At 72.7% G+C, this 57,671-nt stretch carries 50 protein-coding genes and 1 pseudogene (1 of these 51 running past the window's edge); 35 read left to right on the top strand and 16 right to left on the bottom strand.

What is annotated here, in order from left to right; all coding sequences use genetic code 11:
• The 4 genes from ACFVGO_RS26205 to ACFVGO_RS26190 all read left to right on the top strand — a co-directional run.
• A protein-coding gene (locus ACFVGO_RS26205) for an MFS transporter (protein ID WP_359902200.1) crosses the window boundary here: on the top strand, positions 1–606 show its end. Its footprint begins 711 nt before the window's first position; only the last 606 of its 1,317 coding nucleotides appear in the window; its start codon lies beyond the left edge, outside the window; the stop codon is at positions 604–606.
• A gap of 76 nt (positions 607–682) precedes the next feature.
• Entirely contained in the window at positions 683–1,210 is a 528-nt protein-coding gene (locus tag ACFVGO_RS26200) for a GNAT family N-acetyltransferase (protein WP_380634372.1), read from the top strand.
• 110 nt (positions 1,211–1,320) lie between these two features.
• Positions 1,321–1,665, top strand: a complete 345-nt coding sequence (locus ACFVGO_RS26195; RefSeq protein WP_359902206.1) for a DUF4229 domain-containing protein — start codon at positions 1,321–1,323, stop codon at positions 1,663–1,665.
• A gap of 29 nt (positions 1,666–1,694) precedes the next feature.
• A complete protein-coding gene (locus ACFVGO_RS26190) occupies positions 1,695–2,837 on the top strand; it encodes a LacI family DNA-binding transcriptional regulator (RefSeq protein WP_380634370.1) in 1,143 nt (380 codons plus the stop codon).
• Between the two features lie 73 nt (positions 2,838–2,910).
• Here the strand turns inward: ACFVGO_RS26190 and ACFVGO_RS26185 are convergent, their stop codons facing one another.
• On the bottom strand, positions 2,911–4,119 hold the full coding sequence (locus tag ACFVGO_RS26185) for an MFS transporter (protein WP_380538410.1): 1,209 nt from the start codon (positions 4,117–4,119) through the stop codon (positions 2,911–2,913).
• Between the two features lie 468 nt (positions 4,120–4,587).
• Between ACFVGO_RS26185 and ACFVGO_RS26180 the strand changes: the two genes are divergently transcribed.
• Positions 4,588–5,934, top strand: coding sequence for a dicarboxylate/amino acid:cation symporter (locus tag ACFVGO_RS26180; protein WP_359902214.1), 1,347 nt, complete (start codon positions 4,588–4,590; stop codon positions 5,932–5,934).
• Between the two features lie 267 nt (positions 5,935–6,201).
• On the opposite strand, the gene ACFVGO_RS26175 is transcribed toward ACFVGO_RS26180, so the two are convergent.
• Positions 6,202–6,405: a cold-shock protein gene (locus ACFVGO_RS26175; RefSeq protein ID WP_188301247.1), complete on the bottom strand. Its 204-nt coding sequence runs from the start codon at positions 6,403–6,405 to the stop codon at positions 6,202–6,204.
• A gap of 405 nt (positions 6,406–6,810) precedes the next feature.
• Between ACFVGO_RS26175 and ACFVGO_RS26170 the strand changes: the two genes are divergently transcribed.
• From ACFVGO_RS26170 to ACFVGO_RS26140, 7 genes are all read left to right on the top strand, one after another.
• A complete protein-coding gene (locus ACFVGO_RS26170) occupies positions 6,811–7,743 on the top strand; it encodes a menaquinone biosynthesis protein (protein ID WP_359902217.1) in 933 nt (310 codons plus the stop codon).
• Between the two features lie 223 nt (positions 7,744–7,966).
• Positions 7,967–9,733, top strand: coding sequence for a protein kinase (locus tag ACFVGO_RS26165; protein ID WP_380634367.1), 1,767 nt, complete (start codon positions 7,967–7,969; stop codon positions 9,731–9,733).
• A 206-nt stretch (positions 9,734–9,939) separates the two neighbouring features.
• Complete coding sequence (gene mqnC, locus ACFVGO_RS26160; RefSeq protein ID WP_380351877.1) at positions 9,940–11,160, top strand: cyclic dehypoxanthinyl futalosine synthase; 1,221 nt, start codon at positions 9,940–9,942, stop codon at positions 11,158–11,160.
• Between the two features lie 145 nt (positions 11,161–11,305).
• Positions 11,306–12,067, top strand: coding sequence for a hypothetical protein (locus tag ACFVGO_RS26155; protein ID WP_380634364.1), 762 nt, complete (start codon positions 11,306–11,308; stop codon positions 12,065–12,067).
• Between the two features lie 250 nt (positions 12,068–12,317).
• Positions 12,318–12,905: a hypothetical protein gene (locus tag ACFVGO_RS26150; RefSeq protein WP_359902229.1), complete on the top strand. Its 588-nt coding sequence runs from the start codon at positions 12,318–12,320 to the stop codon at positions 12,903–12,905.
• 197 nt (positions 12,906–13,102) lie between these two features.
• Positions 13,103–13,798 carry a demethylmenaquinone methyltransferase gene (locus tag ACFVGO_RS26145; RefSeq protein ID WP_359902232.1) on the top strand — a complete coding sequence of 232 codons (696 nt, stop codon included), beginning with the start codon at positions 13,103–13,105 and terminating at the stop codon, positions 13,796–13,798.
• A gap of 241 nt (positions 13,799–14,039) precedes the next feature.
• A complete protein-coding gene (locus tag ACFVGO_RS26140; protein WP_359902234.1) occupies positions 14,040–15,350 on the top strand; it encodes a geranylgeranyl reductase family protein in 1,311 nt (436 codons plus the stop codon).
• A 165-nt stretch (positions 15,351–15,515) separates the two neighbouring features.
• On the opposite strand, the gene ACFVGO_RS26135 is transcribed toward ACFVGO_RS26140, so the two are convergent.
• From ACFVGO_RS26135 to ACFVGO_RS26125, 3 genes are all read right to left on the bottom strand, one after another.
• Positions 15,516–15,872, bottom strand: a complete 357-nt coding sequence (locus ACFVGO_RS26135; protein WP_380634362.1) for a MazG-like family protein — start codon at positions 15,870–15,872, stop codon at positions 15,516–15,518.
• Between the two features lie 106 nt (positions 15,873–15,978).
• Complete coding sequence (locus ACFVGO_RS26130) at positions 15,979–16,644, bottom strand: peptidylprolyl isomerase (RefSeq protein WP_359902240.1); 666 nt, start codon at positions 16,642–16,644, stop codon at positions 15,979–15,981.
• Positions 16,645–16,770: 126 nt separating this feature from the next.
• A complete protein-coding gene (locus ACFVGO_RS26125) occupies positions 16,771–17,430 on the bottom strand; it encodes a TetR/AcrR family transcriptional regulator (RefSeq protein ID WP_380634360.1) in 660 nt (219 codons plus the stop codon).
• 302 nt (positions 17,431–17,732) lie between these two features.
• On the opposite strand from ACFVGO_RS26125, the gene ACFVGO_RS26120 reads away from it, so the two are divergent.
• A complete protein-coding gene (locus tag ACFVGO_RS26120) occupies positions 17,733–18,725 on the top strand; it encodes a DMT family transporter (RefSeq protein WP_359902245.1) in 993 nt (330 codons plus the stop codon).
• 13 nt (positions 18,726–18,738) lie between these two features.
• On the opposite strand, the gene ACFVGO_RS26115 is transcribed toward ACFVGO_RS26120, so the two are convergent.
• On the bottom strand, positions 18,739–19,314 hold the full coding sequence (locus ACFVGO_RS26115; RefSeq protein WP_359902247.1) for a hypothetical protein: 576 nt from the start codon (positions 19,312–19,314) through the stop codon (positions 18,739–18,741).
• Between the two features lie 202 nt (positions 19,315–19,516).
• Here ACFVGO_RS26115 and ACFVGO_RS26110 point away from each other — a divergent pair, with 202 nt between their 5' ends.
• From ACFVGO_RS26110 to ACFVGO_RS26015, 20 genes and pseudogenes are all read left to right on the top strand, one after another.
• Positions 19,517–20,596, top strand: a complete 1,080-nt coding sequence (locus ACFVGO_RS26110) for a sensor histidine kinase (protein ID WP_380634358.1) — start codon at positions 19,517–19,519, stop codon at positions 20,594–20,596.
• 36 nt (positions 20,597–20,632) lie between these two features.
• Entirely contained in the window at positions 20,633–21,334 is a 702-nt protein-coding gene (locus ACFVGO_RS26105; protein ID WP_359902253.1) for a response regulator transcription factor, read from the top strand.
• A gap of 780 nt (positions 21,335–22,114) precedes the next feature.
• On the top strand, positions 22,115–22,474 hold the full coding sequence (locus ACFVGO_RS26100) for an NADH-quinone oxidoreductase subunit A (RefSeq protein ID WP_030060100.1): 360 nt from the start codon (positions 22,115–22,117) through the stop codon (positions 22,472–22,474).
• A 128-nt stretch (positions 22,475–22,602) separates the two neighbouring features.
• Positions 22,603–23,157, top strand: coding sequence for an NADH-quinone oxidoreductase subunit B family protein (locus ACFVGO_RS26095; RefSeq protein ID WP_074005520.1), 555 nt, complete (start codon positions 22,603–22,605; stop codon positions 23,155–23,157).
• Complete coding sequence (locus ACFVGO_RS26090; protein ID WP_359902256.1) at positions 23,154–23,867, top strand: NADH-quinone oxidoreductase subunit C; 714 nt, start codon at positions 23,154–23,156, stop codon at positions 23,865–23,867. Before ACFVGO_RS26095 ends, ACFVGO_RS26090 begins: the two co-directional genes overlap by 4 nt.
• Complete coding sequence (locus ACFVGO_RS26085; RefSeq protein ID WP_359902258.1) at positions 23,867–25,207, top strand: NADH-quinone oxidoreductase subunit D; 1,341 nt, start codon at positions 23,867–23,869, stop codon at positions 25,205–25,207. The genes ACFVGO_RS26090 and ACFVGO_RS26085 overlap by 1 nt, the downstream gene beginning before the upstream one ends.
• Complete coding sequence (gene nuoE, locus ACFVGO_RS26080) at positions 25,204–26,079, top strand: NADH-quinone oxidoreductase subunit NuoE (RefSeq protein ID WP_380634354.1); 876 nt, start codon at positions 25,204–25,206, stop codon at positions 26,077–26,079. The genes ACFVGO_RS26085 and nuoE overlap by 4 nt, the downstream gene beginning before the upstream one ends.
• Positions 26,079–27,440, top strand: coding sequence for an NADH-quinone oxidoreductase subunit NuoF (gene nuoF / locus ACFVGO_RS26075; protein ID WP_359902261.1), 1,362 nt, complete (start codon positions 26,079–26,081; stop codon positions 27,438–27,440). Before nuoE ends, nuoF begins: the two co-directional genes overlap by 1 nt.
• Positions 27,437–29,914 (top strand): annotated as a pseudogene (locus tag ACFVGO_RS26070) (NADH-quinone oxidoreductase subunit G); the annotation flags it as partial. The gene nuoF and the pseudogene ACFVGO_RS26070, both read left to right, overlap by 4 nt.
• Before the next feature lie 170 nt (positions 29,915–30,084).
• Positions 30,085–31,413, top strand: a complete 1,329-nt coding sequence (gene nuoH, locus ACFVGO_RS26065) for an NADH-quinone oxidoreductase subunit NuoH (protein WP_359902264.1) — start codon at positions 30,085–30,087, stop codon at positions 31,411–31,413.
• A 6-nt stretch (positions 31,414–31,419) separates the two neighbouring features.
• Entirely contained in the window at positions 31,420–32,028 is a 609-nt protein-coding gene (nuoI, locus tag ACFVGO_RS26060; RefSeq protein WP_359902267.1) for an NADH-quinone oxidoreductase subunit NuoI, read from the top strand.
• Positions 32,028–32,945: an NADH-quinone oxidoreductase subunit J gene (locus tag ACFVGO_RS26055; protein ID WP_359902331.1), complete on the top strand. Its 918-nt coding sequence runs from the start codon at positions 32,028–32,030 to the stop codon at positions 32,943–32,945. The genes nuoI and ACFVGO_RS26055 overlap by 1 nt, the downstream gene beginning before the upstream one ends.
• Positions 32,942–33,241, top strand: coding sequence for an NADH-quinone oxidoreductase subunit NuoK (nuoK, locus tag ACFVGO_RS26050; protein WP_195911268.1), 300 nt, complete (start codon positions 32,942–32,944; stop codon positions 33,239–33,241). The genes ACFVGO_RS26055 and nuoK overlap by 4 nt, the downstream gene beginning before the upstream one ends.
• Positions 33,242–33,255: 14 nt before the next feature.
• Positions 33,256–35,166, top strand: a complete 1,911-nt coding sequence (gene nuoL / locus ACFVGO_RS26045) for an NADH-quinone oxidoreductase subunit L (protein ID WP_380351864.1) — start codon at positions 33,256–33,258, stop codon at positions 35,164–35,166.
• Positions 35,167–35,277: 111 nt separating this feature from the next.
• Entirely contained in the window at positions 35,278–36,897 is a 1,620-nt protein-coding gene (locus tag ACFVGO_RS26040) for an NADH-quinone oxidoreductase subunit M (RefSeq protein ID WP_359902272.1), read from the top strand.
• An 11-nt stretch (positions 36,898–36,908) separates the two neighbouring features.
• Positions 36,909–38,531: an NADH-quinone oxidoreductase subunit NuoN gene (nuoN, locus tag ACFVGO_RS26035; RefSeq protein ID WP_380634383.1), complete on the top strand. Its 1,623-nt coding sequence runs from the start codon at positions 36,909–36,911 to the stop codon at positions 38,529–38,531.
• Between the two features lie 311 nt (positions 38,532–38,842).
• Positions 38,843–39,853, top strand: a complete 1,011-nt coding sequence (locus ACFVGO_RS26030) for a polyprenyl synthetase family protein (protein ID WP_359902275.1) — start codon at positions 38,843–38,845, stop codon at positions 39,851–39,853.
• A 114-nt stretch (positions 39,854–39,967) separates the two neighbouring features.
• Positions 39,968–40,630, top strand: a complete 663-nt coding sequence (locus ACFVGO_RS26025) for a response regulator transcription factor (RefSeq protein ID WP_359902278.1) — start codon at positions 39,968–39,970, stop codon at positions 40,628–40,630.
• 278 nt (positions 40,631–40,908) lie between these two features.
• Complete coding sequence (locus ACFVGO_RS26020) at positions 40,909–42,906, top strand: 2-oxoacid:acceptor oxidoreductase subunit alpha (protein WP_380351861.1); 1,998 nt, start codon at positions 40,909–40,911, stop codon at positions 42,904–42,906.
• Positions 42,903–43,958, top strand: a complete 1,056-nt coding sequence (locus ACFVGO_RS26015; protein WP_380351860.1) for a 2-oxoacid:ferredoxin oxidoreductase subunit beta — start codon at positions 42,903–42,905, stop codon at positions 43,956–43,958. Before ACFVGO_RS26020 ends, ACFVGO_RS26015 begins: the two co-directional genes overlap by 4 nt.
• A 106-nt stretch (positions 43,959–44,064) precedes the next feature.
• Here ACFVGO_RS26015 and ACFVGO_RS26010 read toward each other — a convergent pair whose 3' ends face one another.
• The 3 genes from ACFVGO_RS26010 to ACFVGO_RS26000 form a co-directional block, all read right to left on the bottom strand.
• The gene (locus ACFVGO_RS26010; protein ID WP_380351858.1) at positions 44,065–44,445 is read right to left on the bottom strand and encodes a VOC family protein; all 381 of its coding nucleotides are present in this window, start codon (positions 44,443–44,445) and stop codon (positions 44,065–44,067) included.
• Positions 44,446–44,612: 167 nt separating this feature from the next.
• Positions 44,613–46,241, bottom strand: a complete 1,629-nt coding sequence (locus tag ACFVGO_RS26005; RefSeq protein ID WP_380634349.1) for an LCP family protein — start codon at positions 46,239–46,241, stop codon at positions 44,613–44,615.
• Positions 46,234–46,692: a DUF6542 domain-containing protein gene (locus ACFVGO_RS26000; RefSeq protein WP_380634347.1), complete on the bottom strand. Its 459-nt coding sequence runs from the start codon at positions 46,690–46,692 to the stop codon at positions 46,234–46,236. The genes ACFVGO_RS26005 and ACFVGO_RS26000 overlap by 8 nt, the downstream gene beginning before the upstream one ends.
• Positions 46,693–47,063: 371 nt before the next feature.
• Between ACFVGO_RS26000 and ACFVGO_RS25995 the strand changes: the two genes are divergently transcribed.
• Positions 47,064–47,726, top strand: coding sequence for a TetR/AcrR family transcriptional regulator (locus tag ACFVGO_RS25995; protein WP_359902295.1), 663 nt, complete (start codon positions 47,064–47,066; stop codon positions 47,724–47,726).
• A 27-nt stretch (positions 47,727–47,753) separates the two neighbouring features.
• Here ACFVGO_RS25995 and ACFVGO_RS25990 read toward each other — a convergent pair whose 3' ends face one another.
• From ACFVGO_RS25990 to ACFVGO_RS25965, 6 genes are all read right to left on the bottom strand, one after another.
• Positions 47,754–48,455 carry a hypothetical protein gene (locus ACFVGO_RS25990; RefSeq protein WP_359902298.1) on the bottom strand — a complete coding sequence of 234 codons (702 nt, stop codon included), beginning with the start codon at positions 48,453–48,455 and terminating at the stop codon, positions 47,754–47,756.
• Positions 48,456–48,649: 194 nt separating this feature from the next.
• Positions 48,650–49,435: a GNAT family N-acetyltransferase gene (locus tag ACFVGO_RS25985; RefSeq protein ID WP_380634344.1), complete on the bottom strand. Its 786-nt coding sequence runs from the start codon at positions 49,433–49,435 to the stop codon at positions 48,650–48,652.
• A 60-nt stretch (positions 49,436–49,495) separates the two neighbouring features.
• Positions 49,496–50,062: an RICIN domain-containing protein gene (locus ACFVGO_RS25980; RefSeq protein WP_359902304.1), complete on the bottom strand. Its 567-nt coding sequence runs from the start codon at positions 50,060–50,062 to the stop codon at positions 49,496–49,498.
• Between the two features lie 44 nt (positions 50,063–50,106).
• Positions 50,107–50,964 (bottom strand): peptidoglycan-binding protein, encoded by an 858-nt coding sequence (locus ACFVGO_RS25975; RefSeq protein WP_359902307.1) that lies wholly within the window; start codon positions 50,962–50,964, stop codon positions 50,107–50,109.
• A 42-nt stretch (positions 50,965–51,006) separates the two neighbouring features.
• Positions 51,007–51,912 (bottom strand): CAP domain-containing protein, encoded by a 906-nt coding sequence (locus tag ACFVGO_RS25970; protein ID WP_359902310.1) that lies wholly within the window; start codon positions 51,910–51,912, stop codon positions 51,007–51,009.
• Between the two features lie 133 nt (positions 51,913–52,045).
• Positions 52,046–54,976: a BTAD domain-containing putative transcriptional regulator gene (locus ACFVGO_RS25965; protein ID WP_359902313.1), complete on the bottom strand. Its 2,931-nt coding sequence runs from the start codon at positions 54,974–54,976 to the stop codon at positions 52,046–52,048.
• Between the two features lie 97 nt (positions 54,977–55,073).
• Between ACFVGO_RS25965 and ACFVGO_RS25960 the strand changes: the two genes are divergently transcribed.
• Positions 55,074–56,549: a BTAD domain-containing putative transcriptional regulator gene (locus tag ACFVGO_RS25960; RefSeq protein WP_380634340.1), complete on the top strand. Its 1,476-nt coding sequence runs from the start codon at positions 55,074–55,076 to the stop codon at positions 56,547–56,549.
• Here the strand turns inward: ACFVGO_RS25960 and ACFVGO_RS25955 are convergent.
• Complete coding sequence (locus ACFVGO_RS25955; RefSeq protein ID WP_359902319.1) at positions 56,543–57,043, bottom strand: hypothetical protein; 501 nt, start codon at positions 57,041–57,043, stop codon at positions 56,543–56,545. The genes ACFVGO_RS25960 and ACFVGO_RS25955 overlap by 7 nt on opposite strands.
• Positions 57,044–57,671 lie beyond the last annotated feature (628 nt).

Below are 57,671 nucleotides of genomic sequence, written 5' to 3'. Positions count from 1 at the left end.
CGGGTGCTGCGGAACGCCGCGCGCGTCCGGGCGTTCTGGCTGCTGGCCGGCTCCTTCGCGATCTGCGGCGCCACCACCGCCGGCCTGGTCGGCACCCACTTCATCCCGGCCGCGCACGACCACGGCATGCCGGTCACCACCGCCGCGAGCCTGCTCGCGCTGATCGGCGTGTTCGACGTGCTCGGCACCGTCTTCAGCGGCTGGCTCACCGACCGGGTCGACTCCCGGGTGCTGCTGACGGTCTACTACGGGCTGCGCGGCCTGTCCCTGCTCCTGCTGCCGCAGCTGCTGGCCGGATCGCTCCAGCCGCCGATCCTCGCCTTCGTGATCTTCTACGGCCTGGACTGGGTGGCCACCGTGCCGCCGACCGTCGCGCTGTGCCGCCGGCACTTCGGCGAGGACGCCCCGATCGTCTTCGGCTGGGTGCTCGCCGCCCACCAGATCGGCGCGGCCGTCGTCGCCGGGCTGGCGGGGCTGGCCCGTGACGCCCTCGGCAACTACGACCTCACCTGGTACGGCGCCGGCGCGCTGTGCGCGGTCGCGGTCGGGCTCTGCCTGGCGCTGCGCGGCGGGCGGGCCGACCGGGCGGTGCCGGCCCTCCCGTGACGGGCGGTCCGCGCGCCCGGGGGCGGCGCCGGACCTCCCGGTGGGACCGTCGTACCGGACGTCTAGGCTCCGCTCCATGGCGCTCACCTTCACCCTGGACCCCGAGCTCGACCCCGATCTGCGGACGGAGATCGTCCGGCTGTGGGCCGACGTCACCAACGCCGGCGGGGCGGTCGGCTTCGTGGCGCCGGTCACCGAGGAGGAGGTCCGGGACACCGCCGAACGCCAGTTCGCCGGGGTCGGACCGGACGGCCCGGACCGGTTGCTCGTCGCGCACGAGAGCGCGACGGGCCGGCTGGTCGGCGTGCTGTTCTTCGAGTCGATGCGCTTCGACCTCATGGAGCACTGGCGGATGCTCAAGCGGGTCATGGTGCACCCCGACTTCCAGGGCCTCGGCCACGGCGCCCGACTGCTCGCCGAGGCCGAGCGGACGGCCCGGGAGTGGGGCCTGGAGTCGCTGCGGCTCACCGCGCGCGGCGGCCTCGGGCTGGAGCGGTTCTACGCCCGCAGCGGCTACCGGGAGGTCGGCCGGGTGCCGGCCGCGATCCGGGTCGCCGCCGGGGACGACCGGGACGACATCACCCTCTGGCTCGACCTGCGCTGACGACCGCCCGCCGGGCCGCGGGCCGGATCGGGTGCCCCGTGCCCCGCTCCGGCCGTCAGGCATGCTTGACTGGAGAACCCGCCCCAGCGCAACGAAGAAGGACGTGTCGAGTGACCAGCAACGGCCCGGAGAAGTCGCACGCCACGCTCCGCTACACCTCGCTGCGGGTCAGCATCTTCCTCGGCTGCCTGCTGGTGGCCCTGCTGCTCGGGCACTTCGGCGTCATCCCGGTCAGCGGTGAGGCCGGCATGATCTTCCTGTTCCTGCTGGCCGCGATTGCCTCCGCGCCGCTCAGCTACGCGCTGCTGAGCAGGCAGCGCGACGAGATGTCCACGCAGATCAGCGGCAAGGTCTCCGGGATGCGCAGCCGTACCGCCGACCGGATCGCCGCGCAGAACGCCGAGGAGGACGCCGCCGACGACGCCGCCCGCTCGGCCACCGCCGGCCAGAACTGACCGGGGCCCGGCCCCGGAGCGCAACCGCCGTGCCCGCCACCCGAGACTCCGAGCCGCCCGAGCCGCCCGCCGGGCAGCCGTCCGCCGAGGGGGCGTCCGTCGAGGCGGCGTCCGCCGGGCAACCGTCCTCCGAGGGGGCGCTCGGCACCTGGCCGGCACCCGTCCGCCGCCCCACCGGGCGGGACGTGGCGCGGCTCGCCGGGGTCTCCCAGGCCACCGTCTCCCTGGTCTTCTCCGGCGCCGAGGCCGGCCGGCGGGTCTCCGAGGCCACCCGGGAACGGGTCCGGGAGGCCGCCCGCAGCCTCGGCTACCGCCCGCAGGCGGCCGGGCGGCAGCTGCGGCTCGGCCGCAGCGGGATGATCCTGCTGGCCGTGCCGAACCTCCAGGGCCCGTTCTTCGGCCGGGTGCTGGAGGGCGTCCACGAGGAGGCCGGCCGCAACGGCCTGGCCGTCGTGGTCAGCTCCGGCTGGGGCAGCGCCACCCTGGCCGAGGCCGCCACCGCCGGCCGCTTCGACGGCCTGCTGATCTGCTCCCCGGACGACAGCCAGCTCGGTGAGCTGCCCGCCGACACCCCCGCCGTCTTCCTGGACGCCGACCCCGGCACCGACCGGGCGCGGCCGACCGTCGAGCTCGACGTGGCCGGCGGGATGCGTGCCGCGGTCGAGCACCTGGCCGCGCTCGGCCACCGCCGGATCGGCCGGCTGCGCTCCAGCCACTCCGCCTACACCTTCCGGGTCCGGCAGGCCGCCTTCGAGCAGGCCGTCCGTGAACTCGACCTGGACGTCGTGGAGTTGGGTGTGAGTCTGAACGACGGCCACCGGGCCGCGCGGACCGTCGCGGGCCGGCTGCTGGAGCGGGCGGACCGGCCGCGGGCGGTGATCTGCGACGACGACGTGGTCGCCTCCGGGGTCTACCAGGCCGCCGCCGAGCTGGGGCTGCGGGTGCCGGAGGACCTGTCGGTGGTCGGCATGGACAACGTCGCGGTGGCCGCGCTGCTCGCCCCGCCGCTGACCACCGTCGACCTGCCGGGCGAGGAGCTGGGCCGGGCGGGCGCGGCCGCGCTGGCGGCCCTGCTGCGCGGGGAACGGGTGGCGCCGGTCGCGCCACTGGCCACCTCGCTGGTGCTGCGCTCCTCCACGGCGCCGGCCGGTACGGCCCCGACCGGGCGGTGACGGTCCGTCACCGGTGGCAGGACTGCGCCCGTCGGCCAGACCACCGGCGGGCGCAGTCGTTCGTGGGGGTGGGTCAGCCCACCGGGACGGGCCGGGCGGCCGGGGCGAGCGGCACCGGGTGGAACCAGCGCCGGGCGCCGAAGAGCACCAGTCCGCCGAGTGCGATCCCGCCCACCGCGCACAGCGCCACCGGGCGCAGCGAGTCCTCGGCGAGCTTGCCGGAGACGGCGTAGCCGAGCGAGTTGCCGGTGGCGAACAGCGTCACCAGCCAGGCGAAGGCCTCGGTGACGGTGCCGGTCGGCGCCAGTTCGGCGACCAGGACGAAGGCCGCCGCCAGCAGCGGGGCCAGCATGACCCCGGAGAGGAAGGCCAGCGCGGCCATCGGGTACGGCCCGGGCAGGGTGACCAGCGGCAGGTAGGAGGCGGCCATCGCGAGGGCCATCACCCAGGTGCGGGTGGCCGTGGTCTGCCGCCAGGTGACCGCGCCGTAGGCGAGCGCGCCGAGCAGGCCGCCGAGCGCGGCCAGTGCCAGCAGGGTGCCTCCGCCGCCGGGCAGCGTGCCGACGTGCTGTTCGGCGTAGGCGATGAACAGCACGTTCTGCGCGCCGACCGCCCAGCCGGCCCCGGCCAGTCCGACCAGTAGCAGCACCAGTCCGGGGGAGCGCAGCGGCCCGAGCAGTCCGGCGGACCGTTCCTGCGCCGGGGCGCGCCAGGCCCGGGCGGGCCCGGCGGTGGCGACGATCAGCGCGCCGGCCAGTCCGAGCCCGGCGGCCACCCAGAGTGCGGCGACCGGGCTGAACAGCCCGGAGATGGTGGCGACGGCCAGCGGACCGGCCACGTAGAGGATCTGCTGGGCGGCCGAGTCGAAGGCGTACGCGGTGTCGAGCTGCTTCTCCTCGACCACGTCCGGCCAGAGCGAGCGCAGGCAGGGTTCCAGCGGGGGCATGGCGAGACCGGCGATCGCGGCCCCGATCGGCGCACCGAGCGCGGAGCCGGGGGCGAGGGCGAGCAGCGCGTACCCGCCGCCGGCCACCACGGCGGAGGCGAGCAGGACGCGCGGCTGTCCGGTGCGGTCCACGATCCGGCCGAGCACCGGGCCGCCGACGGCGGCGGCGATCGCGTAGGCGGAGGTGGCCAGTCCGACCCGGCCGTACGTCACCCCGGCGTCGCGCAGGGCGAGGGCGATGACGAGGGCGGTCATGCCGGCGGGCAGGCGGCCGAGCAGGGTGCCGAGCAGCAGGCGGGTGACGTGCGGGGCACGGAGCAGGGCGAGGTAGCCCATCGGCCGTCCTCTCCGGTTGGGCAGGCAGGGGCAGGGACGCCGTCAAAGTTATACGTATAACTGCTCAGCGGTCAATCGGGTCGCCGAGCAGGCCTGATGGGGCGTCAGCTTCGTTCGTGTCCGGAGTTCGGGCCGATGGCGGGCCTCGGGAGGCGTGTGCGCTGCGTGACCTCAAACAAGTACTTTGAACATCTCAAACCTTTACTGCTAACGTATCGGCCATGACAGCCTCAGACGCACTGCGGATGCACGGCCCGGGCCCCCTGCCCGCCGCCGCCCGCCCGTGTGCTCTGACCGGTGCTGTGGACAGCCCGCGCCCTTGTCGCGCCATGCGCTGTGCTGCCCTGAGCTGTACCGCGGCGGCACGCCCCTGACCGGGGGCCCGACCCTCCCGTCCGGCCCCGCGCCGTGCCGCCCGCTCCGCCCCCACCTCACCGTCAGCAACGCCCTCCCCGGAGACGCTCCCCCATGTCCACAGCGCCCGAGGCGACCTCGTCGCCGTCCGTGCTCGCCCGCATCCGCAAGACGCCCTTCTGGGTGCAGATCGTCGCCGGCCTCGTGCTCGGCGTCGGCCTCGGCTACCTGGCCCGCGCCGCCGACATCTCCTGGCTGGCCACCACCCTGGAGACCATCGGCAAGATCTTCGTCCAGCTGCTCAAGCTGGCCGTCCCGCCGCTGGTGTTCACCGCGATCGTGGTGAGCGTCGCCAACCTGCGCAACGTCACCAACGCGGCCCGCCTGGCCACCCGCACGCTGCTCTGGTTCATGATCACCTCGCTGATCTCGGTCGGCATCGGCATCGGCCTGGGTCTGCTGACCAACCCGGGCGAGGGCACCAACCTGAAGACCGAGGGCCTCAAGGCGCTCGACTCCAAGGGCACCTGGATCGACTTCCTGACCGGGATCTTCCCGACCAACATCGTCGACTCCTTCACCAAGGTGAACGTGCTCCAGATCGTCTTCCTGGCGGTCGTGGTCGGCGCGGCGATCCTCAAGCTCGGCGCCAAGGCCGAGCCGGTCCTCAAGCTCAGCGAGTCCGTGCTGGAGCTGACCCAGACCGCGCTGTGGTGGGTCATCCGGCTCTCCCCGCTCGGCACCCTCGGCCTGATCGGCAAGTCCGTCGCCAAGTACGGCTGGGACCTGCTGAAGCCCTTCGCCACGCTGACCCTGGACATCTACCTCGGCTGCGCGCTGGTGCTGTTCGTCGTCTACTCGCTGGTGCTGCGCTTCGCCGCCGGGCTCAACCCGCTGCACTTCTTCAAGGGCGCCTGGCCCGCGATCCAGCTGGCCTTCGTCTCCCGCTCCTCGGTCGGCACCCTGCCGGTCACCCGCCGCGTCACCGAGCGCCTCGGCGTCCCGAGCGAGTACGCGTCCTTCTCCGTGCCGTTCGGCGCCACCACCAAGATGGACGGCTGCGCCTCGATCTACCCGGCCGTCGCCGCGATCTTCGTCGCCCAGGTCTTCAACATCGAGCTGGGCATCAAGGACTACATCCTGATCGCCTTCGTCTCGGTGGTCGGCTCGGCCGCCACCGCGGGCCTCACCGGCGCGATCATCATGCTGACGCTGACCCTGTCCACGCTGGGCCTGCCGCTGGAGGGCGTCGGCCTGCTGCTCGCCATCGACCCGATCCTGGACATGATGCGCACCGCGACCAACGTCGCCGGCCAGGTCGTCGTGCCGATCGTGGTCGCCGCCCGGGAGAAGATCCTGGACGTCGCCGCGTACAACAACCCGTCCGGGGACCTGTACGACGAGGCCCCGGAGCCGGCCGTCGCCGCCGGCCAGGGCGGCGCGACCCCGGTCGCGGCCTGACGCGGAGGCAGAACGTGCGGTCGAACGCCAGAGGGGACGTTCGACCGCCATGACGGAAAGGGCCCTCTCCCGGTGACGGGAGAGGGCCCTTTCCGCATTCCTTCGCTCCGTGCCCGAACTTCCGCCCCGGGACGGGCTTTCGAAAAGGCAGGGGGCCCGCCGACCGGCGGGCCCCCTTGGGTACTGCTCTTGTGCTCATGGTGGCGGCTGTCGGGAGCCGCCGGCGGACCCGTACGGGTCCCGAGCGATCAGAACATCAGAGGATGGTCAGACAGCGGTGACGTTCTCCGCCTGCGGGCCCTTCGGGCCCTGGGTGACGTCGAAGGTGACCGTCTGGTTCTCCTCCAGCGAACGGAAGCCGTTCGCGTTGATGGCGGAGTAGTGAACGAAGACGTCGGGGCCGCCGCCATCCTGGGCGATGAAGCCGAAGCCCTTCTCAGCGTTGAACCACTTGACGGTTCCCTGAGCCATGCCGTTCTCCTTGCGATGCGTGTCGGGGGCCACACCGTGTGACACCCGGTCCGCTGCGCTGATCGCCCTGCCTCCGGACGTGTCCGAAATTTTTCGATATTGCTGAAAAACTACAAAAAGCCTGCGGTTACATGCTCCGCAGGCTTCAAGTACTGCAAGGGGAATCAAACTGCAACTGAGGGCAACGCTAGCATGCGGCCGCTGTGACGACCAGAGGTCACTTGAGGCGTGGAAGGCGCGTGTCGTAAGGGCCGGAGCGGGCGTGGAAAGGCGCGTCGATGCCGCGTCGACGCCGCGTCGACGGGGCGTCGACGGGGCGGGAGGGCGTGTCGGACGGCCGGTGCGAGCCGCCGCGAACAGCAGGCATACGCTGCGGGGAGGCACGAACAGCAAGGGAGCGGCGCAGTGGCAGCACCGGAGGCACGGACACCGGACGCGCGGACGCGGGAGCCCCAGGAGAACACACCGGTCAGGCCCCGGGTCGGCCACATTCAGTTCCTGAACTGCGTACCCCTCTACTGGGGACTCGCCAGGACCGGGAACCTGCTCGATCTGGACCTCACCAAGGACACCCCGGAGAAGCTGAGCGACCAGCTCGTCGACGGCACCCTGGACATCGGCCCGATCACCTGCGTGGAGTACCTGCGCAACGCGGACGACCTGCTGGTCCTGCCGGACATCGCGGTCGGCAGCGACGGCCCGGTGATGTCCTGCCTGATCGTGAGCAAGGTGCCGCTCGCCGACCTCGACGGCCGCCGGGTCGCCCTCGGCTCCACCAGCCGCACCTCCGTACGGCTCGCCCGGCTGCTCCTGGAGGAGCGCGAGGGCGTGCGCCCGGACTACTTCAGCTGCCCGCCGGACCTCAGCGCGATGCTCGCCGAGGCCGACGCCGCCGTCCTGATCGGCGACCCGGCCCTGCGCGCCTACCTGGGGCAGGCCGCCGACCTCGGGCTGACCGTCCACGACCTCGGCGAGATGTGGAAGGAGTGGACCGGCCTGCCCTTCGTCTTCGCGGTCTGGGCGGTGCGGCGCGAGTTCGCCGAGCGCGCCCCGGAACTGACCGCCGCGGTGCACCGGGCCTTCCTGGAGTCCCGCGACCTGTCGCTGGTGGAGGCCGGCAAGGTCGCCGAACAGGCCGCCCGCTGGGAGGCCTTCGGGGCGGACGTGCTGGAGCGGTACTTCAGCGAGGCGCTCGACTTCTCGCTCGGCGAGCGGCAGCTGGCCGGCGTCACGGAGTTCGCCCGGCGGGTCGCGCACGACAGCGGGTTCGCCTCCGACGTCGCGGTGCGGCTGCTGGAGCCGGCGGCGTTGCCGCTGGGGATGCAGCAGGGGATGTAGGGAGAGGTAGGGGACGTAGGGGCGCCGTCCGGCTGCGGGTTCCCGCACCTGTTCGCGGGCCCGCGTCCGTCTTCGTACGACCGGCGCCGCCGCGCGGGCGGAAGGGTGAAGACAGGCCCGAGGGCCGGGCGGAGCACCGCCCGGCCCGGTACGGTCTGCACCCGAGGCGCGTCCGATGGGCGGTCGGCGGAGCGCGCGTGCGAGGGCGAGGGGAGCGTGCGGGATGCGGGCACTGGGGTCGGACGATCCGCGCCAGGTGGGCGGCTACCGGCTGCTGCGGCGGCTCGGCTCGGGCGGAATGGGCCGGGTCTACCTCGGCCGGACGGCCGGCGGGCGCACCGTCGCCGTCAAGGTGGTGCGGTCGGAGCTCACGGACGACGCCGAGTTCCGCGCCCGCTTCCGGCAGGAGGTCGCCGCCGCCCGGCGGGTCGGCGGCGCCTGGACCGCGCCCGTGCTGGACGCCGACACCGAGGGCGCACGCCCCTGGGTCGCCACCGGCTACGTGGCGGGCCCCGCGCTCGGCGACGCCGTCCGGACGTACGGGCCGCTGCCCGAGCCGGCCGTGCGCTCGCTCGGCGTCGGGCTCGCCGAGGCCCTGGTCCACGTCCACGGACTCGGCCTGGTGCACCGGGACGTCAAACCGTCCAACGTGCTGCTCACCCTGGACGGACCGCGGCTGATCGACTTCGGGATCGCCCGGGCCCTCGACGCCGCGGGCGGCCTCACCCGTTCCGGTTACGTGGTCGGGTCGCCCGGCTTCATGTCACCCGAGCAGGCGAACGGGCAGGCGGTCGGGCCGGCCGGGGACGTCTTCTCGCTCGGCGCCGTCCTCGCCTTCGCCGCCACCGGCGTCCACCCCTTCGGCGAAGGGGTCAGCGCGGCCGTGCTGCTCTACCGGGTGCTGCACGAGGAGCCGGACGTGGCCGGGCTGCCCGAGCCGCTGCGCGGGATCGTCCTCGGCTGCCTGGCCAAGGACCCGGCCGCCCGGCCCACCCCGCGGCAGCTGCGCGCCCGGCTGGACCCGGACGGCACGGCCGCCGCCCGGCTGGCCCAGGGCGGCTGGCTGCCGGGGGAACTGGCGGCGGGGGTGGGACGCAGCGCGGTGGAACTGCTGGACCTGGACCTGGACGGGGAGCCGGGGGAAGCGGGGAAAGCGGGGGAAGCGGTTCCGGGCGGGGTGGGCGCGGACGCGGGTGCCTCCGGTGCCTCCGGGGCCTCGGCCGAGGCGGTGCGGACACCGACCTTCGTGTCCGCGGGCGGGCCGCAGGGTACGGGGGAGCACCCGCCGTTGAGCGGTCCCGTCCGGGACGGGACCGCGCAGGGGGCGCGGCCGCGGCGGGCCCGGAACGCGGCGGCGGTCGCGGCGGTGCTCGTGCTGCTCGGGGGCGGCGGGTACGGGCTGTACGGGTGGCTGCACCGGGCCGAACCGGCGGTGTCGGGCCCCACGGCGGCGCCGCTGCCGGAGGCGTCCGCCGACCCGGGCCGGGCCGTCCCGCCGGGCGGCGCCGGCACCTCCGGGTCCACCTCGGCCTCCGGCGCTCCGGGGAGCGGGACGGCGTCCGCCCCGGGTGCGGTGCCGCCCGGGACGGGCGGGCCGAGCGTGGTGCCAGCCGCCTTCCTGGGCACCTGGAGCGGGGACATGGTCACCGACAAGGGGCTGCCCGGCGGGACCACCACGCTCACCGTCCGTCCGGCGGCGATCGGCCAGGAGAGCACCACCAGCCGCAACGCCGTCTCCGGGCTGCTCTCGATCAGCTGCGAGGGCGCCTGGACCCTCAAGTCGGCCTCCGCCACCAAGCTGGTGTTCCAGTCCCGACTGGTCCGCTCCTCGATCCCCGGCGCCTGCACCGGCGGCTCCAACGCGGAGACGCTCACCCTGCAGTCCGACGGGACGATCCGTTTCGCCTCCGCCGACCCGCCGGCCGGGAACCCGGCCGGCACGATGCGCAGGACCGACGGGGCTGGCGTGGCCGGCGGGGCCGACGGCTGAGGGATGCGGCGGGGACCGGCCGGGGCGTGGTCCGGGCATGGTCCCGGCGTGTTCCGGGCGTGGTCCGGTCGCGGTACAGGGGTCGCCCGTGCGCGGCCCGGGGCGGCCCGAGCGCAGTTCAGCGGGCTGACGCGGGCGGCGGAATGTGCTGGCGTAGGCTGGTTCGGCCGTACCCGAGTAGCACTTGAGAGAGAGAAGGCCGCCAGGTGACCGAGCTCGCAGCGACCACCCTCGATGCGTCCAGCACCGACCTGAAGGCCGTGCTCGACCGCGCCACCGCCGGTGACCGGATCACCCCGGAGGAGGCGCTGGAGCTCTACCGCTCGGCGCCGCTGCACGCGCTCGGCTCCGCCGCCGACGCGGTGCGCCGCCGTCGCTACGCGGGTACCGAGCACATCGCGACGTACATCATCGAGCGCAACATCAACTACACCAACGTCTGCGTGACGGCGTGCAAGTTCTGCGCCTTCTACGTGCCGCCGAAGAGCGACAAGGGCTGGTCCCGCGAGCTCGACGAGATCCTGCGCCGCTGCGCCGAGACGGTTGAGCTCGGCGGCACCCAGATCATGTTCCAGGGCGGCCACCACCCGGACTACGGCGTGGAGTACTACGAGCGGGCGTTCTCGGCGATCAAGGCCGACTTCCCGCAGCTGGTGATCCACTCGCTCGGCGCCTCCGAGGTCGAGCACATGGCGCGGATCTCGGGCGTCTCCGTCGAGGAGGCCATCACCCGGATCCACAAGGCCGGCCTGGACTCCTTCGCCGGCGCCGGCGCCGAGCTGCTGCCGGAGCGGCCGCGCAAGGCGATCGCCCCGCTGAAGGAGTCCGGCGAGCGCTGGCTGGAGATCATGGAGATCGCCCACGGCCTCGGCGTGGAGTCCACCTCCACCATGCTGATGGGCACCGGCGAGACCAACGCCGAGCGGATCGAGCACCTGCGGATGATCCGCGACGTGCAGGACCGCACCGGCGGCTTCCGGGCCTTCATCCCGTACACCTACCAGCCGCAGAACAACCACCTGAAGGGCTCGACCCAGGCCACCGTCTTCGAGTACCTGCGGATGATCGCGATCGCCCGCCTGTTCCTCGACAACGTCGCCCACATCCAGGGCTCCTGGCTCACCACCGGCAAGGAGGCCGGCCAGCTGTCGCTGCACTACGGTGCGGACGACCTCGGGTCCGTCATGCTGGAGGAGAACGTCGTCTCGGCGGCGGGTGCCAAGCACCGCTCCAACCTCACCGAGCTGATCCACCTCATCCGGGCCGCCGACCGCGTCCCGGCGCAGCGCTCGACCACCTACGAGCACCTGCGGGTGCTGGACGACCCGGCCAACGACCCGGTCGACCCGCGCGTCGCCTCGCACATCGCCTCCACGGCGATCGAGGGCGGCACCGCGCACCCCGAGCTGAAGATCCTGGACAGCTGAGTCCCCTTCTTCTCCTCTCCTCCTGGCCCCTCCTCCTGGCCCTTCCCGTGCCGGTGTCGTTGATGCCGGTGTCCCTGGTGCCGTTGCCGTTTCCGCTGGCGTTGGCGTTGCCGCCGGCGTTGCTGTCGAAGTCGAAGGCGCTGTTGTGCTGACTCTGCACCGGGCGGCGTTCGTGCTGCCCGACCCGGCCGACCCCACCGCCCCGTCCATCGCCGACGGGGCGGTGGTGGTGCGTGGCGAGCTGGTGGAGGCGGTCGGGCCGTACGGGGAGCTGGCGGCCGCCCACCCGGGCGCGCGGGTGCGGGACTGGGGCGCGGCCGTGCTCACCCCCGGGCTGCGCAATCCGTACGGACACCGGCTGCTGGAACGGGCGTACCACCCCGATCCCCGGGAGGAGGTCGGCGTCGAGCCGGTGGCGGACGGGCTGGCCGGGTCCACGGACGAGGCGCGGTGCGGGGCCAGCGCACGGCGGGGGCTCCAGCGGATGCTCGGGTACGGGGTGACGGCGGTGGCCGGGCCCTTCGAGCGGGCCTCGGTGCGGACGGCGGTGGCGCGGTCGGGGGTCGTGGGACTGCCCGGGTCGTCCGCTTCCGCCGGTTCTGCTGCCTCTACTGGTCCGGCCGGTTCGTCAGGAGGGCCGGGCGGCGAGGGCGCGGGGCCGCTGGACCCGCTGGCCGTCCTGCCGCTCGCGGAGGCCGTGTACGGGCGGGTGGCGGCCGGGCGGCGGGCGGACTTCGCGGTGTTCGCGGTCGCAGGGGGCGGGATCGGGGGCGGGGGCGCGAAAGCCGTGTCGGGCGCGGACGTGGGCGCTGGTACGGGTGCGGGCGCGGCGGCGGGCGCGGAGCCGGCGGCGGGTGGGTGCCTGGCCACGGTGCTGGGCGGGCGGTTGGTGTACCGCCGACGGTGAGACGGTCGTCACGGCGGGTGTGACGTACTCGTCAGTAGCCGGATTTCCTTGTGGCGAACGGGACTTCCTTCGTGTGCACCCGAACTCCGGTGCCGGTGCCGGAGAGTGATTGTCCCTTCATCGTGACCTGAGGGCCCGCCAGCGGATACGATCCCGGACAGCTCACTCCGTACCCTCACCACACCACTGCCCGCGCCCGCGGGCGGCGGGGCCGTGTCCCCGGCCCCGAAGGCAAGCCAGGACAGGAACCATGCAAACCGCGACCGTTCCCCCGCCGCGCACCCCGCGGATGGGCCGTGGTTGGTACCTCGCCGCCGTGCTCAGCGCCGTGCTGGCCGTCGGCATGTGCCTGCTCGGTTGGCGCCAGGCCGACCAGGCCGACCGGATCGAGGCGCACCCGGTGAGAGTCGAGGGGGTCGTCACCCAGCTCCCGACCGGCGGCGGCACCTACAGCGCCGTCAGCTACCGGGCCGGCGGGGAGCCGCACACCGCGGCCGCGCTGCCGCTCTCGGACAGCGCCAAGCTCGGCGACAGGATCTGCCTGGAGCACGCCGCCGACGACCCGGGCGCGGTGCGGATCTGCGGCGACACCTACCCGCAGCCCGTCGGCGTGGGCCTGGCCCGGTTCAGCGTGCCGGTGGCCGTCGTGCTCTTCGTCATCTGCGTGCTGCGCATCCGACGGCATCACAAGGCCCTCGCGCTCCGCGGCGGGCAGGGGAAGCTGGCCGCCAACCTCGCACTGGCGACGGGGGCGCTGGCGGACGGGATGCCCGCGATAACGCACGGCAAGCGGTCGCGTCGGCGGCGCCGCGCGGGCGGGCGGCGCGCTCAGCACTGACCGGCCGTGCCCGGTACGGGTGGGACGCGCCCGGTACGGGTGGGCGGCTGCTCGACGTCGGGCGCGGGCCGGGTCCGACCTTGGGCCCGGCGTTCGGCCCCGGGCCCGCGGGCCCGGGCCGGGGTTCGGCCGGGTTCGGCTCCGGGTCGGTGTGCCCCGTTGGTCGGGGCGTCCGTGCGAGGGTGAACAATGGGGGCGTGACCCGAGCCTCTCTGGACAAGCAGCCGCACGAAGTCGCCGCCATGTTCGACGACGTCGCGGCCAAGTACGACCGCACCAACGACGTGCTCTCCCTCGGCCAGGCCCGTGCCTGGCGCCGGGCGGTGGCCGAGACGGTGGCCGCCGGGCCGGGGGACCTCGTGCTCGACCTCGGGGCCGGCACCGGCACCTCCTCGCTGCCCTTCGCCGAGGCCGGGGCCGAGGTCGTCCCGTGCGACTTCTCGGTCGGCATGCTCGCCGAGGGCAAGCGCCGCCACCCCGAGCTGGCGCTCACCGCCGGCGACGCCACCCGGCTGCCGTTCGCGGACGACACCTTCGACTCGGTGACGATCTCCTTCGCGCTGCGCAACGTCCAGGACACCGACGCGGGGCTGCGCGAGATGCTGCGGGTCACCAAGCCCGGCGGCAAGCTGGTGATCTGCGAGTTCTCCACCCCGACCTGGACGCCGTTCCGGACGGTCTACACCGAGTACCTGATGCGCGCGCTGCCGCCGGTGGCCACCGCCGTCAGCAGCAACCCGGACGCGTACGTCTACCTCGCCGAGTCCATCCGGGCCTGGCCGGACCAGCCCGGGCTGGCCACCAGGCTCCAGGACAACGGCTGGTCGAAGGTCGCCTGGCGGAACCTGACCGGCGGGATCGTCGCGCTGCACCGGGCCTACAAGATCGCGTAGCCGGGCTCGGCTGATCCGGCCCCGACCGATCCGGCCCCGACCGATCCGGGCGCGGGCCCCGGGCCCGGGTGTCACGGCTCCGGGTGCCGCGGCTCGATCGGTGCGGCTCGATCGGTGCGGCTCGGGACCGCGGCTCGGGTCCGGCGGTCGGGGGCGGGGGCGCATCCGGTGACGTGAGCGGAACTAGACTGCCGGAGACAGAGCCGCCGTCCCCCAGCCGCAGTTCCAGGAGTGTGTCCACGTGTCCGAGACCGCAGCCGATCTGACGAAGCCGGACAGCCCCGTGGAGAGCACGGCCGACGTCATCGTGGTCGGCGCGGGCCCGGCCGGCTCCACCACCGCGTACTACCTGGCCCAGGCCGGGCTGGACGTGCTGCTGCTGGAGAAGACCGCCTTCCCGCGCGAGAAGGTGTGCGGCGACGGCCTGACCCCGCGTGCCACCAAGCAGCTGGTGGACATGGGCATCGACGTCTCCACCGAGAACGGCTGGCTGCACAACAAGGGCCTGCGCATCATCGGCGGCGGTGTCCGGCTGGAGCTGGACTGGCCCGAGCTGTCCTCCTTCCCCGACTACGGCCTGGTGCGCAAGCGCGCCGACTTCGACGAGCTGCTCGCCCGTCAGGCCGAGAAGGCCGGCGCGCGGCTCTACGAGCGCTGCAACGTCAGCGGGCCGGTCCTGGACGAGCGCACCGGCCGGATCGTCGGCGTCACCGCCAAGCTCGGCGACGAGAAGCGGCCGGTCACCTTCCGGGCCCCGCTGGTGGTCGCCGCCGACGGCAACTCCACCCGCCTCTCCCTCGCCATGGGTCTGCACCGGCGCGAGGACCGCCCGATGGGCGTCGCCTACCGCACCTACTTCACCTCGCCGCGCCACGACGACGACTACCTGGAGTCCTGGCTGGAGCTGTGGGACACCCGCGGCAGCGAGCGCAAGCTGCTGCCCGGGTACGGCTGGGTCTTCGGCATGGGCGACGGCACCTCCAACGTCGGCCTCGGCATCCTCAACTCCTCGCCGGCCTTCGGCGAGCTGGACTGGCGCGAGGTGCTCAAGGCCTGGTGCGCCGGCATGCCGGAGGAGTGGGGCTACACCCCCGAGAACATGACCGAGCCGATCCGCGGCGCCGCACTGCCGATGGCCTTCAACCGGCAGCCGCACTACACCCGCGGCCTGCTGCTGGTCGGCGACGCGGGCGGCATGGTCAACCCCTTCAACGGCGAGGGCATCGCCTACGCGATGGAATCCGGCCAGATCGCCGCCGGGGTCATCGTGCAGGCCCTCGCCCGGGTCACCGACGGCGGCCGCGAGCGCGCCCTCCAGGCCTACCCGCGCATCCTCAAGGACGTGTACGGCGGCTACTACACGCTGGGCCGCGCCTTCGTGAAGCTCATCGGCAACCCCAAGGTGATGCAGATCGCCACCCAGCGCGGCCTCACCCACCCGATGCTGATGCGCTTCACCCTCAAGCTGCTCGCCAACCTCACCGACCCGCAGGGCGGCGACGCGATGGACCGCGTGATCAACGGCCTCGCCAGGGTCGCGCCGAACGCCTGACCCGGATCGGGTGCCCGACCCGGCCGGGTGCCTGGTCGTGTCCGGTGCCGGGTTCGGCCGGGCGCCTGGTCCCGTTCGGCGCCCGGTCCGGTCGGGTGTCTGGCCCGTCCGGGCCAGGAGGAGGCCTGACCCGAGGGGACGGCGTGCCTCCGACGGGGGCGTCGCCTATGCCCCGTCGACCGCCGGGGGTTCCTCCGGCGCCCGCCGGGAGGCGGTGGAGCGCTGTTCGACGTAGGCGAGGCGCTCGGCGAAGACCCGGGCCGCGTCGGGGGTGAGGGTCCTCAGGGCGACGAGGGCGGAGAAGACGACGTCGCAGAGCTCGTGCTGGACGTCCTCCCAGGTGTGGGTGACTCCCTTGCGCGGGTTCTGGCCGGTGGCACCGACCACCGCCGCACCGACCTCGCCGATCTCCTCGGAGAGCTTGAGGATCCGCAGCAGTCGTTCCTCCTGGGGCGACTGCGTGCTCTGCTCGTCAAGCCATGCGACCAGGTGGTCGACGCTCTCCCAGATCCGGCTGTCCATGCGGTGCTGCTCCTGCTCCCGTTGCGGTGTCGTTGGTGCTGCCACCGTACGGGAGTGGGGAGCGGGGGACGGCGGGTGGCGGGCCGGGGCTGTCCGGCCCGCCCGGTCAGCGGGCGCTGATCTTCACGTTGCGGATGTTCACCGGGAGCGTGGGGAAGCCGTCGCCCGGGTTGTTCTGGTCGTCCTCGCCGCCGGCGGCGATCTTCTGGAGCACGTCCAGTCCGGCGGTGATCCGGCCGAAGGGCGTGTAGGCGGGGGAGAGCTTGGTGTCCTTCCAGACGAAGAAGAACTGGCTGCCGTTGGTGTTCGGGCCGGCGTTGGCCATGGCCACGGTTCCGGCCGGGTAGGTGGCGCCGGTCAGGTTCTCGTCCGGGAAGGAGTAGCCCGGACCGCCGCTGCCCGTGCCGGTCGGGTCGCCGCACTGGAGGACGTAGATCCGCTGGGTGGTGAGGCGGTGGCAGTGGCTGCGGTCGAAGTAGTCGTGCTCGGCGAGGAACCGGAACGAGAAGGTGGTGCAGGGCGCCTTGTCGGTCAGCGCCTCGAAGGTGATCTGGCCCTGGCTGGTCCGCAGTGTCGCGCGGTAGGGCTTCGCCGCCTTCTTGGCGTCGAACACCGGGATGCCCTTGAAGTTGTCGGCCGGGACGGCCGGTGTGTAGGTGCAGCCGGCGGTGGGGGTGCCGGCCGCGGGGGCGTCCGCGACGGCGGTGCCGGTGCTCGCCACGAGCGGGAGGACGGTGGCGGCGGCGACCAGCGCCCAGTGCGTGCGCTTCACGTGACGGACCTTCCGGGGAGTGGTGGACGGCGGGGTTGTCATGGGTGCATCATCCACGGCCGGATGGGGATGCGGTAGGGGTTGGGGCGGCCGTGGCTCCTCGGGCGGCAGTGGTGTGATGGTTTGTCAGTTCCGTTCCGTGGTGGTCGTGGTGGTCGCGGTGGTGGTGAAGAGCCCTGCGCGCGCGGCCAGGGCCGCGGCGTCGGCGGCCCGCTCGGCGGTGCGGGCGTCCAGGGGCTCGCCGGAGACGAACAGGCGGTAGTAGAGCGGTGCGGTGGCGGCCCGGACCACCTCGGCGCCGTCCGTCCCCGTGGGGAGCTCGCCCCGGGCGACGGCCCGTTCGGCCACCTCGGCGGTCTGGCGGTGCCGGGCCGCGAAGAAGGCGCGGAGGGCGGCCGCGCCGGCGTCCGAGCGCTGGGCGGCGGAGATCAGCGCTATCGGTGTGGGGCCGAGCTCCGGGTCGGTGAAGACGCTGAACACCTCCTGGGTGATCCGGCGGAGGTCCTGCTGGAGGTCTCCGGTGTCGGGCAGGGGCCAGGGCTGGTCGGCGGAGGCGGTCAGGGCGTCGGCGACCAGGCCGTCCACTCCGCCCCAGCGTCGGTAGAGGGTCGCCTTGTGGGCGCCGGAGCGGGTGGCGACCGCCTCGACGGTGAGGCCGTCGTACCCCTTCTCGGTGACTTCGGCGAGCGTCGCGGCGACCACCTCCGCCCGGACCCGGGCGCTGCGGCCGCCCGGGCGCGGGGTGGGGGCGCGGGGTTCCGGCGCGGGGTGGGTGGCCTCAGTCAAAGTCGACTCCGGTCGCGTCAGGGATTGCTGTGGCGTGACGGTCGCGCCGTGCTCATCGTAATGCGACTCAAGTTGCATTACGAGCAGAGCCTGCCCGCCCGCCGCGGCCACCTGCTCGTCGCCCGACCCATCGGTGCCCGCGCGGGGCATTGATCATCGGCGGCCCGGTGCGCGAGGATGGCGCACCTTTGCTCCACGCTCCACCTCGTCCACCGCCGGGCTCTCCGCCCGGCTTTTGGGTCCGTCCGACGCCGTACGGTACTCGCGCCCGCCGGTTCCGTCCGTTCGGAGGGATCTTTCGCATGTCAGCCTCCCTGTCCGACCTGCCCGAGGGTTCGTCCTCGTCGGTCCTTCGTGATCTTCCGGTCCTGCTCGTGGCCGTGGTGTGGGGATCGAGCTTCCTCGCTGTCCAGCGCGTGGCCGAGCCCGGGACGGTCGTGGCGATGCTCGTGCTGCGGTTCGGGCTGGTGCTGCCGCTGCTCGGGATGGTCGCCTGGCGCGCCCTGCGGAGGCTGAGCCGTGCCGAGTGGCTCGGCGGTGCCGCACTGGGGCTGGTGCTCAGCGGGATCTTCCTGCTGGAGACCTACGGAGCCGTGCACACCTCCGCGACCAACGCCGGACTGATCATCAGCCTCGCCATGGTGCTCACCCCGCTCGGCGAGAGCGCCCTCGGCCGGACCGCACCACCGAAGGCCTTCCTCGCGGCCGCCGGGCTGGCCGTCCTCGGTGTCGCCCTGCTCACCGGCGACGGCGGGCTGCGCCCTCCGACGCTCGGAGATCTGCTGGTGCTGGGCGCCGCCCTCGTCCGCTCGGCGTACGTCCTCGCGATGGCCCGCACCCGAGCCGTCCGCGACACCGACATGCTCGCCGTCACCTGGGTCCAACTCGCCGTGGCCACCGGCGTGTTCTCCGTCGTCGCGCTGTCGGTCGGTCCTGCGCCGTGGACGGTCGCCCGTTCGTACGGAGCCGGCCAGTGGGCCTGGCTGCTGCATCTGTCCTTGTTCTGCACTCTGTTCGCCTTCTTCGTCCAGATGTGGGCCGTGCGGGCCACGTCGCCCTCGCGGGTGAGCCTGTTGCTCGGCACCGAGCCGTTGTGGGCCGCCGTCTTCGGGATCACCCTGGCCGGGAACCGGATGGGCCCGCTCGCCCTGCTCGGCGGAGCCCTGGTGCTGGTCGCGACGGAGTGGGGTCGGCGCACGGCCCCCGCGCCGGCCCCGATCCGGAACGAGGACGAGGGCGAGGGCGCGAGCGGGAGGGATGCGGCAGGGCCGAGCGCGGAGCCGGCCCAGGTGTGACCGGCCGCCCTCGTCACCGGTGCCGCCACAGAGTCCGGCGGGCGTAGTCGAGGGTGACCGCACCGAGCAGCGGGCCCCAGGCGACCAGGGGCAGGTAGGCGAGCGTCATCACCACGCCGGCGAGACCGCGCGGAGAATCCGGTTCGGCCAGGTTGCGGGCCCAACCGCCGAGGAGCGCGGTCGTACCGAGGGAGGTGAGGATCACCGAGCCCAGCAACGCCGGGACGATCGCGGCGAGTGGCCGGACCCGACGGCCGCCCAGCAGCGGTATCCACCGGGGCGCCACCAGCCCCCAGGGCCGGACCAGGCCCAGGGTCAGGAAGGCCAGCGACTCGGCCAGGGCGCTCAGCGCCACGCAGTAGAGCGTGCCCCAGCCCGGTTGGTGCTCGGCGTACGCGGCGAGCGTCGCGCCGCTGAAGCCGACCGGGACGCCGAAGCCGAAGGCGATCCGCCACAGCCCCGAGGGGACGGTGGTCAGGACGGCGGCCTTGGCGGCGAGCCGGGCCCAGCGCGGTGCGGGCGGGACGTCCGGGGCGGCCGCCGCGGCCCGGTGGGTGGTGCCGCGGGCGTTGATCACGAGCTTCGACATGGTGGTGGACTCCCTTCGGCTCCGGCCTCCGTGGCCGGTGCGACGACTCAAGACTGGAGCCCCGCCAGGGGTTGGCGGCAGATGCCGATCGGGCTGTTCCTCCTGCTCAACCCGCCTTTGAAATATGCCGATCGGCACAGGCGCGACGCATGGGCGGCGTCGTAATGTGACGGCAGTCGAGGAGCCGAGGGAGGTGGTGACGATGACTCAGATCCTTTCCGGGGTCGTCCTGGTCCTGGCGCCGATCGCCTGGCCGGTGCGGCGGCGGTACGGGGCGGCGGCCGTGACCATGGCGCTCGGGGCGGCATCGGTCGCGGTCACGGTCGCCGTCTGGTTCCTCGGCCGCTGGGTGGAGGGGCAGCGCTGGGCCGGGCTGCTGGGCCTGGTGGAGCTGGCCGTTCTGCTGCTGTCGGTGGTCGTCGGCCTGCGCGCCGAGGACGGCCCGTGGTGTGCGGCGGCCGCCTGGACGGCCTGCGGAGCGGTCGCCCTCTGGCCGTCCCGGTTCGTGTTCATCGAGGGGCCCGCGGACACGCTCACGCTCTTCGGGTTCGGATCGATGCTCTCCCTGCCGGCCGTGCTGATCGGGCTCTACCTGCGGGGCCTGGACGAGGTGCGCAACAAGGCGGTGGCCGAGGCCAGGCGGGCGCAGCGGCTGGAGCTGGCCCACGACCTGCACGACTTCGTGGCGCACGATGTCAGCGGCATGGTCGCCCAGGCCCAGGCGGGGGCCTACCTGGCCGGGATCGATCCGGCCCGGGCGGCGGAGATGTTCCAGCGAATAGAGCAGGCCGGGCAGCGGGCGCTGGCCTCGCTGGACCGGACGGTACAGCTGCTGCGCAGCGAGGAGAGCGGAGGTCGTGGTCCGCAGCCCGGACTCGCCGAACTCGCCGAGGTGGCCGAGCGGTTCACCGCGACGGGTGGAGCCGAGGTCCGTCTGGAGCTGCCGGAGGAGCCGGTGCCGCGCGAGGTGGAGGGCACCGTCCACCGGATCGTGGTCGAGTCCCTGACCAATGTCCGGCGGCATGCTCCGGCCGCGCGGGAGATCGAGATCCGGGCCCGCCGCAGCGGCGGAGGGCTGGAACTGACGGTGACCAACGACGGTCGGGCGCCGGGTCCGGCAGGGCGGCCGCGCCGGGGCGGCGGCAGCGGCCTGCCGGGCTTGGCGGCCCGGGTCGAGGCCCTCGGAGGTTCGCTGGAAGCCGGCCCGCACGAGCGGGAGGCCTGGCGGGTGACGGCGGTGCTGCCACTGGAGGCGGCCGGTGCGGGGCCGACGGGTGCGTAGGAGCCGAGGCGGGACGGGGAGCGGGGAGGTACGGAGATGGGCAGCGGCACAGGGCCGATTCGGATCCTGATCGCGGACGACCAGGCGGATGTGCGCAGTGCGTTCCGGATGATCCTGGACGTTCAGCCGGACATGGTGGTGGTGGCGGAGGCGGCAGACGGTGCCGCTGCGGTGCAGGAGGCCAGGAGGCTGCGGCCGGACGTGGTGCTCGCGGACATCCGGATGCCGAAGCTCGACGGTCTGGAGGTCACACGGCAGTTGGCCGACCAGTGCAAGGTGATCGTGGTGACCACCTTCGACCTGGACGAGTACGTGCACACGGCACTGCGGCACGGGGCGGCCGGATTCCTGCTGAAGCGGTCGGGGCCGGTGCTGCTGATCGAGGCGGTCCGGGCGGCGATGGCGGGGGACGCGTTGATCAGCCCGCAGATCACCGTCCGGCTCCTGCGGCACATGGCACTCCCGGGTGCGGAGCCGGTGCCCGGGCGAGGCGGCGCCAAGGCGGCTTCGGCGGCTCCGCAGTCGACAGCCGGCCCGACGGAGGAACTGACCACGAGGGAAAGGGAGATCGCCGAGCTGGTGGCAGACGGCGCGACCAACGCCGAGATCGGCGCGGGGCTGTTCATCTCGCCGGGGACGGTGAAGAACCACCTCGCCAATATCCAGCGCAAGATCGGAGCCCGTAACCGGGTGGGCATCGCGGCCTGGATCTGGGAGCAGGCGGCCGGCCGCCAGTAGCCGGCCCCAGCCCGGGGCGAGGGCCCGGAGGCGAGGGCCCGGGGCCGTCCGCACCCCGCCTGCCCAACGCCCCGCCCGCCCAACGCCCCGCCCGCCCCACCCTGCCCTGCGCGCCCCACCCCGCCCTGCGGGCCTCCCCCTGGGCGCCTTCCCTTGCGCGCCTCCACCGGGCACCCCCGCCTGCGCGCCCCGGCCCGTTCGAAATGCGGGGCCGAGGCGGGCCTGTCCGAGGCGGCACCGAGGCAGCACCGAGGCGTCACCGAGGCGGCACGGAGGCGGCACGTGGAGGTGCCCGGTGGAGGAATCGGGCGGCTGGGGGAGCGGCAGGGGAACCCCGTTCAACGACAAGCTCGCGTGCTTGTGAACGAAGGGTCAAGCGAGCGTTCGGACCCCCGCCACCCCTGCGAGTGAGCCTCTATAACACGTCAACATGACGCCTGGAAATTTGCTCAGACCGACGCATAGTTGATATAGGAACACGCTCCTGACCTGCCGCTTCACAAGTAAATGCGACTGCTTGTGATCATTTGACTGCTTTGCGTCGACAAATCTGGGCATGTTCCTATTCGACCCCATTCGAAGGGTGTCGTAGATCACAAAGGTGACCGTGAACTGCGTGTCGCAGATCACAAGCCGACGGGCATAGGATGCGCTCGTTCCAGGCTTTGTGAACTGCCTCACATGAGGTGGATCTCGGGAACTGGAACGCGGGTTCACCTCTGTGTGACCCGCCGGTTCCGATCTGCAGTCAAGGACGACTGGACGGAGGGAGCGGGGGCTATGAATGCCTACGCGCCGATCCTCGTACTCGGTGCCATCGCGGCGGCGTTCGCGGTCGGCTCCGTCGTGATGGCCTCACTCACCGGCCCCAAGCGCTACAACCGGGCCAAGTTGGAGGCGTACGAGTGCGGCATCGAGCCGACACCGCAGCCCGTGGGCGGCGGTCGGTTCCCGATCAAGTACTACCTGACGGCGATGCTCTTCATCGTCTTCGACATCGAGATCGTCTTCCTCTACCCCTGGGCGGTGACCTTCGACGCCCTGGGGATCTTCGGGCTGGTCGAGATGCTCCTGTTCATCGCCACCGTCTTCGTCGCGTACGCCTACGTGTGGCGGCGCGGCGGCCTGGAGTGGGACTGAGCGCGGGGTGGTCCGAGCGCGGGGTGGTGACCCCACCCGTCCGCCGGCTGCGCGCCCGCTTGTGAACGAGCGGACAAGCCAGAACCGGCCCACGTATCAGCGGACTCGAGGGCATTGAGAGGGATCTGATGGGAATCGAGGAGAAGCTGCCGAGCGGCTTTCTGCTCACGACGGTGGAGACGGCCGCCGGCTGGGTGCGCAAGGCGTCACTCTTCCCGGCCACCTTCGGTCTGGCCTGCTGCGCGATCGAGATGATGACCACCGGGGCGGGCCGCTACGACCTGGCCCGGTTCGGCATGGAGGTCTTCCGGGGCTCCCCCCGGCAGGCCGATCTGATGATCGTGGCGGGGCGGGTGAGTCAGAAGATGGCCCCGGTGCTGCGCCAGGTGTACGACCAGATGCCCAACCCCAAGTGGGTCATCTCGATGGGTGTCTGCGCCTCGTCCGGCGGGATGTTCAACAACTACGCGATCGTCCAGGGCGTCGACCACATCGTGCCGGTGGACATCTACCTGCCCGGCTGTCCGCCCCGTCCGGAGATGCTGATGGACGCCATCCTGAAGCTGCACGACAAGATCCAGCACGAGCCGCTGGGCGTGAACAGGCGCCGGGCCGAGGAGCTCGGTGAGGCGCTCGCCCTGAAGGCCACCCCGATCAGCGAGATGCGGGGGCAGCTGCGATGAACGACCAGGTACCCGAGACCCGCCGCGAGCAGCCGGTCCGCGAGATCCCGGTCGAGGTGGTCGGCCGCCGCCAGGGCATGTTCGGTGCCACGGGCAGCGGCGACACCTCCGGCTTCGGCGGTCTGGCCGCCCCGATCGTGCTGCCCGGTCCGAGCGAACGCCCGTACGGCGGCTGGTTCGACGAGGTCGCCGACGAGCTGGAGGGCGCCCTGGAGGAGCAGGGCCTGGACCCGGTCGAGGTGATCGAGAGGACCGTGGTCGACCGAGGCGAGCTCACCTTCCACATCGACCGCGACCACCTGCTGGGGACCGCCCGCATCCTCCGCGACGACCCGGCGCTGCGCTTCGAACTGTGCCTGGGCGTGAGCGGCGTGCACTACCCCGGCGACAAGGGCCGCGAGCTGCACGCGGTCTACCACCTGCGCTCGATCACCCACGGCCGGCTGATCCGGCTGGAGGTCACCGCACCCGACGCCGACCCGCGCATCCCCTCCGTGGTGAGCGTCTACCCGACCAACGACTGGCACGAGCGCGAGGCCTACGACTTCTTCGGCCTGGTCTTCGAGGGCCACCCCGCGCTCACCCGGATCATGATGCCGGACGACTGGCTGGGCCACCCGCAGCGCAAGGACTACCCGCTCGGCGGCATCCCCGTCGAGTACAAGGGCGCCCAGATCCCGGCTCCCGACCAGCGGAGGTCGTACAGCTGATGAACACCCAGCACTTTGGAGAGACCGAGGAAGCGGACGCCCGCGATACCACCGAGGGCCGGGTCTTCACCGTCACCGGCGGTGACTGGGGCGAGGTGGTCGAGGCGGTCGGCCGGGCCGACGACGAGCGCATCATCGTCAACATGGGCCCCCAGCACCCGTCCACCCACGGCGTGCTGCGGCTGATCCTGGAGATCGACGGCGAGACGGTGAAGGAGGCCCGCTGCGGCATCGGCTACCTCCACACCGGCATCGAGAAGAACATGGAGTTCCGCAGCTGGGTCCAGGGCACCACCTTCGTGACCCGCATGGACTACCTGACCCCGCTGTTCAACGAGACCGCCTACTGCCTGGCGGTCGAGAAGCTGCTCGGCATCACCGACGACGTTCCGGACCGCGCCAACGTCATCCGCGTGATGATGATGGAGCTCAACCGGATCGCCTCGCACCTGGTCTGCCTGGCCACCGGCGGCATGGAGATCGGCTCCACCACCCTGATGATCTACGGCTTCCGGGACCGCGAGCTGATCCTGGACGTCTTCGAGCTGGTCACCGGTCTGCGCATGAACCACGCGTACGTGCGCCCCGGCGGCCTCGCCCAGGACCTGCCGCCCGGCGCCGTCGACCAGATCCGCGAGGCGGTCAAGGTCTTCCGCTCCCGGATGCACGAGTACGACAAACTCGCCACCGGCAACCCGGTGTTCAAGGCCCGCCTGGTCGACGTCGGCTTCCTGGACCTGCCCGGCTGTCTGGCCCTCGGCGCCACCGGCCCGATCCTGCGTGCCACCGGCCTGCCGCACGACCTGCGCAAGACCGACCCGTACTGCGGCTACCAGGACTACGACTTCGAGGTCGCGATCGCCGACAGCGCCGACTCCTACGGCCGCTTCCTGATCCGCCTGGAGGAGATGAAGCAGTCGCTGCGGATCGTCGAGCAGTGCCTGGACCGGCTGCGTCCGGGCCCGGTCATGGTGGCCGACAAGAAGATCGCCTGGCCCGCCCAGCTGGCCGTCGGCCCGGACGGGCTGGGCAACTCCCTCGACCACATCCGCAAGATCATGGGCACCTCGATGGAGGCCCTGATCCACCACTTCAAGCTGGTCACCGAGGGCTTCCGGGTCCCGGTCGGCCAGGCGTACGTGGCGGTCGAGTCGCCCAAGGGCGAGCTGGGCGTGCACGTGGTCAGCGACGGCGGGACACGCCCGTACCGGGTCCATTTCCGGGATCCGTCGTTCACCAATCTGCAGACGATGGCGGCGATGTGCGAGGGCGGCCAGGTGGCCGACGTGATCGTCGCGGTGGCCGGGATCGACCCGGTGATGGGAGGCGTGGACCGGTGACCAACGTCGAACTCGGACTGCCGGCATTGCCGGCCGCACCGTACCCCGAGGAGGTGCACGCCAGGCTGGCCGCCGATGCCGCCGAGCTGATCGCCCGCTACCCGCAGCCCCGCTCGGCGCTGCTGCCGCTGCTGCACCTGGTGCAGGCCGAGGAGGGCTTCGTCAGCCCGACCGGGATCCGCTTCTGCGCCGAACAGTTGGACCTCACCAGCGCCGAGGTCACCGCGGTCGCGACCTTCTACACCATGTACCGGCGCCGCCCGGCCGGGAAGTACCACGTCGGGGTCTGCACCAACACGCTGTGCGCGGTGCTCGGCGGCGACCAGATCTTCGCCGAGCTCCAGGAGCACCTGGGTGTCCGCAACAACGAGACCACCGAGGACGGCGAGGTCTCGATCGAGCACATCGAGTGCAACGCGGCCTGCGACTACGCGCCCGTGGTGATGGTCAACTGGGAGTTCTTCGACAACCAGACCCCGGAGAGCGCCCGGCAGCTGGTCGACGACCTGCGCGCCGGCCGTGAGGTCCGGCCCACCCGCGGTGCCCGGCTGTGCGGCTTCAAGGAGACCGCCCGGATCCTGGCCGGCTTCCCGGACGAGCGCCCGGGCGCCAACGACGAGTCCGGTGCCGGCGGCGCGCCGTCCCTGGCCGGTCTGCGGCTGGCCCGCGGCGAGGCGCTGCCCGGCACCGCCGGCACCAAGGTGGTCTCCCCCCGCCCCGCGTCCCCCCGCCACGAGGGCAGCGGTCCGGCGAACAACGGCCAGGCAGGCAACGGCCCGGCGAGCAACAGCCAGCCGAGCAACCCCCAGGCGAGCAACCCCCAGACGAACAACGGCCAGGCGGGCAAGGGCCAGGAAGGGAGCGAAGCGTGATGACCTCCGCCGAGCCGGCCGAGAAGCTGCTCACCCCGGTCCTGTCCGACTCCTGGGACGACAGCCGCCCGTGGACGCTCGACACCTACCGCCGCCACCACGGCTACGAGGGCCTCAAGGCGGCCCTCGCCATGCCGCCGGACGACGTGATCGCCCTGGTCAAGGAGGCCGGCCTGCGCGGCCGCGGCGGCGCCGGCTTCCCGACCGGCATGAAGTGGCAGTTCATCCCGCAGAACGACGGCAAGCCGCACTACCTGGTGGTCAACGCGGACGAGTCCGAGCCGGGCACCTGCAAGGACATCCCGCTGCTGTTCGCCAACCCGCACTCGCTGATCGAGGGCATGATCATCGCCTCCTACGCGATCCGCTGCGACCACGCCTTCATCTACCTGCGCGGCGAGGTCGTCCCGGTGCTGCGCCGGCTGCACGCGGCCGTCGCCGAGGCGTACGGGGCCGGGCTGCTGGGCCGGAACATCCTCGGCTCGGGGATCGACCTCGACATCACCGTGCACGCCGGGGCCGGCGCCTACATCTGCGGCGAGGAGACGGCGCTGCTGGACTCGCTGGAGGGCCGCCGCGGCCAGCCGAGGCTGCGGCCCCCGTTCCCGGCGATCGCCGGCCTGTACGCCTGCCCGACGGTGGTCAACAACGTCGAGTCGATCGCCTCGGTGCCGCCGATCCTGTCCCGCGGCAAGGAGTGGTTCAAGGCCCTGGGCACCGAGAAGTCGCCCGGCTTCACGCTCTACTCGCTCTCCGGCCACGTCACCAACCCCGGCCAGTACGAGGCCCCGCTCGGCATCACGCTGCGCCAGCTGCTCGACCTCAGCGGCGGCATCCGCCCCGGGCACCGGCTGAAGTTCTGGACCCCGGGCGGCTCCTCCACCCCGATGTTCACCGACGAGCACCTCGACGTCCCGCTGGACTACGAGGGCGTCGGCGCGGCCGGCTCGATGCTCGGAACCAAGGCGCTCCAGGTCTTCGACGAGACCACCTGCGTGGTGCGGGCCGTCACCCGCTGGACGGAGTTCTACGCCCACGAGTCCTGCGGCAAGTGCACCCCCTGCCGCGAGGGCACCTACTGGCTGGTCCAGCTGCTCCAGCGGATCGAGGCGGGCGAGGGCGTCGACGGGGACCTGGAGAAGCTCCTCGACATCGCCGACAACATCAACGGCAAGTCCTTCTGCGCCCTGGGCGACGGCGCGGCCAGCCCGATCGTCTCCTCGCTCCAGCACTTCCGGGCCGAGTACGAGCAGCACCTGGCCGAGCGCCGCTGCCCGTTCGACCCGGCCGCCTCCACCGTCTGGGCCGACGGCCCCCGCCCCGGCCACCAGTCCGCCACCGAAAGGGAGGTGCACGCGTGACGATCACAGAGCCAACCGCCTCCGAGACCGCGGTCGAACTGGTCACGCTCACCGTCGACGGCGTCGAAGTGCGGGTCCCCAAGGGAACGTTGGTGATCAGGGCCGCCGAGACCATCGGCACCCAGATCCCGCGCTTCTGCGACCACCCGCTGCTCGATCCGGCCGGCGCCTGCCGCCAGTGCATCGTCGAGATCGAGGGCCAGCGCAAGCCGGTCGCCTCCTGCACCGTTCCGGTGGCCGAGGGCATGGTGGTGCGCACCCAGCTCAGCTCGCCGGTGGCCGAGAAGGCCCAGCGCGGCGTGATGGAGCTGCTGCTGATCAACCACCCGCTGGACTGCCCGGTCTGCGACAAGGGCGGCGAGTGCCCGCTGCAGAACCAGGCGATGACCAGCGGCGCCGCCGACTCCCGCTTCGAGGGGATGAAGCGCACCTACGAGAAGCCGGTGCCGATCAGCAGCCAGGTGCTGCTGGACCGCGAGCGCTGCGTGCTGTGCGCGCGCTGCACCCGCTTCTCGCAGCAGATCGCCGGGGACCCGTTCATCGACCTGGTGGAGCGCGGGGCACTTCAGCAGGTCGGCACCGGCGAGGGCGACGACTTCGAGTCGTACTTCTCCGGGAACACCATCCAGATCTGCCCGGTCGGCGCGCTGACCTCGGCGGCGTACCGGTTCCGCTCGCGCCCCTTCGACCTGGTCTCCTCGCCGAGCGTGTGCGAGCACTGCGCCTCGGGCTGCGCGCAGCGCACCGACCACCGGCGCGGCAAGGTGCTGCGCCGGCTGGCGGGCGAGGACCCGGCGGTGAACGAGGAGTGGAACTGCGACAAGGGCCGCTTCGCCTTCCGCTACGCCCAGCAGCGGGACCGGCTGACCACCCCGCTGGTGCGGGTGGACGGCGAGCTGGTGCCGGCCTCGTGGCCGGAGGCGCTGGCCCGGGCGGCCGAGGGGCTGCGCGGGGCCCGGACCGGGGTGCTGGCCGGCGGCCGGGTGACGGTCGAGGACGCCTACGCGTACGGGAAGTTCGCGCGGGTGGTGCTCGGCACCAACGACGTGGACTTCCGGGCCCGCCCGCACAGCGGTGAGGAGGCGGACTTCCTGGCCGCGGCGGTGGCCGGGCGGGGCGTCGACGTGAACGGCGCCGGCGTGGCGTACGAGGACCTCGACCGGGCGCCGGCGGTGCTGCTGGCGGGCTTCGAGCCGGAGGAGGAGTCGCCGATCGTCTTCCTGCGGTTGCGCAAGGCGACCAGGGCGACGGGCCTGAAGGTGTTCTCGGTGGCCGCGTTCGGTTCCCGGGGCCTGGCGAAGCTGCGCGGCGCGCTGCTGCCGGCCGCCCCCGGCACCGAGCCGGAGTGGTTCGCGGCGCTGGCGGCGGACGAGCCGCTGAACGACGACGCGGGCCGGGCGGCGGAACTGCTGCGCGCCCCGGGTGCGGTGATCCTGGTGGGCGAGCGGCTGGCCGCCGTCCCGGGCGGGCCGACGGCGGTGCTGCGCCTGGCGCACGCGACCGGCGCCAGGCTCGCCTGGGTGCCGCGCCGGGCCGGTGAGCGCGGGGCCGTGGAGGCGGGTGCGCTGCCGGGCCTGCTGCCCGGCGGCCGTCCGGTGGCCGTCGCGGCGGCCCGGGCGGAGGCGGCCGAGCTGTGGGGCGGGGCCGAGCTGCCGTCCCGGCCGGGCCGGGACACCGACGGGATCCTGGCGGCGGTCGTGGCCGGAGAGCTGGACGCGCTGCTGGTCGGCGGCGTGGACCCGGACGACCTGCCGGACCCCGCGCTGGCCGACGAGGCGCTGGCGGCGGTGCCGTTCCTGGTGTCGCTGGAGCTGCGGCCCTCGGCGGTGACGGCGCGCGCCGACGTGGTGCTGCCGGTGGCCGCGGCGGCGGAGAAGGCCGGCACCTTCCTGGACTGGGAGGGCCGGGTGCGGATGTTCGAGGCCGCGCTCAAGCCGGACCAGCAGATGGGCCGTCACCTCCAGCCGGACCTGCGGGTGCTGAGCATGCTGGCGGACGCGTTGGGCGGGCGGCTGGGGCTGCCGGACGTCCGGGCGGCCCGGCTGGAGCTGGACCGCTTCGCCCCCTGGGAGGGCGACCGCACGGCCGACCCGGCGGCCCACCCCGGCCCGCTGCCCCGGCCGGCCGCCGGCCAGGCGGTGCTGGCGGGTTGGCGCCTGCTGCTGGACAACGGCGCGCTGCAGCAGGGGGATCCGCACCTGGCGGGCACCCGGCACCGGGCGGTGGCCCGGATCTCGGCGGAGACGGCCAAGGAGATCGGCGCGGTGGCGGCCGGGGCCCTGCGGCTGACCGGCCCGGCCGGATCGCTGACCCTGCCGCTGGAGGTCACCGACTCGATCCCGGACCGCACGGTCTGGGTCCCGCTCGGCTCCACTCCGGGCGGTGCCCCGCGCGCGCTCGGCACCACCGTCGGCCACCTGGTCACGATCGCCGCGGCCGAGGCGGAGCCCGAGCCCGCGGTCGAGGCCGAGGCCGATCCCGGCCCGACGCCACAGGACGGGGCGCCACAGGACCGGGCGACACCCGACCGGTCGGCGCAGGACGAGCAGGAACGGGACGAGTCGGCCCAGGCCCAGGCCCAGGCCCAGGCGCGGGCCCAGGCCGGTTCGACCGTGGACGGGACCGCGGGAGAAGGGGAGGACCGATGACACCGCAGCCGTACGAGACGCTCCACTTCTTCGGGCAGGACCCGTGGTGGCTGGTGCTGCTGAAGGCGGTGTTCTGCTTCGCCTTCCTGGTCCTGACGGTGCTGATCGCGATCGTCTGGGAGCGCAAGGTGGTGGCCTGGATGCAGCTGCGCATCGGGCCCAACCGGCACGGCCCGTGGGGCATGCTGCAGTCGCTGGCGGACGGCGTGAAGCTGGCGCTGAAGGAAGACCTGGTGGTCAAGGGCTCGGACAAGGTGGTCTACATCCTGGCCCCGATCGTCTGCGCCATCCCCGCGTTCATGGCCTTCGCGGTGATCCCGTTCGGCCCGGCCGGCAACGAGGTGTCGATCTTCGGCACCCGCACGCCGCTCCAGCTGACGGACTTCCCGGTGGCGTTGCTGTACGTCCTGGCGACGGCCGCGGTGGGCATCTACGGCATCGTGCTGGCGGGCTGGTCCTCGGGTTCGACGTACCCGCTGCTGGGCGGGCTGCGCTCGTCCGCGCAGATGATCAGCTACGAGATCGCGATGGGCCTGTCCTTCGCGGCGGTGTTCATCTACTCGGGTTCGATGTCGACCTCGGAGATCGTGGCGCACCAGCAGCCGACGTGGTTCGCGGCGCTGCTGCCGGTGTCGTTCATCGTCTACATCATCGCGATGGTCGGCGAGACCAACCGGGCGCCGTTCGACCTCCCGGAGGCCGAGGGCGAGCTGGTCGGCGGCTTCAACACCGAGTACTCCTCGCTGAAGTTCGCGATGTTCATGCTGGCCGAGTACGTGAACATGGTGACGGTCTCGGCGGTGGCCTCGACCCTCTTCCTGGGCGGCTGGCGGGCCCCGTGGCCGGTGTCGACGTTCTGGGAGGGCGCCAACCACGGCTGGTGGCCGATGCTGTGGATCACGCTGAAGATCCAGTTGCTGCTGTTCTTCTTCATCTGGCTGCGCGGCACGCTGCCCCGGTTCCGCTACGACCAGTTCATGAAGCTGGGCTGGAAGGTGCTGATCCCGGTCTCGCTGGTGTGGCTGGTGCTGATCGCGAGCGTGCGGGCGCTGCGCAACGAGGGCTACGACTTCGGCGAGGTGGTGCTGTACGTGGGCGCGCCGGTCGGCGTGATCCTGCTGCTGGCGCTGCTGCGGGACTTCCTGAGGAAGCAGCCCGAACCCGAGGTCACCCCGCCCAAGGCCGATTTCGACCCGATGGCCGGCGGCTATCCGGTCCCGCCGCTGCCCGGCCAGGTGCTCCCGCCGGTGCCGCGCCGGCGCAGCCGCGCCCCGAAGCAACTCCAGGACGCCCTCAACGGGGCCGACCATTCCGAAGGGAGCTGAACCGAGATGTCCGACCAGTCCGATCGTACGGGCCGCCCCGAACGGGCCGACCGTCCGTCGATCCTCGGCCCGGCCGCCGGCTTCGGCGTGACCTTCAAGGCCATGTTCAAGAAGCGGCTCACCGAGCAGTACCCGGAGCAGAAGAAGCCCACCGCTCCGCGCTTCCACGGCCGCCACCAGCTGAACCGGCACCCGGACGGCCTGGAGAAGTGCGTCGGCTGCGAGCTGTGCGCGTGGGCCTGCCCGGCCGACGCGATCTACGTGGAGGGCGCGGACAACCGGGACGAGGAGCGCTACTCCCCGGGTGAGCGCTACGGCGTGGTGTACCAGATCAACTACGCCCGCTGCATCCTGTGCGGGCTGTGCATCGAGGCCTGCCCGACCCGGGCGCTGACCATGACCAACGAGTACGAGCTGGCCGACTCCTCCCGGCGGGACCTGATCTTCACCAAGGAGCAGCTGCTGGTGGGCCTGTCCGAGGGCATGGTCGACACCCCGCACGCGATCTTCCCGGGCACCGACGAGGGCGCGTACTACCGGGGCGAGATCACCGCGGCGGCGCCGGGCACGGTCCAGCAGGAGCGCACCGACCGGGACCGGGAGGTGCAGCAGTGATCGCGCGGCTGGCGGAAGCGACCGGGACGACCTCGACGGGTGAGGCCGTCCAGTTCTGGGTGCTCGCGGTGATCGCGGTCGGCGGCGCGCTCGGCATGGTGCTGATGCGCAAGGCCGTGCACAGCGCGCTCTGCCTGGCGGCCACCATGCTGGCGCTGGCGGTCTGTTACATGGCCCAGGGCGCCGTGTTCCTGGGCGTGGTGCAGATCGTGGTCTACACCGGCGCGATCATGATGCTGTTCCTGTTCGTGGTGATGCTGGTCGGTGTCACCAGCGAGGATTCGCTGAAGGAGCAGCTGAAGGGCCAGCGGTTCGCCGCGGCGCTGTGCGGGCTGGGCTTCGGCGTGCTGCTGATCGCCGGGATCGCCAACGCGAAGCTGGACCACTTCACCGGGTTGTCCGAGGCGAACGCCGAGGGCAACGTGCCGGGCCTGGCCCGGCTGATCTTCACCCGGTACGTGTGGGCCTTCGAGGTCACCGGCGCGCTGCTGATCACCGCGGCGATCGGCGCGATGGTGCTGACCCACCGGGAGCACGTGAAGGCGCCGAAGACGCAGCGCGAGCTGGCGGCGCAGCGGATCATGGACAACATCCAGCTGCCGCCGCTGCCGGCGCCGGGCGTGTACGCGCGGCACAACGCGGTGGACGTCCCGGCGCTGCTGCCGGACGGCACGATCGCCGAGGACTCGGTGATGGCGACGCTGCGCGAGCGCGGCCAGGTCCGGGACGTCAGCCAGGCGATGCTGCAGCGGATGGCGGAGCTGGAGAACAGCACGGCGGACTGGTTGGGCCGTCCGTCCTCGGAGCGGCCGGCGGTGACGGCTCCGCGCAAGTCGCTGGAGCCGGTGCCGGCGAACGGCGAGCCGGTGCCGGCGAACAACGTGAAGCACCCGGCCGGCGAGGAGGGCGCGGAGTGAACCCGGTCAACTACCTCTACCTGTCGGCCCTGTTGTTCACCATCGGCGCGGCCGGGGTGCTGATCCGGCGCAACGCGATCGTGCTGTTCATGTGCGTGGAGCTGATGCTGAACGCCTCGAACCTCGCCCTGGTGACCTTCTCCCGGCTGCACGGGACCCTGGACGGCCAGATCATCGCGTTCTTCACGATGGTGGTGGCGGCGGCCGAGGTCGTGGTCGGCCTCGCCATCATCGTCTCCATCTTCCGGACCAGGCACTCCGCTTCGGTCGACGACAGCAACCTGATGAAGCTGTAGGCGGAGGACCTTCGGTGAACTCTCTCATTCCGCTGCTGGTGGCGGCTCCACTGGCCGGTGCCGCCCTGCTGCTGCTCGGCGGCCGGGTGCTGGACCGCTACGGCCACTGGCTGGCCACCGCGCTCGCGGCGCTCTCGTTCGGCTTCGGCCTGGCCCTGTTCTCGTCCATGCTCGGCCGTGACGCCGAGCACCGGGCGCTCACCGTGCACCTGTTCAGCTGGATCCCGGTGAACGGCTTCCAGGCCGACTTCTCCTTCCTGCTCGACCAGCTGTCGATGACCTTCGTCCTGCTGATCACCGGCGTCGGCACGCTGATCCACCTCTACTCGGTGGGCTACATGGCGCACGACGAGCGCCGGCGCCGCTTCTTCGCGTATCTGAACCTGTTCCTGGCCGCCATGCTGCTGCTGGTGGTCGCGGACAACTACCTGCTGCTGTACTTCGGCTGGGAGGGCGTGGGCCTGGCCTCGTACCTCCTGATCGGCTTCTGGCAGCACAAGCCGAGCGCGGCGACGGCGGCGAAGAAGGCCTTCATCGTCAACCGGGTCGGCGACATCGGCCTGTCCGTCGCGATCATGCTGATGTTCGCGGAGTTCGGCTCCTTCGCCTTCGGCCCCGTCTTCGGCGGTGCGCACGAGGCGAGCGAGGGCAAGCTGACGGCGATCGGCCTGATGCTGCTGCTGGCGGCCTGCGGCAAGTCGGCCCAGGTGCCGCTGCAGTCCTGGCTGGGGGACGCGATGGAGGGCCCGACCCCGGTGTCGGCGCTGATCCACGCGGCCACCATGGTGACCGCCGGCGTCTACCTGATCACCCGTTCCTCGGCGATCTTCGACCTGGCGCCGGACGCGCAGACCGCCGTGGTGGTGGTCGGCGCGGTCACGCTGCTGTTCGGTGCGATCGTCGGTTGCGCCAAGGACGACATCAAGAAGGCGCTGGCCGGCTCGACCATGTCGCAGATCGGCTACATGGTGCTGGCGGCCGGGCTCGGTCCGATCGGCTACGTCTTCGCGATCATGCACCTGGTGACCCACGGCTTCTTCAAGGCCGGGCTGTTCCTCGGCGCCGGGTCGGTCATGCACGGCATGAACGACGAGGTGAACATGCGTCACTACGGCGGCCTGCGCAAGTACATGCCGGTCACCTTCGTCACCTTCGGCCTCGGCTACCTGGCGATCATCGGCTTCCCGGGCCTGTCCGGTTTCTTCTCCAAGGACAAGATCATCGAGGCGGCCTTCGCCAAGGGCGGCACCGAGGGCTGGATCCTCGGGCTGTGCACGCTGGTCGGCGCGGCGATCACCGCGTTCTACATGACCCGGGTGATGGTGCTGACCTTCTTCGGCGAGAAGCGCTGGCAGCCGGCCGGCGGCTCCGCCGCGGGGGAGGGCGACCTGCCGCACCCGCACGAGTCGCCCAGGACCATGACGATCCCGATGGTCCTGCTGGCCTTCGGCTCGGTGTTCGCGGGCGGGCTGTTCGCCTTCAACGACTCCTTCCTGAAGTGGCTGGAGCCGGTCACCGGGCACGAGGAGGGCAACTCCCCGCTCGCCCCGCTGACCGTCACCCTGCTGACCACGGCCTGCATGCTGGCCGGCGTCGGCCTCGCCTACCTGATGTACGGGCGCTCGCCGGTCCCGGTGGTGCCGCCGGTCGGCTCCCCGCTCACCCGGGCCGCCCGCCGGGACCTGCTGCAGGACGACTTCAACCACGCGGTGCTGGTGCGGCCGGGCTCGGCGCTCGCCGCGGCGCTGGTCTTCTTCGACAGCCGCGGCCTGGACGGCGTGGTCAACGGCCTGGCCGCCGCGATCGGCGGGCTCTCCGGCCGGCTGCGGCGGATCCAGAACGGCTACGTCCGCTCCTACGCGCTCTCCATGTTCGGCGGCACGCTGGTGCTGGTCGCCACGACTCTCCTGATGAGGTCCACGTGATGACTCGTCCTGATATCCGTTGGGAGGGCAGGCCATGAGTGAGCGCAGCGAACGAACCGTCAAGCGGTGCGCGCGGACGGACGCCCCTGCCGGGCGCGGCGAGGTGGGCGCATGAGCGTCCTCCTGACCGCCACCTGCGCCGTGCCGGCGGCCGGCGCGGTGCTGACCGCGGCGCTGCCCGCCGGGTCCTCCGAGAGCCGGCGCCGGAACACCAAGGCCGTCGCGCTGGGCGTCTCGGTCGTCACCCTGGTGCTGGCCGCCGTGGTGGCGACCCGGTTCGACCCCCAGGGCGCCCGCTTCCAGCTGAACGAGTCGTACAGCTGGATCCGCTCCTTCGGCATCACCTTCTCGCTCGGCGTGGACGGCATCGGCGCGGTGCTCGCCCTGCTCACCGCCGTCCTCGTGCCGTTGGTGATCCTCGCCTCCTGGCACGACGCCGATCCGGGGCCGGCCGGTCCCGACGGCACCTTCGAGAACAGCAGGAGGACCCAGGGCTTCTTCGCCCTGATCCTGGCGGTGGAGGCGATGGTGGTCGTCTCCTTCTACGCCACCGACGTCTTCGTCTTCTACGTGTTCTTCGAAGCCATGCTGATCCCGATGTACTTCCTGATCGGCGGCTTCGGCGACCGGGCGGGCGGCCCCGAGTCGGCGCGTCAGCGCTCCTACGCGGCCGTGAAGTTCCTGCTCTACAACCTGCTCGGCGGCCTGGTGATGCTGGCGGCCGTGATCGGCCTGTACGTGATCGCGCAGGACCAGGGCTTCGGCACCTTCGACCTGCCGACGCTGACCTCGGCGATCGCCGACGGCCGGCTCCAGCTGACCGGCACCGCCGAGAAGGCGCTGTTCCTGGGCTTCTTCTTCGCCTTCGCGGTGAAGGCCCCGCTGTGGCCGCTGCACACCTGGCTGCCGAACGCGATGGGCGAGTCCACCGCCGGCACCGCGGTGCTGATCACCGCCGTGGTGGACAAGGTCGGCACCTTCGCGATGCTGCGCTTCTGCCTCGGGCTGTTCCCGGACGCCTCGAAGACCTTCGCCCCGGCGATCCTGGTCCTCGCGCTGATCGGGATCGTCTACGGCGCGCTGCTGGCGGTCGGGCAGAAGGACATCAAGCGCCTGGTGGCGTACGCCTCGATCTCGCACTTCGGCTTCATCATCATGGGCATCTTCGCCCTGACCAGCCAGGGCCAGAGCGGCGCCACCCTCTACATGGTCAACCACGGGCTGTCCACGGCGGCGTGGATGCTGGTGGCCGGCTTCCTGATCTCCCGTCGCGGTTCGCGGCTGATCGCCGACTACGGCGGTGTGCAGAAGGTCGCCCCGGTGCTCGCCGGGACGTTCCTGATCGGCAGCCTGGCCACCCTGTCGCTGCCCGGGCTCGCCCCCTTCGTCAGCGAGTTCCTGGTGCTCGTGGGCACCTTCACCCGCTACCCGGCGATCGGCGTCGTGGCCACCTTCGGCATCGTGCTGGCCGCGCTGTACGCCCTGCTGCTGTACCAGCGCACCATGACCGGCCCGGTGAAGGACGGGGTGCGCACGATGCCCGACCTCAAGGCCCGGGAACTCGCCGTGGTCGGCCCGCTGGTGGCGCTGACCATCCTGCTCGGCGTCTACCCCAAGCCGCTCACCGACCTGGTCAACCCCTCGGTGAACGCGACGCTCTCGCAGATCCACCAGACCGACCCGGCGCCGGCCCACCCGGTCGCCGCCACCTCAGGAGGTGAGCAGAAGTGAGCGCCACCGCGATGCTCGCCGCCGCGGGCGGCAACACCCCCAGCATTCCGGCACCGCACATCGAGTACGGCCAGCTCTCGCCGATGCTCGTGGTGTTCGCCGCCGCCGTGGCCGGCGTCCTGGTGGAGGCCTTCGTGCCCCGCCGGTACCGGCACTGGACCCAGGTGACGCTCGCGCTGGCCGGGCTGGTCGGCGCCTTCGTCGCCGTGGTGGTGCTGGCCGTGCAGAGCCACGGCTTCACCCGGATCGACCTGCTGGCCATGGAGTCGGTCGCGATGGACGGCCCGGCGCTGTTCCTCCAGGGCGTGATCCTGCTGGCCTCCGTGGTCGCGGTGCTCACCTACGCCGAGCGCAGGCTGGAGCCGAAGGCCGGCGGCCTGCCCGCCGACGCCTTCGCCGCCCAGGCCGCCGCCACCCCCGGCGGCGAGCAGGAGCGGGCCGCGGTCCGGGCGGGCTTCGCCACCACCGAGGTCTTCCCGCTCACCATGTTCGCGGTCGGCGGCATGCTGCTGTTCCCCGCCGCCAACGACCTGCTGACCATGTTCGTGGCGCTGGAGGTCTTCTCGCTGCCGCTGTACCTGCTGTGCGCGCTGGCCCGGCGCCGCCGGCTGCTCTCCCAGGAGGCGGCGGTCAAGTACTTCCTGCTCGGCGCCTTCGCCTCGGCGTTCTTCCTCTTCGGCACCGCGCTGCTGTACGGCTACGCGGGCAGCGTGAAGCTCGGGGACATCGGGGACGTCATCTCCGGCAAGGCGATGACCACCCCCGCGCAGCTGAGCACCACCCAGAGCGACGCGCTGGTGCTGACCGGCCTGGCGATGCTCGCGGTCGGCCTGCTGTTCAAGGTCGCCGCGGTCCCCTTCCACTCCTGGACCCCGGACGTCTACCAGGGCGCGCCGACCCCGGTGACCGGCTTCATGGCGGCGGCCACCAAGGTCGCGGCGTTCGGGGCCTTCCTGCGGCTGTTCTACGTGGCCTTCCCGGGCCTGCGGCTGGACTGGCGGCCGGTGATGTGGGGCGTGGCGATCCTGACCATGGTGGTGGGCGCGGTGCTCGCGGTGACCCAGCAGGACGTCAAGCGCCTGCTGGCGTACTCCTCGATCGCGCACGCCGGGTTCATCCTGACCGGCGTGATCGCCGTCAACAAGCAGGGCATCTCCTCGGTGCTGTTCTACCTGTTGTCGTACTCCTTCGTGACGCTCGGCGCGTTCGCCGTGGTCACCCTGGTGCGCGACTCCAAGGGCGAGGCGACCCACCTGTCCAGCTGGGCCGGGCTCGGGCGGCGCTCGCCGCTGGTGGCGGCGGTGTTCGCGCTGTTCCTGCTGGCCTTCGCGGGGATTCCGCTGACCTCCGGCTTCACCGGGAAGTTCGCGGTCTTCCAGGCGGCGGCCAGCGGCGGGGCGACCCCGCTGGTGGTCGTCGGTGTGCTGAGCTCGGCGGTGGCCGCGTTCTTCTACATCAGGGTGATCGTGCTGATGTTCTTCTCGGACCCGCAGCCGGGCGGCCCCACGGTGGCGATCCCGAGCGCCTTCACGGCGACCGCGATCGGGGTGGGGGTGCTGGTCACACTGGGTCTCGGGCTGCTCCCGCAGTACTTCCTCGACCTGGCGTCCAAGGCCTCGCTGTTCGTGCGCTGATCCTGGCGTCCACCGCCTCCGACCAGGGCCCCGTCCGGGCCGCGCCCAGTCCGCGCGGCCCGGACGGGTCTTTGTCGGGAGCCGGGGCCGGGGGAGTACCGAGGACTCTCCCACCTTTATTTCCAGCCGAATTCGCCCCCACCGCCGTCCGGCCCGCACAGCCGCCCTGACCAGGGCATCAGGCCCGATCATGACAGGATCCGCACGCCCGTGCAGTGATCCACTCACGACCGGATACCCTGCCTGTATGGCCAGCGGCGGCACTCAGGGACCAGGCCGCTAGATCGACCAGGGACAGAGGAGTGGTCTTCGTGACCGTCGTGGAACCCTTCGGGCTCAGCGTGCAGGACCGCGACCTGACCCGGGATGTCCAGGCCGGACTGGACGCGGTGGAGGCGGCGCTCGGCGAGGCCGTCAAGTGCGACGTCCCGTTCATCACCGTCACCGCCAGTCACCTCCTCGAAGCCGGCGGCAAGCGCTTCCGTCCGCTGCTCCTGCTGCTGGCCGCCCAGTTCGGCGACCCGGGGGCGCCCGGTGTGGTGCCCGCCGCCGTGGTGGTCGAGCTGACCCACCTGGCCACGCTGTACCACGACGACGTGATGGACGAGGCGCCGGTGCGCCGGGGCGCCCCGAGCGCCAACTCCCGCTGGGACAACTCGGTCGCGATCCTCACCGGCGACTTCCTGTTCTCCCGCGCCTCCCAGGTGCTCGCCGACCTCGGCCCGGAGGCCGTGCGGATGCAGGCCGAGGCCTTCGAGCGGCTGGTGACCGGTCAGATCCTGGAGACCCGCGGTCCCGGTCAGGACATGGACCCGCTGCTGCACTACCTGGACGTCCTGGAGGGCAAGACCGGCTCGCTGATCGCCGTCTCCTGCCGGATAGGAGCGCTGATGGCCGGTGCCGAGCGCGAGCTGGTGGACACCCTCGGCGAGTTCGGCGAGCGGATCGGCATCGCCTTCCAGCTGGCCGACGACGTGCTCGACATCGCCAGTGACGGCCACGAGTCCGGCAAGACCCCCGGTACCGACCTGCGCGAGGGCGTGCCGACCCTGCCGACCCTGCTGCTGCAGCAGATGCCCGTCGACCCGGCCGACCCGGCCGACGCCCGGCTGCGCGAACTGCTCGACCAGGACCTCTCCGACGACGACCTGCACGCCGAGGCGCTGCGTCTGCTGCGCGCCCACCCGGCGCTGGAGCGCGCCCGCGCCGAGACCCTGCGCCGGGCCGAGGAGGCCAGGGCGCTGCTGGCCCCGCTGCCGGACTGCGCGGCCAAGGCCGCCCTGGAGGGGCTCTGCGACGCGGTGGCGATCCGCACCATGTGAGCCCCCGGGCCCGTCCGGGCCGGGCCGCGGTGCGGCCGGGCCCGGTCGCACCGCACCGACTCCGGGATGGGGGAGACTGACTTCCGTCAGCACACGCCTGCCGGGAAGGTCGTTATGCGTCGCGTCGTCATAGCCGAGGACTCCGTACTTCTGAGGGAGGGACTGACCCGGCTGCTCACCGATCGAGGCATGGAGGTCGTCGCCGGGGTCGGGGACGGCGAGGCCCTGGTGAAGACCATCCACGAGCTGGCGGCGGCCGACGCCCTGCCGGACGTCGTGGTCTCCGACGTGCGGATGCCGCCGAGCCACACCGACGAGGGGCTGCGGGCCTGCGTGGAGCTGCGCGGCCGTTACCCGCAGCTGGGTGTGCTGGTGCTGTCGCAGTTCGTGGAGGAGCGCTACGCCTCCGAGCTGCTGGCCGGTTCCACCCGGGGCGTCGGCTACCTGCTCAAGGACCGGGTCGCCGAGGTGCGCGAGTTCGCCGACGCGGTGGTCCGGGTCGCCGACGGCGGCACGGCGCTGGACCCGGAGGTGGTGCAGCAGCTCCTCAGCCGCAGCCGCAAGGGCGACGTTCTGGCCAATCTCACGCCGCGCGAGCGCGAGGTGCTCGGGCTGATGGCGGAGGGCCGCACCAACGCGGCGGTGGCCAGGCAGCTGGTGGTCTCCGACGGCGCGGTGGAGAAGCACGTCAGCAACATCTTCCTCAAGCTGGGGCTGGCTCAGAGCTCGGAGGACCACCGCCGGGTGCTGGCGGTGCTCACCTACCTCAACTCCTGACGCCCCGGCTCCGTAGCCCGGGCTCCCCGGGGGCGCGCCCCCGGGGAGCGCATCTCGGCCATGCGCCTCCGAGGTGCTCGCGTCCGCCCGCCCGAGCCGGAATGATCTCCGGCGGGCGGGCGTTGTTGCTCACGTGCGGTATGGCCGCGGGCCGGTGAAATTGCTGCCGTGGTTCCGGCCGCCGTCGTGTCGGCCCGCATAGGATGCGAGAGGTGCACCAGGCGGACGGGGCACGGGGCCGCGCCCGCGGTGGTGTGCCCACGAGGAGGTCCGCGGCAGTGACCAGTCAGGTCGATCAGTCAGAGGCAGTGGACGGCCCGGACGGCGACGAGGCCCGCGCCGGGAACGGCGACGCGCGCTCGGGTGCGGCCGCTCCCGCCGGACCGCCCGCGCCGGGCGGCCCTCCGGTGAAGCCGGGCAAGCCCATCCGCAGACTCGATCGGGTGATCATTCGCTTCGCCGGCGACTCCGGTGACGGCATGCAGCTGACCGGTGACCGGTTCACCTCGGAGACGGCGTCCTTCGGCAACGACCTGTCCACGCTGCCGAACTTCCCGGCCGAGATCCGGGCGCCCGCCGGCACCCTGCCGGGCGTCTCCTCCTTCCAACTGCACTTCGCGGACCACGACATCCTGACCCCGGGCGACGCCCCGAACGTGCTGGTCGCGATGAACCCGGCCGCGCTGAAGGCGAACCTGCCGGACCTGCCGCGCGGCGCCGAGATCATCGTCAACACCGACGAGTTCACCAAGCGCGCGCTGGCCAAGGTCGGTTACCCGGCCGACCCGCTGACCGACGGTTCGCTGGACGGCTTCCACCTGCACAAGGTGCCGCTGACCGCGCTGACCCTGGAGGCGCTCAAGGACAGCGGCCTGGCCCGCAAGGACGCGGAGCGGGCGAAGAACATGTTCGCCCTGGGCCTGCTGTCCTGGATGTACCACCGGCCCACGCACGGGACGGAGTCGTTCCTGCGCACCAAGTTCGCCAAGAAGCCGCAGATCGCCGAGGCGAACATCAGCGCCTTCCGGGCGGGCTGGAACTTCGGCGAGACCACGGAGTCCTTCGCGGTCTCCTACGAGGTGCCGCCGGCCAGGCTCCCGGCCGGGCGCTACCGCAACATCTCCGGCAACCTCGCGCTGTCCTACGGGCTGATCGCCGCCGCGAAGCGCTCCGGCCTGCCGCTGTACCTGGGCTCGTACCCGATCACCCCGGCCTCGGACGTGCTGCACGAGCTGAGCCGGCACAAGAACTTCGGGGTGCGCACCTTCCAGGCGGAGGACGAGATCGCCGGCGTCGGCGCCGCGCTCGGGGCCGCCTTCGGCGGGGCGCTCGGGGTGACCACCACCTCCGGGCCGGGGGTCGCGCTGAAGTCGGAGGCGATCGGCCTGGCCGTCTCGCTCGAACTGCCGCTGCTGATCGTGGACATCCAGCGCGGCGGCCCGTCCACCGGCCTGCCGACCAAGACCGAGCAGGCGGACCTGCTGCAGGCGATGTTCGGCCGCAACGGCGAGGCGCCGGTGCCGATCGTCGCCCCGGCCACGCCCGCGGAGTGCTTCGACGCGGCGCTGGAGGCGGCCCGGATCGCGGTCACCTACCGCACCCCGGTGTTCCTGCTCTCGGACGGCTACCTGGCCAACGGCTCGGAGCCCTGGCGGATCCCCGCCGTCGACGAACTGCCGGAGATCGACCCGCAGTTCGCCACCGGCCCGAACCGCGAGGACGGCGCCTTCTGGCCGTACCTGCGCGATCCGCGGACGCTGGCCAGGCCCTGGGCGGTGCCCGGCACGCCCGGCCTGGAGCACCGGATCGGCGGCATCGAGAAGCAGGACGGCACCGGCAACATCTCCTACGACCCGGCCAACCACGACTTCATGGTCCGCACCCGGCAGGCCAAGATCGACGGCATCACGGTGAAGCCGGTCGAGGTGGACGACCCGACCGGCGACGCCCGGGTGCTGGTGATCGGCTGGGGTTCGACCTACGGGCCGATCACCGCCGCGGTGCGCCGGGTGCGCGCGGACGGCGGCGAGGTCGCCCAGACGCACCTGCGCAACCTCAACCCGTTCCCGGCCAACCTGGGCTCGGTGCTGCGGAGTTACGAGAAGATCATCGTGCCCGAGATGAATCTGGGGCAGCTGGCCCTGCTGCTGCGGGCGAAGTACCTGGTGGACGCCGAGTCCTACAACCAGGTGCGCGGGCTGCCGTTCAAGGCCGCCCAGTTGGCGGACGTGCTGTGGGCCGCGATCGGCACCCTGGACGAGGAGGACCACCGATGAGCGAGCACGCCTTCCCGTCCCTGAAGCTGGTGCCCAAGGCCGAAGGGCCGCAGAGCGCCCGGGACTTCAAGACCGACCAGGAGGTGCGCTGGTGCCCCGGCTGCGGGGACTACGCGATCCTGGCGGCGGTGCAGTCCTTCATGCCGGAGCTGGGCATCAAGCGCGAGAACACGGTGTTCGTCTCGGGCATCGGCTGCTCCTCGCGCTTCCCGTACTACATGAACACCTACGGGGTGCACTCGATCCACGGCCGGGCGCCGGCGATCGCGACCGGGCTGGCCACCGCGCGCCAGGACCTGAGCGTCTGGGTGGTGACGGGTGACGGCGACGCGCTGTCGATCGGCGGCAACCACCTGATCCACGCCCTGCGGCGGAACGTCAATCTGAAGATCCTGCTGTTCAACAACCGTATCTACGGCCTCACCAAGGGCCAGTACTCGCCGACCAGCGAGGTCGGCAAGATCACCAAGTCCACCCCGATGGGCTCGCTGGACGCGCCGTTCAACCCGTTGTCGCTGGCGATCGGCGCCGAGGCCACCTTCGTCGCGCGCACCATCGACTCGGACCGCCAGCACCTCCAGTCGGTGCTGCGGGCGGCCGCCGAGCACCGGGGCACGGCGCTGGTGGAGATCTACCAGAACTGCAACATCTTCAACGACGGCGCCTTCGAGGTGCTGAAGGACCCCGGCAGCCGGGACGAGGCGCTGATCCGGCTGGAGCACGGGCGGCCCGTCCGCTTCGGCGCGGACCTGGCGAACGGCGTCTTCCGGGGGCCGGACGGCGAGCTGTTCACCGCCCCGGTCACGGCGGGGAACGAGGCGGACGTCCTGGTCCACGACGCGCACGCGGCCGGCCCCGCCGCCGCCTTCGCGCTCTCCCGGATCGCCGACGCGGACACCCTGCACCACACCCCGATCGGCGTGCTGCGCAGCGTCGAACGGCCGGTCTACGACGAGCTGATGGCGGACCAGCTGGCCACCGCCACCACCCGGCGCGGCGAGGGCGACCTGGCCGCGCTGCTCGCCGGCAACGACACCTGGACGGTGGACTGACCGCCCCGCCGTCCGGTCCGAGCGAACGGCGCCCCCTGTCCCGGCCGGGACAGGGGGCGCCGTTGTCATTTCCTGTCGCTCGTCGTGGCCTGCCGCTCGTCGTTGTCTACTCCTCGGCCCACTCGACCAGTTCGACCACCACGCCGTTCGGGTCGGCGACCTGGAAGAGCTTCTCGCCCCAGGGCTCCTCGCGCAGCGGGAGGGTGATCGTGACGCCCTCGGCGCGCAGCCGCCGTTCCTCGGCGGCGATGTCCCGGACGACGAACGCCAGGATCACGCCGTCCGCGATCCGGTGGCGCTGCTCCTCCGGCAGGACTTCGAGGCCGCGCCGCAGGTAGACGACGTTGACCCCGCCGCCCGGGTGTCCGAGCGAGACGAAGCCGTCGGCCGACATCTCCTCGGTGTAGCCGAAGTGCCGCTGGAGGAAGGCGGCGGAAGTGGTGACGTCCTCGACGGTCAGGGAGACGGCGGTCCTGGTGATCTGCAAGGCGGAGAACCCTTTCGTCGGCGTTCGGGCGTTATCCCGTACGCAGTACACTATACATAGTACGGAGAATTGCGCCAGGGGTTTCCGCGAGGACCCCTCCGGGCCGGAACGGCCGAGGGAGGCTCCCCGGGCGGGGAGCCTCCCTCGGACGGCCGATGCGGAGCGGGTCAGTAGACGCAGGGGATGCCGCCGTCGGCCTGGGCGTCGACGGCGGGGCCCTGCATGGGCAGATTGGCGGCCGGGTCGGCCGGGGCGCCGCCCGCGGGGGAGGCGGGTTCGTCGGCGGCGACGCCGGTGAAGGTGGTGCCGAGGGTGACGACGACGTGGTCGGCGGCGGCGCTCGCGGACTCGGTGGCCGTCACCCCGTAGCGGGCCGCGATCTGCTCGGCGGCCTCCTTGGCGCCCTTGCCGTAGACGACCGTGGTGGTCTTCGGCCGGGTGCCGGCCGACCCGGTGCGGCCCTCCTTGAAGCCCAGGCCCGCCAGGGCCTTGGCCTCGGCGGCGGAGGTCACGCCGGCGGCGGAGGAGGCGTTGAAGACGTCGACCGTGACGGGCCTGGCGGAGGTCGCGGTCGGGGTCGGCGTCGGTGCCGCGGTCGGCTGGACCGGTGCGGGGGCCGCCCCCGGGGCCGGGTCGGCCGGGGCCGGTGCCGCGGCGGCGTCGGCGTAGCCGAAGAGCTGCTTGACCACCTTCTGGACCTTCGCCGGGGTCACCAGGTTGACGTCCTGGCCGTTCCTGGTGCCGAACCCGTCGAAGGTCAGGGTGTTGAACTCGACGTTGCCGCCGGTGAGGTTGGGGGCCTGCTGGGCGAAGTCGAGCACGTTCCACTCGTTGTCGATCACCAGGTCCTTCTGCATGACGCCCATCAGCTCCTGCATCTTGCCGAGGTCGCCGATGACGCCCTTCTGCTTGAGGTTGTGCACGACCGAGGAGATGAAGGCCTGCTGGCGGTGGGTGCGGGCGAAGTCGCCCGAGTTGCCGTCCGGGCCGTCGAGGTTGTGGCGCTGGCGGACGAAGGAGAGCGCCTGCGAGGCGTTGAGCTTGTTGACGCCCTTGTGGAAGTCGGCACCCGAGCCCTGGCCCTCCATGGCCGGGTCCCTGGTGTCGTGGGTGAGGCAGACCTCGATCGGCTGGAGGGCCTTGGCGATGTCGTAGAAGCCCATCAGGTTGACCTCGGCGATGTGGTCGATGGGCTGGTCGAGGAACTTCTGCACGGTGCGGATGGTGGCCGCCCGGCCGATGTCCCGGCCGGCCTTCTCCAGGTCGGCGCCCTTGAGGCCCTTGGCGCGCAGGCCCGCGTCGGCCTTGTCCTTGGCCGCGCCGTAGGCCTCCTTGATCTTGGCCATGCCCAGCTGGGAGCCGTCGGCGCCGTAGGTCATCACATAGTCGTCGCGGGGTATCGAGACGGCCTGCACCTTGCCGCCGTTCGCCGGGATGTGCAGCAGGATCAGGGAGTTGGTGTTGTAGCCGCCGATGTCGGAGCTGTGGCCGGCGTGCAGTTCGTCCTGGACGAACTCGGGCGGCAGGTCCGTGCCGTCCATGTTCTTGCGGCTGTCCAGGCCGATCAGCAGCAGGTTGACCGAGTTGTCGAGGTGCTTGGGCGCGTCCTTCTTGGTCTCGGCGATGACGCCGGAGGTGGTCATCCCGTCGGTGAGCTGCTTGTACTCGTACCAGACCACCCCGCTGGCGGCGAACACCGCGAACCCCACGGTGAAGGCCACTGCCCGGCCCGCGATCAGCACGGGGGAGGAGCGGCGGGCCGCGGCACGTCCGTCGGTTCCGGCGTTGTCAGCCATGCTGCCTCCTCCTGGCCCGGACCAGCCGGAACGCGATCACGACGACGGCCGCGACCGCGGCCTCGGCCATCACGGGAAAGCCGTGCACCACCCACTTGGCGGCGCCGGTGGCCAGGGCCTTGCCCTGGTACCGGTCGCGGTGGGCGGCCAGCTCGACGGCGGCCGTCACCCCCAGGACGACCAGCGGCGAGGCGGCGAGCACCCACCACCAGCCGTTGCGGCCGCTCAGCGCCGCCGCCAGGCCGGTGCCGAGCACCGCGGCCACCGCGAAGGCCAGGCCCATCCCGGGGCCGGAGAGTTCGTCGACCGCGGCGCCGGCCAGCGGCAGTCCGACGGCGAGCGCCACCGGCAGCGCGGGGCCGCCGGGCAGGGGGCGTATGTGTCCGGCGGGTCCGTCCGCCGCCCGTCGGCGCGCCCGCTTGTCGGCCGACCGTCCTCGTTGCCCCGCCACGCCCTCACCCCGGTGTTCCCGTGCTCCGCGCGCCACGGTGGCGCCTGCGCCGCGTGCCGACCGTCCGGTCCGTCCGGTCCGTCCGGTCCCGGGCCGGTCCTCGTCCGGGCCGTGGGCCCGTCGTCCGTCGTTCCGGAACTCTGTTCGTGGCGCTGCCAGTTCCGGACGCCGGTTTCCGGCCGGCCGGTTCCCGCCCGGCCGCCCGTGATCGGGGGAGGCGCTTCCGTATCACCTCTACACGGGTGTAGAAGTCGTACGCAGCATAGAGCACGCGTGTTCGGCGGCAAGTCCGGGTTCGCCGTGACCCGGATAAACTACACCGGGTAGTTTCTGAGTGGCCGGCCGATGCGCCGGCGGAAGAGGAGAGGGCCGTGGCGACGACGGGCGGAGCGGGGCGGCCGGAGAAGCGCAAGGCGATCACGCAGGCCGCGACGGCGGTGTTCGGGCGCGAGGGGTACGTCCGGGCCAGCATGGACGCGATCGCGGCCGAGGCCGGGGTGTCCAAGCGGACGGTCTACAACCACTTCGCCGACAAGGAGACCCTCTTCCTGTCGGTGGCCCTGCAGAACTCGGCGGAACTGACCGAACGCATCCGGGAGTTGATGGCGAAGTACCTCGACCGGGTGGTGGAGCTGCGCCAGGACCTGATCGACTTCGCCGTCCAGCGGGCCCGCGCCGTCCTGTCCGCCGGGGAACACGGGGCGCTCGGCCGGGCGATCCGGGCCGAAGTGGCCAACATCCCGGCGGACGTCCTGGAGGCCTGGCTGGAGGCCGGACCGATCGCCTCCCAGCGCGACCTCGCGCAGCACTTCGCCGCGCTCGCCGAGCGCGGGCTCCTCACGGTCGGGGACGCCGCACTGGCCGCCGAGCAGTTCACGCTGCTGACCTTCCACGGCATCGCCGAGCGCTCCTTCTGGGGCGCCCTCCCGGTGGCGGACGAGGAGGTCGAGCGGATCGCGGCGGCCGGTGTGGACGCCTTCCTGCGGATCCACGGCGCGTCGCCGGCGGCGTCGTCGCCGACGGCACGGGGCTGACGGCACGGGGCTGGGCAGGTCCGGGCATCACTTCCAGTTGAGGCCCTTGCCGAGGGTGTACGGCTCGCCCCAGTACTCGGCGCCCGCGACCTTGGAGGCCTCCGGGGACATCGCCACCGCACAGGACGTGGCGGACTGGCCGTTGGTGAAGCCCTTGGGCAGCGACTCGCTCTTGCACTTGGGGAAGGAGCCGATGACCATCAGCTCCTGCGCCTCGGTGCCGTCCGCCAGCAGGCCCTTCATGTGGTTGACGCTGGTGTAGGACAGGTCGGTGTCGCCGGCGTTGGTGACCTTGTAGTGGATGTAGTACGGCACCAGCCCCTTGGCCTTGTCGCCCAGGTTGAGCGAGGTGAGGTCGGCCGGGTCGCCCTTCTCGATCGAGGTGACCGCGAGCGCGATGGTGCCCTTGGTGCTGCCCGAGCTGAACGGGATGGTGGCGGCGTCGCCGAGCTTCAGGGTGGTCCCGGCCGCCGGGGCGGTGCCGCCCGCCGGGATGGAGGCCGAACCGGAGGCGGCCCGGGTGGTCGCCGCGGCGCTCGGCGAGGCGGCCGGGGTGGTGGCCGCGGCGCTCGGCGAGGCGGCCTGGCCGGCGGGCGCGCCGGTCGCCGGCGGGGTCGTCGCGGTGTCGGACGACGAGGCGTCGTCGTTGCAGGCGGTAAGGGTGAGCGCGCCGACAGCGGCCAGCGAGGCCAGGGCCAGGGCGTGGCGACTGCTGCGGATGGGCTTCACGTGTGGATCCCCCGTGGTTGCGGACCCCCGGTGCCGGCGGTCCTCCTGAGGGACGTTCATAGCGCAGCGCGAATGATCGGGACCATGGGTTCGGCGCCGCTTTGACACGTTCGTGACGAGTCCCTCGCGCGGCCGTGACAAGGGATATCGACTCGTGATCCGCTGCCCGGGACGCGGCGCCTAGGAGGTGGCGCCTAGGAGGTGGCGCCGAGCACCAGCTCGTTGTACGTGGCGACGGTGGTGAAGCCGAGCCGCTCGTACAGCCGGATCGCCGGGGCGTTGTCGGTGCGGACGTTCAGGCCCAGGTGGTCGGTGCTCGCGGCCAGCCGGCGGCAGAGCGCGGTGACGCAGGCCCGGGCGAGCCCGCGGCCGCGGGCGTCGGGGTGGGTGGTGACGTTGCCGAGCACGGCGACCCGCTGGGCGGGCGAGTGGACGTGCACTCCGGCGACGGCCAGCAGCCGGCCGTTCTCGCGGACGCCGACGTAGCCGCCGCCGGCCAGCATCCGGGGGTCGAACCAGGAGCCGGGGTAGGACTCGGCGAGCAGGGCTCGGACGCCGTCGACGTCGGCGGGGCCCAACGGCCGGGTCTCGTGCGTGTCCTCGGCCGGGAGCTCCGCCGTGAGGAGCATCCGCAGCAGCGGCGTCCGGCGCTCGACCGCGTAGTCGGGTGCGAGCGCCCGCTCGGCGCCGTCCGGCAGCCCGGCCGTGAACCGGCGGGGGAGGAAGGGGCGGAGGTCGCGCAGCAGCGCCTCCAGCGGGGGGAGGCCGGCGGGCCGGGCGAAGGCGAGCAGGACGGGGGTGTCGCCGCCGCTGTAGAGCAGTGCGACCGGTCCGTGCCCGGCGTCGGGGGCGGCGGTGTACCAGGTGGTGTTGGGCCAGAGGGTGTCGTCCAGGTCGCCGAGCTCGAAGAGGTGCAGCGCCGGATCGGTGTGGAAGCGGGCGGCGAGCGCGGCGCGGTCGTGCAGGCTGATGAGGGGCACGCGGACGAGGATAGGCCCGGTCCGCTCGACGTCGAGGAGCGGACCGGGCCCGGTGGTTCGTCAGCCCAGCAGCCAGCGCTGGGCCGGGTCGCCGGTGTTGCAGGAGGTCACCCCGGTGGCCTGGCCGCCGCCGTTGGCGGTGAGGCACTGCCCGGTGGCCGCGCTGATGATCATGTACCAGCCGCGGTCGTTGTCCGTCAGCAGCCACTTCTGGTTGGCCGGCATCCAGTCGCCGGTCGGCCGGTTGAGGCCGTCCAGCCCGCCGGGGGTGTCCCAGAGGCGGACCGCGCCCGAGCCGGTGTCGAGGTCGATGACCTTGCCCTGCCCGTGCGAGATCGCCGTGGTGCCGTCGCAGTACTTCCAGAACGACCAGGTCTGCGCGGGCGACTGGTTGGCCGGATAGATGATGATCGGCTGACCGTTGGCCTCGACGTTGTGGTACAGGTCGAGCGCGCCGGCCCCGGAGCCGTTGTTCACGGCCGTCATGCCTCCCACGGACGGCGACAGGTCGCAGGCGCCGGCCTGCGCCGCCTGTGCGGCGGGCGCGCCCGCCACGACCGCCCCCGCGACGGCCGCGACGGTCCCGACCGAGGCGAGGAGCCTGCGGGTACGGGTGATGGTGCTCATCGGGTTTCTCCTTCTGGTGAGGTGGGTGTGCCGTGTGCCCGGCGTCAGCCGCGCGGGACCGCGAGCGCGGCCCACTGCTTGGGGCCGGGGACGCCGTCGGCGTCCGCGCCCGAGTCGCCGAGCTTGTGCTGCCAGTTGCGGAAGGACTCGCGGTCGGCGCCGGACCACTCGGGCCCGGGGCCCTCGGCGTAGGCGGAGCAGCCCTCGGCGACGAGGCGCTCTCCCATCCGGGTGATGACGTCGCTGCTCTGGCCGTCGTGGAAGAAGTCGGCGCCGGGGAAGGGCTCGTAGCCGTCGCCGCCGCTGTCGCCGCCGGCCGCCGGGGCGGTGCCGGACGGGGCGCCGCCGGCGGGGCTGTCGTCGGCGGACGCCTCCTGCCCGAAGTAGAGCGCCCCGGAGCGGTCCTTCCACTGCGGATCGGCGAGGACGACGCCCTCGGCGAAGTCCGGGATGCCGTAGCCGTGGACCCAGTCCGAGTGGCGCTCACGGGTCTTGAGGTAGACGCCGTCGCCCTCGGAGCTTCCCCCGTCGTTGGTGTTGCCCTCGACGGTGGTGATGGTGGAGCTGGTGTAGGCGACGCAGATGCCGGTGTGGCTGCCGCCGCCGGGCCCGAAGAAGACCTGGCCGCCGATGACCGGGTACTCGGTGAAGCGGTCGCGCTCCTTGAACCAGGCGACGCCCTCCGCGCAGGAGGCGCTCACCGGGAAGAGCCCGCCGTTGCCGGACTGCTCGGCGCACCAGGCGACGAAGGTGGCGCACCAGGCCTCGCCCTGGGACCACTCCAGGCCGGCGACGGCGGGGGAGAACTTCTGGATGTTGTTCCAGTGCCCGCCGCTGCGGCCCTCGTGGTAGCCGACCTCGTCTCGGGCGATGCGGATCAGGTCCGCCGCGTTCGAGGACATGGGTATGGACTCCTTGTTGCTGGAAGGGTGCCGGTCGGGGTCTCAGGCCTTGCCGAAGGTCTGCACGTAGCGGCCCCAGTTGCCGCGCTGGCGGGGCGCGTAGCCGATGCCGATGAAGTTGTAGTCGGGGTTGAGGATGTTCACCCGGTGGCCCGGGCTGTTCATCCACATCTGCATCGCCTCCGGCACGCTGTTGCTCGGGGTGACGTTCTCGGCGGAGGCCCGCGAGGAGAAGCCGGCGGCCGCGATGCGGTCCCAGGGGGTGCTGCCGTCGGTGCCGTTGTGCTGGGTGAGGTCGTGCGAGGCCATGTCGTTGGCGTGGCGCTGGGCGGCCGCGCTGAGGCGGTCGTCCAGGCGCACCGGCGGGGCGCCGACCCGGCCGCGCTCGGCGTTGACGGAGTTCAGCATCTCGGTGCGGAAGTCACCGCCGCCGCCGGGCTGCGGCTGGGGCTGGGGCTGCGGCTGGGGCTGCTGCTGGCCGCCGCTGCCGGCGCCCCCGGCCGGGACGAGCTGCCAGCGCTGCGCCGGGTTGCCGTCGTCCTGCTTGGCCAGGGTGAGCGGCGAGCCGGGGGCGGCGGCGGTGAGGAAGAGCATGCCGTCGTTGGTGCGGGTGGTGCGGATGCGCACCCAGTCGTTGTCGAGGGGCTCGAAGCACCAGTGCTGGTTGGGCTGGTTGTGCTCGTTGTAGAGCCAGGTCTGGCCGATGGAGTAGTTGAAGTCCATGACCATGGCCTGGCCGCCTGCGTGCCGCCCGGTGGTCAGCAGGGTCTCCAGGAGGAAGCTGCCGTTCTCCTTGGCCCAGAAGGTCCAGCCCTGGGCGGTGGTGCCGTTGGGGCCCCAGGACTGGATGGCGGTGCCGGCGGTGGTCTGGCTGGAGCGGAGGTCGGCGACGGTTCCGTTGGCGGACTTGAGCGTCCAGTTCTGACCGTGCTGGGGGAGCGTGGGCATGGTTGCGCCTCTCGTCTGTGGTGTCGCCCCGGGCCGCGACCGCTGCGGCCCGGGGCCTGACGAGAGAGACGTTCCGGCACCGCGGTAGACGGTCGGTCAACGCGCGTAGTGCACCTTCGCGTTGATGCCGTGTCTACCGCTCCAGCAGCCCCCTGACCTGCTCGGATTCCTCCTTGAGCCCCAGCCGCTCGTACACCTCCAGGGCGTCCGTCAGACAGGCCCGGGCCTGGCGCGGGCGGCCGAGGCCGGTGAGCGCGGTGCCGAGGGTGCGCAGCAGGGCGGCCTCCAGGGCGGCGCTGGTGCGGCGGGCGAGCGGGAGGACGGCCTCGGCGGCGTCGACGGCGAGCAGCCAGCGGCCGGCCTCGGCGTGGATGCGGGCCGCGAGGTCCCCGGACGCGGCGGCGAAGACGGTGACCTGGAGGGCGGCGAACTCCTCGCGGGCGCCGACGGCGTGGGCGAGCGCCGCCTCCGGGTCGCCGCACAGCCGCAGTACCCGGGCGAGGTAGTAGCGGCCGGTCGCGGCGGAGACCGGGCCGGAGTCGCTCATCAGGCGGGCGCAGCGCTCGGCGGCGTCCCGGGCCTCGTCGAGGCGTCCGGTCTGGGCCGCGCTGAAGGCGAACTCGCCGAGCGCGCTGCCCTCGGAGCGTCCGGCGTCCAGGCGGCGGAACAGCCCCGCGGCGCGGCCGGCGTGCTCGGCGGCCTCGGCGTAGCGGCCGTGGACGCGGGCGTTGCCGCCGAGGGTGAGCAGGGCCTTGGCGAGGACCCGCTCGGTGCCGGTGGCGGTGCAGATGTCGACGACCCGGCGGATCTCCTCCGCGGACTCGGCGTAGCGGTTGACGTGCCAGAGCATGGAGCCGCGCACGTACCGGGCGAGGGCGTGCGGGCCGTGGTCGCCGCGGGCCTCGGCTTCACCGGCGAGGCGTTCGGCGAGGTCGGCGATGACGGTGGTCTGGGTGCGTTCGGCGAGCACCGAGCTCATCCGGTCGGCGAGTTCGGCGGCGCGGTCGAGCGGCACGGCCGGGTCGGCGCAGCTCAGGGCGATGACGGCGGCGTGCACCTCGGCCTGCTCGCGCATCCAGCGCACGGCTTGCGCGCCGTCGGCGACCGGTCGGCCGGGGTGGGACACGGCCGCGTCGAGCAGGCTGAGCTCGACCGGGTCGGGCCTGCGGGCGGCGAGGTCGGCGCTGCGGGCGCTGGCGAGGCAGAAGTCGAGCAGCCGGTCGGTGGCGGCGGTGCTCTCGGCGGCACCGTCCTCCTCGGCGAGCCGACCGCGGGCGTACGCACGGACGAGGTCGTGGAACCCGTAGCGGCCGAAGCGCGGGGAGTGCAGGAGGTTGAGGTCGACGAGGGTTTCGAGCAGCTCCCCGGTCTCGGCCTCGGTGCGGTCGAGCAGGGCGGCGGCGCAGGGCAGCGGGACGTCGGGGGCGTCGGGCAGGGAGAGCAGCCGGAAGGCGCGGGCGAGTTCGGCGTCGAGGCGGCGGTAGGAGAGCGCGAAGCTGGCTTCGACGGTCCGTTCGCCGTCGCTGAGTTCGACCAGCCGGTGCTCGCGGCGGAGCCCTTCGGTGAGCGCGGCCAGGGTCAGCGAGGGGTCGGCGGCGAGCCGGGACGCGACGATGCGGACGGCGAGCGGCAGCAGCCCGCACGCCCGGACGACCTGCTCGGCGGCCCCGGGCTCGGCGGCGACGCGTTCGGCGCCGACGATCAGGGTGAACAGCTCCAGCGCCTGCTCGGGCGGCAGGGTGTCCAGGCGCAGCTGGTGGGCCCCGGCGAGGCCGGTCAGCCGGTGGCGGCTGGTGACGAGGACCGCGCACCCGGGTGAGCCGGGCAGCAGCGGTTCGACGTGGCCGGTGGTGGCGGCGTTGTCGAGGACGACCAGGACGCGCCGCCCGGACAGGGCCGAGCGGTAGAGCGCGCTGCGTTCGCCGGTGTCCGGAGGGATCTCGCCCGGGTCGACGCCGAGGTCCCGCAGGAAGCCGGCGAGCACCGTGCCGGGGTCGGGCGGGGTGCGGTCGGCGCCGCGCAGGTCGGCGAAGAGCTGTCCGTCGGGGAAGCGGTCGCGGACCCGGCGGGCCACGTGCACGGCGAGGGTGGTCTTGCCGACGCCGCCCATGCCGTCCAGGGCGGAGACCACGACGGCCCGGCCGCCGGCGCCGGCGAGGCGGTCGGCGAGGGTCTCGGCCTCCTCGGTGCGGCCGGTGAAGTCGGGCAGGCCGGACGGGAGCTGGTCGGGTGCCTGCCAGCTGTCGGTCTCGGTGGCGGCCGGTTCGGTCGGGCCGGCGGTGGCGTTCGCGGGCAGCAGGGAGGCGTCCTCGCGCAGGATGCGCAGCTGGAGCCCGGCCGGTCCGTCCTCGTCCGGCGGGAGCCAGGCGCGGGCGTCCTCGTACACGGCGAGCGCCTCGGCCTTGCGCCCGGCCTGGTAGAGGGCGCGCATCAGGACGGCGGTGAGCCGGGGGCGGCCGGGGTGCTCCAGGGCGAGGGCGGCCGCCGCGGCGGTGAGGTCGGTGCGGTCGCCGAGGTCGGCGTCCAGCCCCAGTTCCGTCTCCTTGGCCGAGACCCGCTGTTCGGTCAGGCGGGCGCGGACGGCCTCGGCGTGCGGCCCGGGCAGTCCGGCCAGTGCCTCGCCGACCCACATCCGGTGGGCGCGGCGCAGCACCTCCCGGACCTCCTGCGGCGGCGCGTCCGCGTCGCGCAGCCGTCGGGCCTCGGCCAGCAGGGCGTCCCACACGGCCGAGTCCAGCTCGGCCCCGGCCGCCTTGAACGCGTAGCCGTCGCCGACCCGGACCAGCGGCATCCGCTCCGGGTCGTCCCCGGCGTACGGCCGGAACGCGGCGCGCAGCCGGGACACGGCGAGCTGGACGGCCTTGCGCGGGTCGGCCGGTGCGGCGCCGCCCCACACCCCCTCGACCAGCACCGGGACGGCCACCGTCCGCCCGGCCGCGCCCAGCAGCACGGCGAGCACGGCCCGCTGCTGCGGCCTGCCCAGTTCCAGCTCCTGCTCCCCGTACCAGGCCCGCAGCGGTCCCAGCAGTCCGAACCGCAGTCCGGACCCCCCGATGTCACCCATGTCCCGTCCCCGAAAGTCGTTCTGTGCCGGGATCCCGCCAGTTCCGGCCGGACGGCGGGGCCCCCATACCCCGGCGGCCTATTCTCTGTCACAGATTGTGTACCGGATCGACGTCTTCGAGGGGTGGGCGGTGGGGCTCGATTTCAGCCTGCTGGGTCCGCTGCGGGCCCGGTGCGACGGCCGTGAGCTCGACCTCGGCCGACCGCAGCAGCGGGCCGTGCTCGCAACGCTGCTGATCCCGCCGGGACAGCTGGTGTCCACGGATCGGCTGGTCGAGGACCTGTGGGGGGCGGACGACACCCGCTGGCCGAAGGATCCGGTCGGGCAGATCGGCACGCACATCCACCGCCTGCGGCGTGCCCTGGGCACGCCCGGACTGCTGGTCGGGACCGCGGGCGGCTACCGGCTGGAGGCGCCGCGCACGGCGGTGGACCTCTTCCGCTACGAGGGCGCGGTGGCCGAGGCCATTGCGCTGCGTCACCAGGATCCGCTGCGGGCACGCGAGTCGCTGGCGCGGGCACTGGGTTCCTGGGAGGGGCAGCGCGCCCTGGACGGGGTGCCCGGGGCGTTCGCCGAGCGGGTCCGGGAGCGGCTCGCGGCGGGGCGGTTCGCGGCGGTGAAGGCACTGCTCGGCCTGGACCTGGCGCTCGGCCGGCACGCCGAGGCGCTGGATCCGCTGGCCGGGCTGGTGGCGTCGTACCCGCAGGACGAGGAGGTGCACCGGCTGCACCTGCTGGCGCTGCACCGCTGCGGCCGTACGGCGGAGGCGCTGGCGGGGTACGAGGCGCTGCGGGAGCGGTTGGACGGGGAGCTCGGGCTCGAACCCGCCCCGGCGCTGGTCGAGCTGGCGGAGCAGATCCGGCGCGGCGAGACCCCGGTGCTGCTGCGGCGGCTGCCGAGGCCGTGTCAGCTGCCGCCGGACATTCCGGACCTGGTCGGGCGGGCGGCGCAGGTGCGGGAGGCGGAGCGGGCGCTGCGGGCGGGCGGCACGCCGGTGCTGGGGCTGTCGGGCCCTGCGGGCTGCGGCGCGTCGGCGCTGGCGGTGCATGTCGCCCACGCCGTCCAGGACGCCTTCCCGGACGGGCAGCTGTACGCGAGCGGCGGCGGCCCGGGCGCGGTGCTGGCCGGCTTCCTGCGGGCGTTGGGGGATCGGGCGGACTCCTCGGCCGGCCTCGACGAGCTGGCCGCGCGCTACCGCGCGGCGCTCGCCGGGCGCCGGGTGCTGGTGCTGCTCGACGGGGTGGCAGAGCCGGGGCCGCTGCTGCCGGCGGCGCCCGGCTGCGCCGCGGTGGTGGCGGGCGCGGAGCCGGGCGCGCTGCCCGAGGACGCCGTGCGGCTGGCGGTGGGACCGCTGGAGCCGCACGACGCCTACGAGCTGCTGGCCCGGATCGTCGGCGCGGAGCGGGTCCGGCGGGAGCCGGAGGCGGTGGCCGAGGTGGCCGCGCTCTGCGGCCACCTGCCGGTCCTGCTGCGGACCGCGGCGGAGCGGCTGGCCGCCCGGCCCCGGTGGACGGTGGCCGACCTGGTCAGCTGGCTCGCGCTCCGGGGGGACGGGCCGGGGAGGACTCAGTAGAGGTCGGAGGAGAAGAAGACCGAGCCCGGGCCGGAGAAGGGGCCGCGCTCGGAGGAGTGGGCGAGCCGGGGGATGATGCCGCCGCCCCAGTAGACGCCGGAGGTGCCGCCGGCGGTGACGGTCAGCTTGGCGTGCGGGTGGCCGGCGGTGCCGGACGACCAGCAGGCGTAGCCGTTGGCGGCGTAGACGACGAAGTTGCCGTCGACCTGCATGACGGCCTTGTAGCCGCAGCCGACGGTGTTGCTGGCCATCTTGACGTCGCTGCCGTACTGGTAGACGACGAAGTTGCCGTCGGGCTGCATGATCATCCTGGTGGAGCCGGACTCGATGTACCAGCCCTGGTACAGCGGCTCGTCGTCCCAGATCGAGACGTGGTCGACGGCCCGGTCGATCGCCGCCTCCGCGGTGCCGGTGGAGGCCACGGCCCCGGCCAGTGCGAGCGCGGTGGTGGCGGTGGCCAGGGCGATCTGCCGGAGGGCCTTCATCGTCTTCATGTCCCCGTGTACCTCGTGGTTCTCTCGTGCGATCGCGCCGCCAGGTCCTCGGGGCGCGGTGTGGCACGAGCTTGGGGGAGAGCGGTAGACAAACGATGAACGCCGACGTTGATCGGCGTCCGGGGGTGTGGGGCGGGGAGGAGCCGGGCAGGGGCGTTTGGCTTGGGCCCGGAGTAGGAGTACTGTCTCCTAGTCGCCTGACAGGGAGCACCGGACACGCAGCCGCGCGGACGGTCCCGGGGTGGCCAATCCTCTGAAACACCACTTCCCGGTTCGGGCCGGGTCGCTTCGCCTGTGTGCGTCGTGGCCTGGTGCGTATTAGGCGTGCTCGTTTTATTGGGTTGCGGTCGGATTCGCTTTTCGGAGCGGGGATCGGCTAGAGTTTGAAACGTCGGACGGGGCGTCAAACCCCGGAAGGCGCCAGCGAGTTGGATGAACGAAGCCCCGGAAACGGAGCGGAAAACATCTGATAAGCTGGAAACACGAAAGAACGAAGCCCGGAGGGTCTGCTGGAAGGCGGTCCGAAGGAAGCTTCCGTTCCTTGAGAACTCAACAGCGTGCCAAAAGTCAACGCCAGATATGTTGACATCCCCGGCCTCAGGTTTCCTGGGGTTGGAGATTCCTTTTG

Source organism: Kitasatospora sp. NPDC057738 (assembly GCF_042798815.1).
GTDB classification, from domain to species: Bacteria; Actinomycetota; Actinomycetes; order Streptomycetales; family Streptomycetaceae; genus Kitasatospora; species Kitasatospora lactacystinica.
This window is presented reverse-complemented; position numbering and strand designations above follow the sequence as displayed.

Coding starts and splice junctions, on each gene's coding strand:
- ACFVGO_RS26200 (WP_380634372.1), top strand. CDS start 683: ATGGCGCTCACCTTCACCCTGGACCCCGAGCTCGACCCCGATCTGCGG.
- ACFVGO_RS26185 (WP_380538410.1), bottom strand. CDS start 4,119: ATGGGCTACCTCGCCCTGCTCCGTGCCCCGCACGTCACCCGCCTGCTG.
- ACFVGO_RS26180 (WP_359902214.1), top strand. CDS start 4,588: ATGTCCACAGCGCCCGAGGCGACCTCGTCGCCGTCCGTGCTCGCCCGC.
- ACFVGO_RS26175 (WP_188301247.1), bottom strand. CDS start 6,405: ATGGCTCAGGGAACCGTCAAGTGGTTCAACGCTGAGAAGGGCTTCGGC.
- ACFVGO_RS26165 (WP_380634367.1), top strand. CDS start 7,967: ATGCGGGCACTGGGGTCGGACGATCCGCGCCAGGTGGGCGGCTACCGG.
- ACFVGO_RS26150 (WP_359902229.1), top strand. CDS start 12,318: ATGCAAACCGCGACCGTTCCCCCGCCGCGCACCCCGCGGATGGGCCGT.
- ACFVGO_RS26135 (WP_380634362.1), bottom strand. CDS start 15,872: ATGGACAGCCGGATCTGGGAGAGCGTCGACCACCTGGTCGCATGGCTT.
- ACFVGO_RS26120 (WP_359902245.1), top strand. CDS start 17,733: ATGTCAGCCTCCCTGTCCGACCTGCCCGAGGGTTCGTCCTCGTCGGTC.
- ACFVGO_RS26115 (WP_359902247.1), bottom strand. CDS start 19,314: ATGTCGAAGCTCGTGATCAACGCCCGCGGCACCACCCACCGGGCCGCG.
- ACFVGO_RS26110 (WP_380634358.1), top strand. CDS start 19,517: ATGACTCAGATCCTTTCCGGGGTCGTCCTGGTCCTGGCGCCGATCGCC.
- ACFVGO_RS26105 (WP_359902253.1), top strand. CDS start 20,633: ATGGGCAGCGGCACAGGGCCGATTCGGATCCTGATCGCGGACGACCAG.
- ACFVGO_RS26100 (WP_030060100.1), top strand. CDS start 22,115: ATGAATGCCTACGCGCCGATCCTCGTACTCGGTGCCATCGCGGCGGCG.
- ACFVGO_RS26095 (WP_074005520.1), top strand. CDS start 22,603: ATGGGAATCGAGGAGAAGCTGCCGAGCGGCTTTCTGCTCACGACGGTG.
- ACFVGO_RS26090 (WP_359902256.1), top strand. CDS start 23,154: ATGAACGACCAGGTACCCGAGACCCGCCGCGAGCAGCCGGTCCGCGAG.
- ACFVGO_RS26085 (WP_359902258.1), top strand. CDS start 23,867: ATGAACACCCAGCACTTTGGAGAGACCGAGGAAGCGGACGCCCGCGAT.
- nuoF (WP_359902261.1), top strand. CDS start 26,079: ATGACCTCCGCCGAGCCGGCCGAGAAGCTGCTCACCCCGGTCCTGTCC.
- nuoH (WP_359902264.1), top strand. CDS start 30,085: ATGACACCGCAGCCGTACGAGACGCTCCACTTCTTCGGGCAGGACCCG.
- nuoI (WP_359902267.1), top strand. CDS start 31,420: ATGTCCGACCAGTCCGATCGTACGGGCCGCCCCGAACGGGCCGACCGT.
- ACFVGO_RS26040 (WP_359902272.1), top strand. CDS start 35,278: ATGAGCGTCCTCCTGACCGCCACCTGCGCCGTGCCGGCGGCCGGCGCG.
- nuoN (WP_380634383.1), top strand. CDS start 36,909: ATGCTCGCCGCCGCGGGCGGCAACACCCCCAGCATTCCGGCACCGCAC.
- ACFVGO_RS26025 (WP_359902278.1), top strand. CDS start 39,968: ATGCGTCGCGTCGTCATAGCCGAGGACTCCGTACTTCTGAGGGAGGGA.
- ACFVGO_RS26015 (WP_380351860.1), top strand. CDS start 42,903: ATGAGCGAGCACGCCTTCCCGTCCCTGAAGCTGGTGCCCAAGGCCGAA.
- ACFVGO_RS26005 (WP_380634349.1), bottom strand. CDS start 46,241: ATGGCTGACAACGCCGGAACCGACGGACGTGCCGCGGCCCGCCGCTCC.
- ACFVGO_RS25980 (WP_359902304.1), bottom strand. CDS start 50,062: ATGAGCACCATCACCCGTACCCGCAGGCTCCTCGCCTCGGTCGGGACC.
- ACFVGO_RS25975 (WP_359902307.1), bottom strand. CDS start 50,964: ATGTCCTCGAACGCGGCGGACCTGATCCGCATCGCCCGAGACGAGGTC.
- ACFVGO_RS25970 (WP_359902310.1), bottom strand. CDS start 51,912: ATGCCCACGCTCCCCCAGCACGGTCAGAACTGGACGCTCAAGTCCGCC.
- ACFVGO_RS25965 (WP_359902313.1), bottom strand. CDS start 54,976: ATGGGTGACATCGGGGGGTCCGGACTGCGGTTCGGACTGCTGGGACCG.
- ACFVGO_RS25955 (WP_359902319.1), bottom strand. CDS start 57,043: ATGAAGACGATGAAGGCCCTCCGGCAGATCGCCCTGGCCACCGCCACC.